The 57,671-nt window shown below is 41.3% G+C and carries 53 protein-coding genes and 1 pseudogene (1 of these 54 running past the window's edge); 4 read left to right on the top strand and 50 right to left on the bottom strand.

What is annotated here, in order from left to right; all coding sequences use genetic code 11:
* From L0M98_RS21960 to L0M98_RS21950, 3 genes and pseudogenes are all read left to right on the top strand, one after another.
* Window positions 1-151 (top strand): annotated as a pseudogene (locus L0M98_RS21960) (hypothetical protein); its annotated part reaches 882 nt to the left of the window's first position; the annotation flags it as partial.
* 10 nt (window positions 152-161) lie between these two features.
* Window positions 162-590: a hypothetical protein gene (locus tag L0M98_RS21955; protein ID WP_227217822.1), complete on the top strand. Its 429-nt coding sequence runs from the start codon at window positions 162-164 to the stop codon at window positions 588-590.
* A gap of 6 nt (window positions 591-596) precedes the next feature.
* On the top strand, window positions 597-1,229 hold the full coding sequence (locus tag L0M98_RS21950) for a hypothetical protein (RefSeq protein WP_227217821.1): 633 nt from the start codon (window positions 597-599) through the stop codon (window positions 1,227-1,229).
* A gap of 133 nt (window positions 1,230-1,362) precedes the next feature.
* Here the strand turns inward: L0M98_RS21950 and L0M98_RS21945 are convergent, their stop codons facing one another.
* The 25 genes from L0M98_RS21945 to ybaK form a co-directional block, all read right to left on the bottom strand.
* A complete protein-coding gene (locus L0M98_RS21945) occupies window positions 1,363-1,995 on the bottom strand; it encodes a DUF6266 family protein (protein WP_227217820.1) in 633 nt (210 codons plus the stop codon).
* A gap of 73 nt (window positions 1,996-2,068) precedes the next feature.
* Window positions 2,069-2,650, bottom strand: coding sequence for an N-acetylmuramoyl-L-alanine amidase (locus L0M98_RS21940; RefSeq protein ID WP_099293273.1), 582 nt, complete (start codon window positions 2,648-2,650; stop codon window positions 2,069-2,071).
* 52 nt (window positions 2,651-2,702) lie between these two features.
* Window positions 2,703-3,080 carry a 3TM-type holin gene (locus tag L0M98_RS21935; RefSeq protein ID WP_099293275.1) on the bottom strand — a complete coding sequence of 126 codons (378 nt, stop codon included), beginning with the start codon at window positions 3,078-3,080 and terminating at the stop codon, window positions 2,703-2,705.
* Window positions 3,077-3,703 (bottom strand): DUF6266 family protein, encoded by a 627-nt coding sequence (locus L0M98_RS21930; protein WP_227217819.1) that lies wholly within the window; start codon window positions 3,701-3,703, stop codon window positions 3,077-3,079. Before L0M98_RS21930 ends, L0M98_RS21935 begins: the two co-directional genes overlap by 4 nt.
* A 215-nt stretch (window positions 3,704-3,918) precedes the next feature.
* Window positions 3,919-4,290 (bottom strand): hypothetical protein, encoded by a 372-nt coding sequence (locus L0M98_RS21925; protein WP_141560985.1) that lies wholly within the window; start codon window positions 4,288-4,290, stop codon window positions 3,919-3,921.
* Entirely contained in the window at window positions 4,247-4,552 is a 306-nt protein-coding gene (locus L0M98_RS21920; RefSeq protein WP_227217818.1) for a hypothetical protein, read from the bottom strand. The genes L0M98_RS21925 and L0M98_RS21920 overlap by 44 nt, the downstream gene beginning before the upstream one ends.
* Window positions 4,553-4,632: 80 nt before the next feature.
* Complete coding sequence (locus tag L0M98_RS21915) at window positions 4,633-5,220, bottom strand: sugar transferase (protein WP_099293283.1); 588 nt, start codon at window positions 5,218-5,220, stop codon at window positions 4,633-4,635.
* 7 nt (window positions 5,221-5,227) lie between these two features.
* Complete coding sequence (locus L0M98_RS21910) at window positions 5,228-6,427, bottom strand: DegT/DnrJ/EryC1/StrS family aminotransferase (RefSeq protein ID WP_227217824.1); 1,200 nt, start codon at window positions 6,425-6,427, stop codon at window positions 5,228-5,230.
* Between the two features lie 17 nt (window positions 6,428-6,444).
* Window positions 6,445-7,434 carry a glycosyltransferase family 2 protein gene (locus L0M98_RS21905; RefSeq protein WP_227217817.1) on the bottom strand — a complete coding sequence of 330 codons (990 nt, stop codon included), beginning with the start codon at window positions 7,432-7,434 and terminating at the stop codon, window positions 6,445-6,447.
* Window positions 7,435-7,463: 29 nt separating this feature from the next.
* Window positions 7,464-8,174, bottom strand: coding sequence for an SDR family NAD(P)-dependent oxidoreductase (locus tag L0M98_RS21900; protein ID WP_186976534.1), 711 nt, complete (start codon window positions 8,172-8,174; stop codon window positions 7,464-7,466).
* 1 nt (window position 8,175) lies between these two features.
* Window positions 8,176-8,856, bottom strand: coding sequence for a 2-C-methyl-D-erythritol 4-phosphate cytidylyltransferase (ispD, locus tag L0M98_RS21895; RefSeq protein ID WP_227217816.1), 681 nt, complete (start codon window positions 8,854-8,856; stop codon window positions 8,176-8,178).
* A 7-nt stretch (window positions 8,857-8,863) separates the two neighbouring features.
* On the bottom strand, window positions 8,864-9,688 hold the full coding sequence (locus L0M98_RS21890; RefSeq protein WP_099293293.1) for a LicD family protein: 825 nt from the start codon (window positions 9,686-9,688) through the stop codon (window positions 8,864-8,866).
* Between the two features lie 74 nt (window positions 9,689-9,762).
* Window positions 9,763-10,851 (bottom strand): glycosyltransferase family 4 protein, encoded by a 1,089-nt coding sequence (locus L0M98_RS21885; protein WP_227217815.1) that lies wholly within the window; start codon window positions 10,849-10,851, stop codon window positions 9,763-9,765.
* 11 nt (window positions 10,852-10,862) lie between these two features.
* The gene (locus L0M98_RS21880; RefSeq protein WP_227217814.1) at window positions 10,863-12,011 is read right to left on the bottom strand and encodes a polysaccharide pyruvyl transferase family protein; all 1,149 of its coding nucleotides are present in this window, start codon (window positions 12,009-12,011) and stop codon (window positions 10,863-10,865) included.
* The gene (locus L0M98_RS21875) at window positions 12,011-13,138 is read right to left on the bottom strand and encodes an O-antigen ligase family protein (protein ID WP_176555115.1); all 1,128 of its coding nucleotides are present in this window, start codon (window positions 13,136-13,138) and stop codon (window positions 12,011-12,013) included. Before L0M98_RS21875 ends, L0M98_RS21880 begins: the two co-directional genes overlap by 1 nt.
* Before the next feature lie 113 nt (window positions 13,139-13,251).
* Complete coding sequence (locus L0M98_RS21870) at window positions 13,252-14,256, bottom strand: glycosyltransferase family 2 protein (protein WP_099293301.1); 1,005 nt, start codon at window positions 14,254-14,256, stop codon at window positions 13,252-13,254.
* Window positions 14,257-14,332: 76 nt separating this feature from the next.
* Window positions 14,333-15,484: a Coenzyme F420 hydrogenase/dehydrogenase, beta subunit C-terminal domain gene (locus L0M98_RS21865; protein WP_099293303.1), complete on the bottom strand. Its 1,152-nt coding sequence runs from the start codon at window positions 15,482-15,484 to the stop codon at window positions 14,333-14,335.
* Window positions 15,465-16,940: an MATE family efflux transporter gene (locus tag L0M98_RS21860; RefSeq protein ID WP_370645701.1), complete on the bottom strand. Its 1,476-nt coding sequence runs from the start codon at window positions 16,938-16,940 to the stop codon at window positions 15,465-15,467. The genes L0M98_RS21865 and L0M98_RS21860 overlap by 20 nt, the downstream gene beginning before the upstream one ends.
* Window positions 16,941-17,149: 209 nt before the next feature.
* Window positions 17,150-17,884, bottom strand: coding sequence for a hypothetical protein (locus L0M98_RS21855; protein WP_099293307.1), 735 nt, complete (start codon window positions 17,882-17,884; stop codon window positions 17,150-17,152).
* Window positions 17,885-17,981: 97 nt separating this feature from the next.
* On the bottom strand, window positions 17,982-18,503 hold the full coding sequence (locus tag L0M98_RS21850; RefSeq protein WP_227217812.1) for a UpxY family transcription antiterminator: 522 nt from the start codon (window positions 18,501-18,503) through the stop codon (window positions 17,982-17,984).
* 568 nt (window positions 18,504-19,071) lie between these two features.
* Window positions 19,072-21,255 (bottom strand): patatin-like phospholipase family protein, encoded by a 2,184-nt coding sequence (locus tag L0M98_RS21845; protein WP_227217811.1) that lies wholly within the window; start codon window positions 21,253-21,255, stop codon window positions 19,072-19,074.
* A 102-nt stretch (window positions 21,256-21,357) separates the two neighbouring features.
* Window positions 21,358-22,494, bottom strand: coding sequence for a PDDEXK nuclease domain-containing protein (locus tag L0M98_RS21840; protein ID WP_370645703.1), 1,137 nt, complete (start codon window positions 22,492-22,494; stop codon window positions 21,358-21,360).
* A 111-nt stretch (window positions 22,495-22,605) separates the two neighbouring features.
* On the bottom strand, window positions 22,606-23,265 hold the full coding sequence (locus L0M98_RS21835; RefSeq protein WP_099293315.1) for a hypothetical protein: 660 nt from the start codon (window positions 23,263-23,265) through the stop codon (window positions 22,606-22,608).
* Window positions 23,246-24,043: a metallophosphoesterase family protein gene (locus tag L0M98_RS21830; RefSeq protein ID WP_099293317.1), complete on the bottom strand. Its 798-nt coding sequence runs from the start codon at window positions 24,041-24,043 to the stop codon at window positions 23,246-23,248. The genes L0M98_RS21835 and L0M98_RS21830 overlap by 20 nt, the downstream gene beginning before the upstream one ends.
* A gap of 293 nt (window positions 24,044-24,336) precedes the next feature.
* Window positions 24,337-24,819, bottom strand: coding sequence for a Cys-tRNA(Pro) deacylase (gene ybaK / locus L0M98_RS21825; protein ID WP_227217809.1), 483 nt, complete (start codon window positions 24,817-24,819; stop codon window positions 24,337-24,339).
* A gap of 265 nt (window positions 24,820-25,084) precedes the next feature.
* Between ybaK and L0M98_RS21820 the strand changes: the two genes are divergently transcribed.
* Window positions 25,085-25,468: a response regulator gene (locus L0M98_RS21820; protein ID WP_099293323.1), complete on the top strand. Its 384-nt coding sequence runs from the start codon at window positions 25,085-25,087 to the stop codon at window positions 25,466-25,468.
* Between the two features lie 2 nt (window positions 25,469-25,470).
* On the opposite strand, the gene L0M98_RS21815 is transcribed toward L0M98_RS21820, so the two are convergent.
* The 25 genes from L0M98_RS21815 to L0M98_RS21695 form a co-directional block, all read right to left on the bottom strand.
* Entirely contained in the window at window positions 25,471-28,767 is a 3,297-nt protein-coding gene (locus tag L0M98_RS21815; protein ID WP_227217808.1) for a golvesin C-terminal-like domain-containing protein, read from the bottom strand.
* A gap of 192 nt (window positions 28,768-28,959) precedes the next feature.
* Window positions 28,960-30,609 (bottom strand): metallopeptidase TldD-related protein, encoded by a 1,650-nt coding sequence (locus L0M98_RS21810; RefSeq protein ID WP_227217807.1) that lies wholly within the window; start codon window positions 30,607-30,609, stop codon window positions 28,960-28,962.
* 94 nt (window positions 30,610-30,703) lie between these two features.
* Window positions 30,704-32,407, bottom strand: coding sequence for a TldD/PmbA family protein (locus L0M98_RS21805; RefSeq protein WP_099293327.1), 1,704 nt, complete (start codon window positions 32,405-32,407; stop codon window positions 30,704-30,706).
* Window positions 32,408-32,914: 507 nt separating this feature from the next.
* The gene (locus tag L0M98_RS21800; RefSeq protein WP_176555116.1) at window positions 32,915-33,088 is read right to left on the bottom strand and encodes a hypothetical protein; all 174 of its coding nucleotides are present in this window, start codon (window positions 33,086-33,088) and stop codon (window positions 32,915-32,917) included.
* A gap of 91 nt (window positions 33,089-33,179) precedes the next feature.
* Window positions 33,180-33,806 carry a DUF6266 family protein gene (locus L0M98_RS21795; RefSeq protein ID WP_099293335.1) on the bottom strand — a complete coding sequence of 209 codons (627 nt, stop codon included), beginning with the start codon at window positions 33,804-33,806 and terminating at the stop codon, window positions 33,180-33,182.
* Between the two features lie 124 nt (window positions 33,807-33,930).
* Window positions 33,931-34,533 carry an N-acetylmuramoyl-L-alanine amidase gene (locus tag L0M98_RS21790; protein ID WP_227217806.1) on the bottom strand — a complete coding sequence of 201 codons (603 nt, stop codon included), beginning with the start codon at window positions 34,531-34,533 and terminating at the stop codon, window positions 33,931-33,933.
* Window positions 34,534-34,649: 116 nt separating this feature from the next.
* Window positions 34,650-34,958, bottom strand: a complete 309-nt coding sequence (locus tag L0M98_RS21785; protein WP_227217805.1) for a helix-turn-helix domain-containing protein — start codon at window positions 34,956-34,958, stop codon at window positions 34,650-34,652.
* Window positions 34,948-35,328, bottom strand: coding sequence for a type II toxin-antitoxin system RelE/ParE family toxin (locus tag L0M98_RS21780; protein WP_227217804.1), 381 nt, complete (start codon window positions 35,326-35,328; stop codon window positions 34,948-34,950). The genes L0M98_RS21785 and L0M98_RS21780 overlap by 11 nt, the downstream gene beginning before the upstream one ends.
* 191 nt (window positions 35,329-35,519) lie before the next feature.
* Window positions 35,520-35,888 (bottom strand): 3TM-type holin, encoded by a 369-nt coding sequence (locus L0M98_RS21775; protein ID WP_227217803.1) that lies wholly within the window; start codon window positions 35,886-35,888, stop codon window positions 35,520-35,522.
* Window positions 35,885-36,154 carry a hypothetical protein gene (locus tag L0M98_RS21770; RefSeq protein WP_099293339.1) on the bottom strand — a complete coding sequence of 90 codons (270 nt, stop codon included), beginning with the start codon at window positions 36,152-36,154 and terminating at the stop codon, window positions 35,885-35,887. The genes L0M98_RS21775 and L0M98_RS21770 overlap by 4 nt, the downstream gene beginning before the upstream one ends.
* Before the next feature lie 29 nt (window positions 36,155-36,183).
* Entirely contained in the window at window positions 36,184-36,882 is a 699-nt protein-coding gene (locus tag L0M98_RS21765) for a hypothetical protein (protein ID WP_227217802.1), read from the bottom strand.
* Entirely contained in the window at window positions 36,879-37,505 is a 627-nt protein-coding gene (locus L0M98_RS21760; protein ID WP_227217801.1) for a DUF6266 family protein, read from the bottom strand. Before L0M98_RS21760 ends, L0M98_RS21765 begins: the two co-directional genes overlap by 4 nt.
* Before the next feature lie 209 nt (window positions 37,506-37,714).
* Window positions 37,715-39,304, bottom strand: coding sequence for an ATP-binding protein (locus L0M98_RS21755; RefSeq protein WP_227217823.1), 1,590 nt, complete (start codon window positions 39,302-39,304; stop codon window positions 37,715-37,717).
* A 465-nt stretch (window positions 39,305-39,769) separates the two neighbouring features.
* The gene (locus L0M98_RS21750) at window positions 39,770-40,279 is read right to left on the bottom strand and encodes a hypothetical protein (protein WP_227217800.1); all 510 of its coding nucleotides are present in this window, start codon (window positions 40,277-40,279) and stop codon (window positions 39,770-39,772) included.
* A gap of 134 nt (window positions 40,280-40,413) precedes the next feature.
* The gene (locus tag L0M98_RS21745) at window positions 40,414-41,955 is read right to left on the bottom strand and encodes a DUF4998 domain-containing protein (protein WP_227217799.1); all 1,542 of its coding nucleotides are present in this window, start codon (window positions 41,953-41,955) and stop codon (window positions 40,414-40,416) included.
* Window positions 41,956-41,967: 12 nt separating this feature from the next.
* Window positions 41,968-43,329, bottom strand: coding sequence for a DUF4959 domain-containing protein (locus L0M98_RS21740; RefSeq protein WP_227217798.1), 1,362 nt, complete (start codon window positions 43,327-43,329; stop codon window positions 41,968-41,970).
* A 37-nt stretch (window positions 43,330-43,366) separates the two neighbouring features.
* Window positions 43,367-45,316 carry a RagB/SusD family nutrient uptake outer membrane protein gene (locus tag L0M98_RS21735; RefSeq protein ID WP_227217797.1) on the bottom strand — a complete coding sequence of 650 codons (1,950 nt, stop codon included), beginning with the start codon at window positions 45,314-45,316 and terminating at the stop codon, window positions 43,367-43,369.
* 19 nt (window positions 45,317-45,335) lie between these two features.
* A complete protein-coding gene (locus tag L0M98_RS21730) occupies window positions 45,336-48,812 on the bottom strand; it encodes a TonB-dependent receptor (protein ID WP_227217796.1) in 3,477 nt (1,158 codons plus the stop codon).
* A gap of 246 nt (window positions 48,813-49,058) precedes the next feature.
* Window positions 49,059-50,201, bottom strand: a complete 1,143-nt coding sequence (locus tag L0M98_RS21725; protein ID WP_227217795.1) for a FecR family protein — start codon at window positions 50,199-50,201, stop codon at window positions 49,059-49,061.
* Between the two features lie 154 nt (window positions 50,202-50,355).
* Complete coding sequence (locus L0M98_RS21720) at window positions 50,356-51,612, bottom strand: type II toxin-antitoxin system HipA family toxin (protein ID WP_227217794.1); 1,257 nt, start codon at window positions 51,610-51,612, stop codon at window positions 50,356-50,358.
* A complete protein-coding gene (locus tag L0M98_RS21715; protein ID WP_227217793.1) occupies window positions 51,609-51,908 on the bottom strand; it encodes a helix-turn-helix domain-containing protein in 300 nt (99 codons plus the stop codon). Before L0M98_RS21715 ends, L0M98_RS21720 begins: the two co-directional genes overlap by 4 nt.
* A 296-nt stretch (window positions 51,909-52,204) precedes the next feature.
* On the bottom strand, window positions 52,205-52,783 hold the full coding sequence (locus L0M98_RS21710) for an RNA polymerase sigma-70 factor (RefSeq protein WP_227217792.1): 579 nt from the start codon (window positions 52,781-52,783) through the stop codon (window positions 52,205-52,207).
* Between the two features lie 148 nt (window positions 52,784-52,931).
* Window positions 52,932-55,274 carry a Gldg family protein gene (locus L0M98_RS21705; protein WP_227217791.1) on the bottom strand — a complete coding sequence of 781 codons (2,343 nt, stop codon included), beginning with the start codon at window positions 55,272-55,274 and terminating at the stop codon, window positions 52,932-52,934.
* 20 nt (window positions 55,275-55,294) lie between these two features.
* The gene (locus L0M98_RS21700) at window positions 55,295-56,215 is read right to left on the bottom strand and encodes an ABC transporter ATP-binding protein (protein WP_186976488.1); all 921 of its coding nucleotides are present in this window, start codon (window positions 56,213-56,215) and stop codon (window positions 55,295-55,297) included.
* Window positions 56,216-56,394: 179 nt separating this feature from the next.
* A complete protein-coding gene (locus L0M98_RS21695; protein ID WP_237961970.1) occupies window positions 56,395-57,615 on the bottom strand; it encodes an ABC transporter permease in 1,221 nt (406 codons plus the stop codon).
* Between the last annotated feature and the right edge of the window lie 56 nt (window positions 57,616-57,671).

Genomic DNA, 57,671 nt, shown 5'->3' with positions numbered 1-57,671 from the left:
ACACCAAGTTCTTGCCATGTGCATAAATGCAGCCGGAGAGGAAGGATTTGCAACAATCCCGTATAGAAGTAATGTAGACTTTTTTATCGCTACTAATAATATCAATGGCAGGCAGGATATGGCGTTCTTTTTTATAATCTTTACACTTTAAAATTACAATTATGAGGTATTATATCGCAAAAGAGGTTGCTTGGGAACCTTATTTAATTTTCGATTGTATCGCGATGACTGACGAGGAATTAAATTCTAAAATCGAGGAATTTCATGGCTTTGAAATTATTCCCGAGAGTGAAATTGAAGGTTATCGAGTTTGTTGCGGCAATATTTCAATTTATAAATTATCTAATAATAAACTCATTCTTAGGAACAAAAAAGAATTCATTAAAGGAGAAAAAAACAAAAGAAAAAAAGAACTCTTTGATGAAATCATTCGCTTAAAAGAAAAATTAAATAAAACAGACTGGATAGTAATTAAATGTACAGAACTATGTTTAACTTTGGCAAATGAATATCCCGATATATCGGCAGAAAGGGCTATGTTACGAGAAATTATAAACAAAAAAGAAATTGAAATACAATCACTAAATTAATATGCCATGAAAAATAAATTACTATTTATTTTAACCACTTGTACCTTATTATTCGCATGCAACAACCATACACAGGAACAAGAAGAAGAGCAACCACAAACTGGGAATCAATTAAATCCTGAAGCAAAATTGAGTATTACCGCAAAACCAAAAGAAACTCGCGGAATGTCATATAATGATTCATTATCATATATAGTAAAATACGCATGGGAATGGTATGCCATATCCAAGGAAAATAACAACAAACCAACTGCAAGAGGATTTGATTTTGACGATGACTATGGAACTCAAAGAGATACGATAAATAATAAATTTCTACTTTGGGGGGTAGATATTATTCAAGAAGATGGCTCATTAGGTTGGTTTATCACATCTCTTTCTGATTTTGTGATAATAACTTTAAGAACCCCCAATGGTTCCCCGGCTAATCCTCGAAATTATCACGGAACTCTAGATTTACCTCATGATACAATTGCTTATGTTCCTAATAAAATATTTCAAGAAGCAAGAAATAAAATCATGTCTGCTTATGAGCGAAAAGATTATCAAGAATGTTATCGTTTATTCGACTCCGCATTTATATTTATCCCAACAACAGGAGAAAAATGGAGAGCAATGAAAGCTGCTGGAATAGAATAATATTCATGTCATAAATAAAAATAGTGTTGGAGAGTCTTCTCCAACACTATTTTTTTGTACAAGTTGTTTAAAAAAAATGTACTTTTCGTTTTGCCGATTATAGGGTACGTTAAAACGCACCCTCGTTCTCAAATTACCCTACCGTCAAACTCACGCTATTCGAACAGACCTTTCCGCCCTTCTTCATCGCGAAACAATAGGCTTTCACGTTCTCCGCCGACCAATTATCAGGCAACGCATAGCTCGTGCTTCCACCTTCACCCCGGACTCGCAATGCCACCAATCTAGCCCGTTGTACTTCTGTTTCATACAACACGGCATACACCAAGTCATCACCGGCAGCATATCCCTCTTCCGCTTCTTCAGCCTCCTGCACGAACGCATACTTACTCGCATCCGAATCATACGTCACGGAAACTTTCGGCGTATTCCTGATTCCGGCAGCCACTAGCATCCGGGCATAATCCACCGTTACCGCATAATCCTCATCAACACTCACGCATCCCATATTCAAAGAAACGAACGCGTTGGAAGTCGTTCCGCTCCCGATTCCCCGAAACCCTTTCTGCACCACGGGCAGCAGCCAACGCGACAATTCGATCAACGCCTTCATCTTCGCCCGTTGAGTCAACACCTCCGGGGTCGGATTGTCCTTTCTCGAAAAAATCTTCGCTCTAGCGATATTCTGCTTGTTCATGTAACACATCGTCACGTTACCAACCGACTTCGTTACCTTTCCTAATAAATAAGAATTAAATTTTGCCATAACAATAAAATTTAAAAATGAATAAATAAAAAAATAAACACTCGATTTCTATCTGTAAATCTAAAATCATAAATCAGTAATACCTCATCCAATCCGGTAACCGCAATGCCGGTCCGGGATCCACCTTTCTCTCCGTCACATCCGAATGTCCCACAATTTCGTCAATAGGATAACAGTTTGTCAAAACCCCGCACACCTCTGCCAGCACCCTTTCCTGCACCTTAGTATACTTATGCCAATAAGTTTTTTCCCGTCCCGACTCATCAACATACACATCCTCAAAAGACACAACCACCCCGCACTCCGCCACAAATTTTCCCCCTTCCTGCCGAAGCTGTCCCAGATTATCCAATTCTATCCCCAACGAACAATAATTCAACCCGCTCCGTCCCGCGTACCGACTTCTCCCGGCATGCCAAGCCACAATATTAAACGGCACCAACTGAACTACTTCTCCCGCCCTCCCGATTACCAGATGAGCCGAAGCCCCCACATCCGGTCTTGCCAGATAACGAGCCGATGACATAACACTAGCCCCCGCCGTATAATGCAATATAATCATATCCGGTCCGGCAATAACCTGTGTATTCTTCACGCAATCCACGCGAATCACCCCATCCCCCACCAATCGGTGTTTTACAATTGAAAATCCCATATATCAACAATATTAAATCATAAATCTAAAATCGTAAATCATAAATCTAAAATCAGCGTCTGCCTTTTGCGAGGGTCATCAAAATTTTCTCCCCACTTCTCCCGACCACGTATCCACCCAACCCAATCTCCAACAAATCCCAAAAACGGGAAGTATCCGAGAGAATCGATATATTCGTGAACGTACCTATCAGAATCACCGCGGCAAACGTCAACATCACCAAAGGCCGCCACGACCGTTGCAACCAATTCCCTTTCCCCTCCTCCTGCAACAACGCTGCCCGTACCCGCAACAACTCCTTTTCTCTTTCCAGCAACAGCCGCAACACGTCAGCCTCCAATTGTTTCTTCTCACGAGCAGGCAATGTCAGTCGTTCCACCAGTCCACTCACGGCGTCCGCCACGCTCGTTATCGGATTCAACCCACTCATAAACAGATGTATTGAGAATTTGAATACTTCGTTCCCTCTTCCGACACAAAAAAACAATACAAATGTACCTTCACGCCGTCTTCCCGTTTTACTCGAAAACTTGCACGCTCATCCCTCCGCCGGGCTTCCACACCCTCCACGACCATCGGCACAAATTCCCGATTCCCGTAAATCACGATCACCCCCAAACGGTCGTCCATCTCGGCACACACCTTTCCCGTCCCGTTATTCCAGTATAATTCCACCTGTCCCTCCTGATCCATCCTTCCTTCCAAATCATACACGCTCTGCCTCGTCCCTGCCGAAAAATGCATCTGCGAAAAATCCCCGATTCTACCATCTCCCTTAAACGCCTTCATGTTCAATTTCATGTGTAGAGCGTACCCGTTAACCGCAATCCCCTCCGCCGACTCGTTCCAGATTTTCCTGATAGGAGTTTCTTTCACCCGACAGTAAAATTCCACGGCAACTCTAAATTTCGAGCGCACCAATTCCTGCTTCTCTGTTTTCGGGTTCCTCACCTCCGACGGCAAAGCCCTCATGTAAGGCTTTCCGCCCCGTTCACAAAAGACGACATTCCCGACTCGTCCTCTAAGTTTCAAAACACTACTCAATTTTGCCATAACTTTTTTCTTTTAAATGATTACTACAAATCACCTTGATTTGCGAATGCAATATTAGTGCATCCCCATAACTCACTTACTACACCTAATTATTAATTCATAACAATTCCCCATAACCACCTATATATCATCCGCTTCCAAAAACGAAAATTGCCAATCGAGCCACCCCCTTCCAGGAATAACCCAATCGGCAATCTCTAAATCACAGAATCAATTCACCTTCTCCTCCACGCACCCCTATCATCCGCTTCTTTCAAGATAGCGGCAATCATCCGCTTCAAAAAAGGCGTCAACTCTCGTTTACGATCAAAAAATTGTTCCCGCAATTGCTGGTAATTCGAGATATCCTCCCCGAACACCTCTTTCATCATTCCCACCAGTTCCTTCTCCCCCAACGCATCCCCCGTGGGCGAATACAACTCGTCCACCAGCACCAACCCCTCGATCAACTCCATAATCATCATTTTGTACTTCTTCGACTTCCACCGAACAATAACCCGAGGTTCTTTCCTGTCCCCATCTGCCTTCCTACACTCCTCCCGTTCACGTGACCAACGCCCTTCTTCCTCCACCAATTTTAACGCCACACGAATATAACAACAAGTACAAGCCCCATTTTTTCCCAAAAGCGCCATCATCAACCACGACACGCTCTAACCAATATTCCAACCCCATTCTAGCCCTTGCCAACATCCTTTCCCGCACCCCGGCATCATCTTCCGCCTCGCTTGCCTTCCTCAGATCTCCAGCAAACTCCCGAATGGCCTTTATATACCTCTCTTCTTCAAAACACACGCCCAAGCCTTCCGCCAATAAAGCGAAAAAACTCGTTTCCAATAATCTTTTCATTGTTACAAATTTAAATTATAAAAACAAAAAGCCCCGGGCACACTTCGCCCGAGGCATATCATCCATTCTTTACATTTTATTTACTTCAAAATAGAAAAAATAGTTTTAAAAATCAACTCAATATCAAACCACAAATTATGCTTAGCAACATACTCCAAATTAATTTTCAACTTATCCTGCATCACAACCTCTCGATAAAATAATTCAGGATCTTCGGCAGTCCCAAGCAATTCATTCTCGTTCCTATACAATATCGAAGCCATATCAGTAATCCCAGGACGAACATCTAGCACTCGCAACTGCTCTTTTGTATACATATCAACATACTTTCGCACTTCAGGACGAGGTCCCACGAAACTCATATCCCCAACAAACACATTTATTAACTGCGGCAATTCGTCGAACTTATATTTACGTATAAAATATCCCGAACGAGTCACCCTAGGATCTCTCCCCCCTATCGTAATAAGCCCTTTCTTATCCGAACCGACACGCATTGTTCGAAATTTATATAACATAAAATCTCGTCCAAATCTTCCGACCCTCGCCTGCCGATAAAAAATGGGTCCCCGAGAATCCAATTTTACCACTACGGCTAAAATTAAAAACACAGGACTTAAGACAAGCAATCCACAACCACTTGCCATAACATCAAAAACACGCTTCAAGGAAATACTATTTTGAAATAATCTCTACAAAATTCGATATCACGTACTCCACCTCCTCGTCACTCAGGCAAGTATGTAAAGGAAGCGTCACCTCGTTACAATACTGTTTATAAGCATTCGGGTAATCTTTTATATCAAACCCTAAATTTTTATACGCTGTCATCATCGGCAATGGCTTATAATGTACATTACAAGCAATCCCTCGCTCTGCCATCTCCACAATAACCTTATTCCGGGAATCACAATCTTTTCCCAACAAACACACTAAATAAAGATGCCCGCTAGAAGAATAATCATCCCCATAATGATCAAGCACCTGTACATTACAACCTTTTAGCGCTTCATTATAACGATTTATAATTTGACGGCGACGATAAAGCATTTCAGGATAACGTTTCAACTGCGCCAATCCTATTGCAGCCATAATATCGGTCATATTACATTTAAAATTTGGGGCCACGATATCATACTCCCATGAGCCGAGTTTCGTTTTGGCAAGCGCATCCTTGTTCTGACCGTGAAGTGATAAAAGTTGGAATTGTTTATAAATCCATTCGTCATCAATACCTGGTATATGTTTCCATGTAAGTGCCCCACCTTCTGCCGTAGTAAGATTTTTAACAGCATGAAACGAGAAAGAGGTAAAATCTGCAATTTCACCACATATCTTTCCGTGCCGCTTCGCACCAAAGGCATGAGCGGCATCGGCAAGAACAATTACTCGTCCAAACGCTTTTTGAATATCATTTGAAGGACGAAACAAGTGTTTTTGACTTTCAACAGCGGCGAACACCTTGTCATAATCACATATTATTCCCCCCAAATCCACCGGAATAATGACTTTTGTACGTTCTGTAATAGATGTCGCCAACTTAACGTAATCCATCTCAAACGAACCGGAAGCCGTGTCAACCATAACTACCTTAGCTCCCACGTGACAAACCACGCTGGCAGTAGCCGTGTACGTGTATGCCGGAACAATCACTTCATCTCCCGGACCTACACCCAAAACACGAAGTATCAATTCCATGCAAGCCGTAGCTGAATTCAAACAAACAGCTTTACTCGTATTACAACACATCGCTATTAAATGCTCAAACTCTTTTGTTCTCGGTCCCGTCGTGATCCAACCGGAACGAAGCGCTTCACAAACTTCGGCAATCTCCGCCTCCGTCATATCCGGAGGTGAAAAAGAAATATTTTTCATTCTCATAATATGAAATATTATTTATTCTTCCTTATTGTCCCTATCATAGTTCCCCAACCATAAGAGCAATGCACCATAAAAAATAAAATAGGCAATATCCCTATATATTTATACCCATATTTATGACATGCAATTAATGTAGCAATAAACGCTGCAACAAAATAAAATCCGATTATAACGGTCAACATGTACCAAAAAGAATGATAAACTCCTCCTGCAAGCAGCAAACCAACAACAACTAACACAAAAACAGCAGGAACTAAATGTCGTACACCGATTGAATTTCTATCAACAAATAATAATACTCCAATCGATTTTCCATTAGCATACATTTGTCGTACACTTTCTTTTATCGTTGCACGTGCATAATACGTACAAACTATATTAGGATCAAGATAAATTTTATACCCGAACTTACGAATCCTAGAATTAAACTCATTATCTTCTCCGCGAGATAAATCTTCACGCATCCCACCTACTTTTTCTAAAACCCTCCGAGGGAAAGCACCAAAAGGTACCGTATCAACAAACTGAGCTTTAGTTCCAACTCGAAATGCTGCACCTCCAATACCAAATGGAACTTTATTCAATATTGCATTTGCCTCCGCTTGACAACTAGAATTTTGAGATTGTATGTTCCACACTCCCCCCACATTCCCGTAATCAGCATGAGCAGATAAATGTTGAACACATAACTCTATATACCTTTTATCATAAATAGCGTGAGCATCCAATCGTATAATATATGGAGCAATTGAATTATGAACACCTATATTAAAAGCTATAGACTGAATTCTACCTGGATTATCCAATAGTCTAATATTGGCATATCGTCTTCCTAATTCAAAAACAATTTCCCGCGTTTTATCAATACTTCCCCCGTCCACAACTAAAATATCCATTTCTTCCAAAGGGAAAGATTGATTAATCACTGATTCTATACACTTGGCAATAAATCGCTCTTCGTTAAGAGTTGGAATAATTATCGCAACTTTATATTCTTTCATTAATTATCTATCAAAGAATGTTTACCTAACTAGTGCTTTTTTATCTGCTTACGTATTACGATATTTTGCCCATCCAAACAACTTTCTTCATTTGAGATCAAATTACATATAACTTCTGCAACATCTCGAGGCTGCATTATTGTTGTTGGATCTTCATTAGGCGCTAATCGTTTTCTTAATTTTGTTGCACATCTACCCGGAGATACACAATATACTTTTATACCATATTCTGACAATTCATCAGTTAAAGTTTGTGACATTGAAATTATGGATGCTTTCGATGACGAATAACTCAACCAACCAGGACGAGGGGTCATGCCCGCAGTCGAAGCAACATTCAAAATCTTTCCCCCACTTTTCTTCATATATTTAACAGATTCACGTATCAAAAGAAACGGAGAAAATACATTAACTTTATATGTCATCTCCATATTATCCAATGTAGTTTGTAATAATGACTGAGGATCCGTGTAACCCGCTATATTTAACAAACAATCTATAGATCCATATTTTTCATATATTGCTTCAATTATTGCAGGAATTTTTTCAGGATATTGAAAATCAATATCCCAAACCGATATATCTTTCCCTGTTTCATCCATTAGATTTTCAGTTACTTTCATCGCTTCAACATTCCGTCCAAGCATTGCAATATGCTCATACTCTTTTGCATGACTCAAGAGTATGGCAACTTCTCGACCAATTCCAGAACCTGTGCCTGTAATAACACATGTTTTCATATTATTTCCTATTTATAATATAATCTTTATATATAATTTCTCCAAGTAATAAATCTATCGGCTCTGTAATTTTTATATTAAAACTAGTTCCCCGAATAACCTTAATCTTTTTCTGACTATTAGCAAACATTAAACTAGCATCCTCTGTATAAACGTCACCACGTTGCTTTGCTTTATCATGAGCATCTATTAAATCAGAAACTTTAAACTTTTGAGGCAACTGCACGTTTAGTAATTCCGACCTATCCAAAATCCCTGAAACATAGCCATGTCCCTTTAAAACCGTATAAGAAATATTATAACCATAAATAACATTAAACTCCTCGTCATCTATCAAAGCTTGAAACTCTTCCTGCTTTACAAATGGGCGAGCAGCCTCATGGATAATCACAAATTCATTATGCACAGCCTTAAGTCCATTATATACTGATTCTTGTCGAGTTTGTCCAGCATCAACGAATACAATTTTTGTTGCAACATTATATTCATGAACCATTTGTTTAACGACATGACGATACGATGGAGCACAAACAACAACAATTTCATCAACATCTACTAAACGATCTACACGTTCCAAAGAATGCATAATCATCGGTTTTCCAGCTAATAAAAGATATTGTTTAGGCGTATCTTCTTGCATTCTACTCCCTTTACCACCAGACAATAATACTACTGAATACATATTTATTCTATTTTAAAAAAGTTTTTTTAAGGTCTAATTCAACATAATCGTGATGTGATACACGCCTTTCCATTGGAGGTAAAACCATATAATCATTATACAACGTTTTAAGGTATTCGTGTGGCTTCTCAACCCCTAAAACTTTGATACTTTCAAACACATACGCTTTCGGCATCCCAAAAAATGAACGATGCATAATCTCTTTAATCCCCCAATTACCAACTAAATTTCCAACATATTCCGAACTATCAAAATCTCTTTGCTCACAAAAATGATTAATCCTATTATTAAGAAACCGTTCAGATACAAACAAAGGAGAAATACTCCTACCCAAAATTATAGACAAATTTTTATACCACTTCCGATTATTTCGAAAGGCACATGTCACCATATCATGTAACCGTAAATTTCTAAGTATCGGTTGATAATTCTTATATGCAGATTCACGTGTATCACCAATACCATCTAATGGAAACACATCAATATAAAGCCCCCTCTTCACCAAATGACGAAGATGTTCCACCAAATATGTCCGAGTATCGTATATTTTTGCGAAAACATATGGATAATCTAAATTATCACCCCGAGGGTATTCTACAATATACGGCGCATGAAATTCTTTTGAATATTTCTGAACAAACTCCATATAATCTTTTCGTGGCATTCCAACATCAATATCATCATCCCAAGGAATAAAACCTTGATGCCTAATGGTCCCCAACATAGTCCCCCCGACAACATAATACCTTAAGCCATTCCTTTCACATTGTTCATGAAACCACTGTAACATCTCTAAAAGTACAGAATGAACAACATCGATTTTATTATTCATATCAGTATGTTTATTTATATTAATTATGCCCTAGATGAAATATTCAACCGATTTTCTAACTTTCATATACACGACTATTGTAAAATCGCTTTATATATTTCTTCATATTTGTCCGCCATCACCTTAATATCATAATTCTTAGCTCGTTGAATACATTGCTTGGTTATTATTTCTCGATAATCTTTGTCATTTAATAAACGCAATACCCCCTCCGCTAACGCTTTTTCGTCATTAACCGAGAATAAAATTCCTGCTCCTTCCACAACATTGCAAAGTCCGGGAACATTAGAAGCCATCACAGGTTTACCTGCTGCCATACCTTCTACAGCCGCCAAACCAAATCCTTCAAAATTAGATGACATTATTACAACATCCGCAGTTTTCAACAATGATGGCACATCCTCACGCACACCTAAAAAATAACATCTGTTATCTACACCTAAATCTTTAGCTAATTGTCTATTCTTTTCCATGAGAACACCTTCCCCTATAAACATAACACGACACTTATCAGGAAGATGTAAAAGCGATTCAATTATTAGTTCCTGTTTTTTTTGAGGATTAAATCTAGCAACCTGTGTCAACAAAAATACATCATTGGGAATACCCAATTCTTGTCTTCTTGCAGGCTTCGCTGATTCAAAATCAGAAATATTTATTCCATTATCTATCGTAATAATTGGAGTCTCAGGATTAACGAAACGAATAAGATATTCCTTTGTAGCTTCTGATATTGCTATTACAGCCTTATAATGATTATAAACGAATCTTTCTATAAATTTAAGCCATTTTTTACCTTGCCTATTATTTTCTGTTGAATGCTCGGTTGTTACTAATTTACACTTGGCACCTGAAAGTATCTTCGCAAATAACACCCAGTAAAGCCCAGGAAACAAGTGCACGTGAATTATATCATAACGTTTAATTACCGGAATCAACTGAAATATTGGTAGGAAATTATACACACGTGTCGGACCATTATTTAAAGCTTTATAATGTGCCCCCTTTCGGGTAACTTCTTTCGCATATGAAAGAGGAGATTCAATCAAAGCGAGTACATCCGTTTGATGGCCTTGGTCAATCTGTTCAAGAATTAATGATGCCACTAATCTTGCAGCACCATTGCCTACAGCAAAATTACTAACTACATGAAGAATTTTCATTATTAATAACCTTACAAGTTTAAGACATCATCAATGAAAGATATTGACTCTTCTCTCTTTTTAATATAATCTATTTGATTTTTAGAGTAATCTATTTTTTCAAGAGATTCAATATAAGCTATAGATAATTTCTCTTCTGTATCACAATATCTATCTTCTGTATGGAATAATTTTGTGATACAGGAGATTCTTGTATTCATGGGACTAATAGCATTTCGACTGAAAACAACAAACTCTCGTTTATATATATGAGAAAAGACAATCGCATGAAAACTATCTGTAAAAACAAATTTTGAATAGCGTACCAACGATATAAATTGACCTGGAGAAATATCATATAATTGAATATCACCAAAACCGGCATCACATCTACGATAATGACCGGACAAATGAGGTAACGTGATAATTTTCAAATTATGTCTTATGGCATATTCCATAGCCAATTTGCGAGCTACTAAATTTTTCCCCAAGAAATAACAAAAAATATAATCTTCTTGACATAAACGCTTGGAGCAAATATCATTCCATTGAAACTCCGAAAGCAATAATGTCGGATCAAGACAATATGTAATCGGCATTTTTATAACATTCTCCAATAATGCAACAGACGATTCTTCTCGTACAGATATTGCATTATAATCACTTAAACTTCTCTTGAAAAGCGAAATCTGCGACATTGTTAAACGCTCCTTTGAAATGCTCGCTGCATATGATATCTTTTTATTTTTAGGACTTACAAAATCTAAAAAATAAGGCGGATGATACCAATCAATATTCCATACTTGATCACTACCCGTAATAAAAATGTCATATTCTTCATTACTTTTTTCTATAGTTATATCATTATAAATAGTCTTCGAGTGTGGTATCGCAGTTCTAAATATAGAAATCGCCTTTTCTCTCTGCAATAAACTGGATTTAATTTTATAATCTGAAAACTTATAGCATACAGGTGCTATTATTGATTTAATACGATCTTTAATTTCATTTATTGACAAAAGTCTTAGACTCTTATTAGATTTCTTATACGAAGAATCATATGAAATCTGTTCAGCATAGCAACCTCTTTCATTCAAAAATTTACATAAAGCATACGCTTGCAATAATCCGCCATAGTTCTTACTGCCGAAATAATGCGTAATAACACCTATTTTTTTCATTATAAGGTTTTTATTTGACTAATATATTTTGACTTTTTAATCTCATTTCTTATTATACCGGCAACAAGCATATATATGACTAATGGATATACATCATATAAAGGGTTCCCTGAAAATCCCCAACCCAGAAACAACAATTCTAAAAATAAACAAACTGCAACCACGAAAGAGTCATCTCCATACCGAATTTTAGCATTCAATAACTTCATGGAAGAACCTAAATCATGGATAAATACTGGCATAAGAACGAATATGCCGATTAACCCTGATTCACTCAAAATTTGAAGATATATATTATGTCCATTGTTATACCTTCCCAAAATATTTGATGAAGTCGCTATACCTTTACCTATAATAGGATTTTGCATAAATTCATCCCATAATACGCCGTATATATTTATACGCCCGGAAGACCAAGAATCACCTACAGTTCGCATAACAAGCCTCATACCAACATCTGTTTTCAATAATATCACTAAAAACAGAACACATACTACAATCGAAACGAACAACGCTTTTAGCATGTATTTTCTGTTATACAAGCAATACATAAACAAATCAATAAGAATTACCAATAAAACAAAACTCCTTTTTCCTGTTTGCATCAGGAAAACATAGCAGATAACCAATAAAAGAAATATAATCTTCTTGTTTACAGCTCTCATCTCAATAGACGGCTTCAATAAATAGCACGATAAAATCCCGATAAAAACGGATAGATAAAATCCAGTAATTGCTGATTGAAAGGAAAAACCCACTAAAGTTCTATCTTTTAGGAAACCATCACATATTTGAAATTTCTCTAACCCTAAATGCAGTAGATTAAACCAAGCCAAAAATTCCGGAGCGACAAGTTGCACGATACACCCTAAAAATGCTACAAACGAAACTGCAACAAGTGCTTTAATCTGAAGAATTTGACTACTTCCTTTACTATTCCAACTATATATTAATAAACCTATTACAAGTGCACCACCAAACTCTATTACATTATTCAAATTTGAAAAATCTCTTAAAACAGAAAGTAAAGTCAGAATTATATATGTAAACCACGCAAGAAATTGATGATTAATACTAATCTTTTTTGTATATGCAAATAAAAGAAAAGCAGTTGCTATAAGCATCATAATAGATATCACCTTTGTCATCTCTGGAAACAAAAAAAGAGCTAACAGATATATGAAAACTATTATAACAAAAGACTTATTGCTATTTACGTGCTTTGACATAAGAAACAATATCAACGACGGTGATTAATATACGACCTTAATACGTTCATAATTAATGATGCATTTCTTATCTTCAAAAGAAGATACATCGCTTTTTTTAACCTGTTCATTCTCCTAAAATTCAAATATCTCAATCCATTTCTAAAATTATGACTTTTAATAATATTCTTAATTCTATCTAAAGATTGATTTGTATCTACAATACATAGTATTTCTGATAACTTCAATGTTATATATCTAGCACTGATTTGCCGGCTAATGTCATATTGCGGATATCTAATATTATACTCCTCCAAAATTATATTCACATTGTCTTGCGACTCATTATACTTTTCACTTAACACGTCAATAGTATGAGTAGCAGAATTCATATTTACCCTATAATAGTAGATATAATTATTATAATCAATATATACATTATTCATGCATGCATAAATATATTCGGTATTAAATAATCCATCTTCGCTATACTTTATATTTTCACGAAATAGAATGCGCCCTTTTTGTATAATTTCATTGCGATATAAGATAGCACACGAAGAATACAATGTAAAACCTGACATTGTTCCGTCATCTACTATATGATGCTTCAAATCTTCCAAACAATATAAGCCTGAGCGCAATCTATGCTTTATGGGAACAACAGTATTTTCCATAACTGAATATGCCCCCATTGCAACAAGATCTATATCGTCTTTCATTTTCGACATCAATAATTCACAATAGTTTACATCAATATAATCATCCGAATCTATAAATGTCAAAAACTTACCTTGAGACAAATTTATACCCGCATTTCTAGCAGAAGATACCCCACCATTGGATTTTGAAAAAAATTTCACACGGCTATCTATTTTCTGCCAATGCTTACATATAATTGCTGAACTATCTTTTGACCCATCATCAATTAATATAATCTCGATATCACGACAACTCTGATTCACAACACTTTCAATACATCTATTCAGGTATTGTTCAGCATTATAAACTGGAATTATTACACTAATATTACACATTCCTATTTTAGGTTAAAAACATTTGTGGTGTTTCTGAAAGAATACAATAACAATATTTAAATAAAATTTCAGAGACTTAAATTCCAGTTATCCTTCTTGCATAAGAAATAATTCGTCTCAATAAACTAGGTCTCGTTCTTTTTGTGATAATCCCAATAAGAGAAAACTCACTCTTATTAAGCACATCAAAGAAATCATCTCTATATTTTGAAATTTTCACACTATGTTCTATACAGGAATTCCCTAATAATATTTTATTATAATCTGTACTAACACCATCTACTTTTAATTGAGAATATATTCTTTTGCCCCTCTCCGTATTAATAAGTACAGCACTAACACCTTTATCATCATAAAATTCAGGATGATATAATTCTACCCCCCAGTAATCTCCTAATGTAATATCACTCTGACTTCTTCCCCCCTTTGCTGGACAAGCATAACAAGATGGACGTAAATATATATTATGAAGAAAACCCCGCATAAAAATATTATTCCTATGCATTTCAAAGAAATTGGCTTCTTCTTTGTCATAACGAATTTCAAATCCGAATTTCCTCCAACCTAACCGCTTATTTCTAAATGATATACCCGATATAACTGGTTTCTTATCCTGAACAATAAAACCGATTTCTTTTAGATATTGACACCACACTAGAGGACTCGGAACTCCATGACATATTACATCTACTGTAATTAAATTCTTATAGTCTTTTCGCAAAAAATGTAGCAATCCAGAAATTTGGCAAGATGTACCACTAAACAAAACAAACCGCCCCTGTTTCAAGAATACTTCAGCTTGCTTATACGTTTCACCGATTACACTTTGCACATATTTACTACCTCTAAAGGGTATAATGCCTTCAATAGTTTCTGCATAGTCATGAACAACTTCCCACCTGTCATTAAAACGAGCTCCGAAAACAACGCCTCCATTTTCTATTACTTTTTCCGCAAGCATAGAAAAAATACCACCGGAGGAACTATTTATACGAATCTCATCAACTTGACATTTAGACGCATAAACTTCTATCGGGCTTCGATTTCCTCCTTGATTTATAACCGGACATACTTTTTCACATAATCCGCAATCAATACAACAAGTTCTATCTATCTCTGGATAGAGGAAACCTTCCTTATCCTCTTGCATTGTTATACATCGTTTAGGACAACGCTGAACACAAGCACCACAACCACAACAATCTTTTTTATCCTGAATATTTATCATTATTTTTTCTGGAAAACACTCTAACTAATTTTTCATTAATAAAATTGCGCTCAGACTTATTTAGTCCTAGAGTATATGCAAAGCATACAACACAACAAACACTCATTACACCTACAATCACAAAGGAAGTAGAGCTATATGGGACAAAAAACTTAACCAATACTGAAATAATGAAACTTAAAAAAAATACTACTGCACATTTCAAAATAACATTGCTAAAATATTTTCGCAAAGAAATCTTTATTAATGGTCTAATTATAAATAAACGTACAACGAATGCTATAGCACAAATAACAAGATGCACAACAAATACTGAAGCTGGATTACCTCCCATTTTTAAAACAACATACGAAACAGGAAGGATCATCAATAAAATTCCTCCTATGACAGATTGATATACTTTTACTTTTCCTGTAGCTGCAGCAGAAACCATCAATGGATTTGCAACTGAGTCTATAATAGTAACACATAAAATTAATTTCAAAAATACTGCAGAATACCGAGGAACTTCTTCGAGCCAAATACTCAATATCGTTTCTGTCTCTAAAGCTATAGGTAAAGTTAGCATTAAGAGTAAGAAGAAAGTAAATCTTGAACTGCGGAAAACTAAACTATGCATATAATCTAAATCCTCTGTTGCATACGACTTGGTGATTTGCGGATTAAGTGCTGTCTGAAAGTTTGAGGAGAATTGAGTAACTGCAGACTGTACTTGTACAGCCACACCTCTTGCTGCATTTACAGATGGTCCGAAAAACACGTTTAGCAAAATATTTAATCCTTGTGTAAATGCTATATAAGCACAATTACCCCATAAATTCCAAGCGGCAAAAGAAAACATCTCTTTAAAGAGTGTCTTATCAAGAATAAATTTAAACTTTGTTTCACAAAAATGTTTATTACAATATGATGTATATAATATACGAATTCCGACTTGCACCACAAAAAGTAAAATCGCGTATAAAACTAATTTATTTACATTTCCTATTCTTAATAAATACACGATTACCAATTTCAGGAAAACCTCAACTACAGATATATACGCAAATATAGACATCTTTTCGTGAGCAATTATAGCAGCATTATATGGTACACTAATTATAGCAACAACCATGGATAAAATGGAAACATGATACACCCAATGTGCGGCAAACACACGCGATTCCGGTATTACCATCTTTTCATTCAGCAACCACAATCCAATAGTCTCCGAAAGAAGAACTATTACAATGGCTATAATTATATGAATTACAACACTTATACTAAATACTTTCTGAAGTTGCCTAAAATCCCCCTTACCCAACTCAAACACAAGAAATCGTTGAGTGCTTGTTGACATTGCACTATTTATAAAGCTAAATAATGCAACGACACCTCCAACTACATTATAAATACCATAATCCTCAACACCTAGCGCAGCTAATACCTCTCGAGATGTATATAATGTTACTGCCATTGTAACTAGCATACGAAAATATAGCAATATCGTATTTTTAGCTATACGTTTGTTATTTGAGGAAATATCTAACATAAATAATTAATACCTATAAGCACCCAAATGTATTCACCAAACCGCTATGAGTTTACGCAGGAATTCTATTTTTATCAAATAAAGCCTAAGCCAAATAATAATTTGATTTTTTATCTTTCATAAAGTCACAACAACTATTCCATTTTGTCAAACACCCGCTTCGCCAAAATATAAAAAACTTCTGCCACCAAACTGAAATCAGCATCTTGCCCCATCTGACGCAAACGCTCGATTTTCTCATTCTCCTCCCGCACTACACTTACCCGCAGGCGTGCCCGTTCCTCCTCCAAACGTTTATAATCTTCCTTGGGCAACATCATCGCTCCCACTGCATCGCCATACAAGCAAATAGCATCCCACCAAGACAACAACACATCACGATCTCCGCCACGGATGTATCCCAATGCCTCCGTAACCAAACGACCGGCAAGTTCCCCACACGCCTCATCTCCGGCAAAATAGTAACAGTCACATAATATCCGGCAAATATTCGGTGTCCGACAAGGCAACGAGAGTTTGCCGTCCCCCCGTGCCGACAGTATCCGATACGCCGCGTCCAAACCGTTTTTCAAGTAATTCAAGTCCGAGTACAACTGGTAGACATCCATCTTGTCCGCCGCGTAACCGGCACGGGTATCCACGGGAATATCCTTGTTCAACTGACTCGGGTACAGGTGAACAATTGATTTCGCCCGCTCGTGGATAGCACCGGAACTTCCGAAATCAGATTCTAACCACGGGTACACCCGTACCATCGAGTACATCGTCAGGTAACCGTGTAATAAGCCCGACAAACACGCGGGGGGACACGAACGCAAATCAAAATTGTCTAGTTGCTTGTACAACTCGTGAAATAAACCTTTTTCCATCTCTATTTCTTGATTCACGATTTCGGATTCATGATTGCAAGCACTCGTGTTGACTCTCTTTCAATCATAAATCGCAAATCGTAATTCATAAATTAATTCACTCTATCTTTTCAAGGAAAGAGCCCGGGATATAAGACGTGGCGATCGATGCAACACCATCCAAGCGGATGACTACCCGCTTGTGGCCCCGCAAACGCACCAGTTCTCCCGTCAGTCCCTGCAAGGGCCCCTTGATAACCCGAACCTGATCACCTCGCTTGAGATCTTTATTCAACACCTCGATACCATCAGGCGAGAAATCTAGCAGGAACATGAAATCTTCCATCTGCTTATCGGGAACGATCAAGGAATGGCGACCTTCCACGTCTTTCAAGTAAACGATATTCAGGGAATACTCGTTAATCAAAGAAAAACTCGTCGTCTTATCCGCGTGAATAAAAATCATACCGTGAATCAAAAGTACCTGAATCGTTTTTCGACCCAACGGGGTATCACGAACTTGCTCCTCGCGCGGGAGAAAATTCTCGATTCCCAATTCGTCCAACTTTTTCTTGATTAAGAATTCTTGGTTCACTCGCGTGTAAGCGACATACCAATGCATTTTCTTCTCCTCAGCCATGTACTTGTTTTATTCTATCAGCCGACTGGATGCGCTTCGCGCACTAACCCTATTACCGGTCCTGATTTATTGCCATGTGTTTCATGCGCCCCACTTAAACAGTGCTATGTATTATGGATGCACGAAAGCTGTTTCGATAAACGATAATTCATATCAATAAACCATCGTTTAATGACATTAACAATATTTGCTCACTAACAAAATTCACAAAAACATAATCACTTAATTACGAGAAATAAAAAAATGTCATTGGATATATTTGCGGAAAATAAAAATGGTGTATATTTGCAGCGCATTAAACGATGGTTTATTGACACACAATAACAAATTACTAATCAACGTATAACATCTTTTTTCTCTCTTTCGGTTCAATATCAATTTACCGAAAACCCACGGTAATCCTAGGGCTATACTACCTTAACTTGCTTACAAGTCACTTGTATCACACTTATTTCACCCCTGCCTAATGACGGTGTAAGAAGTGTAAAAGGAATTTGTAACAGAGGAGAGGTAGTATAACCCTAGGATTACCGTGGATTCCGGGTAGAACTAAACCGGACGGATAAACTTAGAAATAGAACCCCAGATTAAAATAAAATTCGAGTTTCTTGTTCCAATCCGAAAGACTAAACATCAAATCAATAGGCCCCAAGTAAGAGTCACGGGAATAACCGACACCTCCACCCCAGATACCTTTACGCCCGAAGATATCAAAAAAACTATCATCTTGCATGGCATAATTCCCGACTAAAGAAAAATAGTGTTTTCTTCCCGCGCGTTGTCGCAACTCCAACCGCCCGACAAGTAAAGAATTTTCAAAAACTCCCACGTGATTGATCCCGAGAAAAGGAATTTGTTGTGCGGCATAACGCCCGAAAACCGTTCCCCCCATACAATTCAAGTATGAATACGCCGGATTGTTCCCGATCAACACACGCCCATAGACGGCGGGCAGCATTTTCAAACGATCGGAAACCGCAATCACCGGGGTAAAATTCAAGGATAGTGCGGAAAAAGGAGCTCCCCCGTCATACGTTCCCATATTATCGGTATAAATCGAGTAAGAAGCTAAAAAAGAGATCCCCCGATTCGGATAGAAACGGCGGTCGTAAGTATCTAACTGAGCCAACCCGTAATAACTGAAAAAACCTTCCGGACGAACGTCTATAATCTCTTCCTCGTTGGCAAAAAGCAATGAATTATAATCGAAATACTCGTAACGCAAGCCCACCTGAAACTTAAAATTGCGAAAATAAAGACTGGACAACCCCAATTCCCCGAAATGATAACGGTAAGTTACATTATTCATCTTTTCCCCCTTGTGATAATAATTCACGTCATTATAACGGAACATATAAGCCAGATTAAACCGACGCAGGAAAGTATTTTCCAACGAGTATTCTATTTTCACGTAAGGATTCTGGCTCAATCGCCCCGTCAAGGCTACCTGTGAACCTCTCAAAGCCTTATAATTCAAGGTCGTGTTCAAAAGAATTGCCGCCATCTCCTCCGTGTCGAAACGGAAACCGACATTCACGGCACTCATGGGTTGAGCCTGTAATTCCAGCACCAGATCGTAAGGTGGTTTCCCTAATAAACGGTAACTCACGGCAGAAAAAGCCTTTGTCCCGTACAACATCGCCACCTCCCGGTGTATATCGGCAAGCGTCACCGCACTATTCTCCCGCAACCGCATTTTCCGGCGTACCCATCCTTCCTGCTTGGTCGTGAGTCCCTCGACGCGTATATCCCGGATATCAAACTCTTCCGGCAGGTACACGGCTGGTTGCTCGGCTACTTTTTCATTCCGCCCTCCTATCAATTCTTTCACTCGCATGATTTCACCCCAATCCTGCAATGCCGCCACCTTACCCCTTGTCAACAAAGAGTCGATCGCGCGGGCACTAAAACTCGCGGCAGAATATCCTTTCACGTTCGGACGGATAACCAAGTCGGCAAGTTTCACGTTTTCCTCGTGTTTATTCATACAAAGCAAATTGACAATCTGCGGTATCACACCGGAAACCGATTCCAGCTTATCCTCCGCCATCAAATCCGCTTGTACATCCACGCCGATCACGATTTCCGCCCCAAGGGCCCGTGCCACGTCTGTCGGGAAATTATTCAACACGCCCCCGTCTACCAGTACCCGATCACCCGCCATTACCGGCGTAAACGCTCCCGGGATAGCCATACTTGCCCGCATCGCCCGCACCAGATTTCCATCGGTCATCACGACCTCCTGCCGATTCAGCACGTCAGCAGCCACGCAAGCGAAGGGAATGGGCAATTTCAAAAAATCCAACGAATCATGATGCCCGATAGTCAGGTCTGTAAAAAGATTATACACGTTTTGTCCCCTGATAAACCCTACCGGACGACGTCTTCCCCGTTCGAATAGGAAGGACAACACGTATTTCGCATCGTACTCTTTCTCGCTGAACGACAAATCGTAACGATTCACCTTATCGCTTAAAAGGAACATCCAATCCTGCGCCCGCACGAGGCTATCCAATTGATCGGCCGTGTATCCGATGGCATACAACCCTCCCACGATAGACCCCATACTCGTTCCCACTATCACATCCACGGGTATGCCCGCCTTTTCCAACACTTGCAATACCCCAATATGTGCAACACCCTTCGCACCCCCGCCACTCAACACCAATCCCACTTTCTTCCGCTGGGCAGACACGTTGACCGCCAAACCGAGAAAAAGGACGAAGATGATTGAATAGCGTAATCTTTTCATTTCTTTATTTTTAAATTCTCAATCCAATCACCAATCTCTTTCAACGCCACGGGTGAAAAAGTTTGAGAGCAGTTTTCTCTATTATCAATATTAAACAAAACATCAAAGCAATTTCTTCAACTCATCTATATCAGGCAAAGCCTTACGCAATTTTTCAGGCATATCAGCAGAAGTATTATACGTGGCTACACCCATGGGTTTATCGTAATCTTGAATAACATATTCCACAAACTCTTTATTGGCATGTTTACAAAGAACAATACCAATAGAAGGATTTTCGTGTGGCTTTCGCACTTTATCATCTAATATACGGAGATATGTACTTAATTGTCCCAAATAGGTCGGTTTGAATTTACCTGTTTTCAATTCGACAACAACAAGTGCATTTAGTTCACGATTGAAAAATATAAGATCCGGAAAAAATTCTTCACCATAGACCTCAAGATGATACTGATTACCGACAAAAGCAAAATCTTGTCCAAAAGTCATGATGAATTTCTTAATATCATGGATAATCTTTTGCTCTACCACCCGTTCATCAATATCTGCAATGTCCCGTATCCCCAATTCCTCCACGTTAATAAAATCAAGCATATACTCATCCTTAAAAGCATTGATGGCTCGAAATGCCAACTCCGATGATGTCAACTTTTGCAAAAAATTATTCGGCATTTGCGATTGATGGTGATAATCATCATTGCCAATAGCCTTTTTCAGACCATCTACAGATAAATGATAAATCGCACACTCATGAATATAGAAATATCGTTCTTTGAGTTCTTTGACCTTTGACAATATTGTATAATGATGAGTAAATGGTACTCGGAGAAAGTCTTCTAACGGAAAGTCTTCACAATTCGTTCCTCGCAAGGAACGAATTGCTATAGAATCCGTTTCATCAGTTGAAAGACTTTCATTAACCAGTTGTAAATCGTTCATTGCAATGAACGATTTATCTTCAAGCATATTCCACTCTTCATAAAATATGCGCATCTTCTTCATGTGTGCTTCAGAGAATCCTCGCAATCCGGGCATATCACGACGAAGTTTTTCGCTAATATAAGTCAATGCACTTGTACCCCAATAATTATCGCGTGAATGTGTCGAGATATAACGCCCAATTCCAAAGTATAGAGCCAATTGCTCGCTATTCACTTTTTGTACAGCCTGATATTGACTTTGCAGTATTGCCGTTTTAATAACTTCTGCCGCTCGATTATATTGATTCGTCAATGATATACTTTCTTTCATTATATACCTTTATCTTCTAAAACCGTTTTAACTTGATTTTGTTGTACAAATATAGTAAATTAAATGTCAGCCCCAGCAGGATGTCTGTTTATTACTCGTTTACAAAATATGGAACTTCAACCCGAACGAGAGGCTCAGAATATCGACCATCTTCACGTATTGATTCGTGAACTTCGAGATCAAGTACAGGTCACAAGTACTCAACTCGTAATATACCGTGATTCGACGGAAAGGGAAATTCTCTTTCATGTTCAGCGCAATACGTTGTCCCAGAAAAGCGTGGAAACGAACACGAGTCGAAAATTTGTAATAGTTATTCGGGTACTTCTCCGGTTCTTTCACCCAGAAATCACTTGCCAGCACGGTATTCACAAACAATCCCGTTTCAAGCGGCTCCAGCACCCAATTTTTCCCCAAAGAAACTTCCCAAGGCACATAATTTTGTTTCAACGTGAGCGTTACCTTGGTTTTATTAGATGAAAACCCCGGTACAAAACCAAACATAAACTCGGTTTCCCATTGCCGTTGCCGACCGTAGTCCCACCCCATACCTGCCGAGAGTAACCCGATCGAGCCGGCAAATTGCAAGTTTTGATACTTCGGGATCAAACTATTCCATTGATTTTGGTAACGTTCCAGTTTTCTTTTATGCCGTTCTGCACGTCTTTCCTCCCGATCATCCTTCTCGTCCCCCATCGCCCACGTGGTAAACGAAAGCAACACGGCCATAATTCCCGCTTTAATAATAGACCACTTCATACTCGTACCCCTCCGGTGTTAAAGTAAATAACAGATAATTTTTATCTTTCATACAACTACAACCTATATAAGGAATCCCGTCGTCAAAATGCTCCTCGTGACGCAAACGATGACTATGGGCATGCATACAAAACTCCATACCGGGAAATGTTTTCAACATCGTGTGAAATACAAACCCTACGTTATTATTAAACTCGATATCCCCGGGTGGCACGTGCATAACCGGAATTGTCCGGGAAATACCGACGGTATCCTGCAATTCCGAATAGATAAACGAAAAATCGGGCACCGGATGAGAATAATCGAACTCCAGCGCGTTCGTGTTCACGCAAAGAAAAAGATTTTCGCCCGCACGAAAAGAAAAGTTCTCTTCCCCGAACACGTCAACAAACACATCCATCCCGTTCCCCAGTATATCGTGATTACCGAGCAAAGCCACGTAAGGTACACGTAACTTACCCATGATATCCCGTATCCACAGGAATTCTTTTGTCAACCCGAAGTCCGAGATATCCCCGCCGTGAATCACGAAATCCACGTCATCTCTTTTGTTCATGTGTTTCACGAAAGCCTCCGTCTCGTCATACCAGCGTTGAGTATCTCCCATGAGCACAAACCGTACCGTATCCTTATCGCGACACGCTTCCTCGATCAACGGGATATTCTTCTTGTTAATATCCAATTTCCCCGATAAACGGACATCATAAGGATGATACTCTATCAAATCACAACCGGCTATAAACATAGCCATCCAAAATAAAAAAATCCATTTTCTCATATCCAACACTTTTTTCCCAAATAATGCAAAAAGCAGACCAAACAGTATAAACGTTGAAATAAAAAAATATGCCCTAAACAGACACAGATATCAAAAATTATTTTATCTTTGTTTAGAAACTCGTGCAGGTAGTTCTTTTCCATGTGATGTGTATTGCTTTTTCATAACTAAGATGAATAAAATTCAAATAAAAAGATAGCGCACGATAATCGTCCGCTGAACAAAAGAACGCTATACGCGAGTCAGACGGGGGCTGTTGGCACAGTCCCCGTTATTCGTGAAATTTACATATCTTATCCTATTAACGGACAAACCGTAGCCCTGACATACCCGATCAAATCTTCTGGTTTTAAACGAATTTGCAACCCCCGCACTCCGGCGCTGATGAAAATATATTCAAATTGCAGACATGAATCGTGAATAAACGTGGGAAAAGCCTTCTTCATCCCGATAGGAGAACAACCGCCCCGGATATATCCGGTCACGGGAAGTAATTCTTTCATAGGGATCAAATCGGCCTTCTTATTCCCGGATGCTTTCGCCGCCAACTTCAAATCGACCTCATGATCTCCGGGAATCACGCAAACGAAGTGACCGTTCCGATCACCATGCAGCACGAGGGTTTTGAACACTTGTGCGATATTCTCTTCCAATTGCGCCGCCACGTGTGTCGCGGCCAAATCATGCTCGTCTACCTCATAGGGAATCAACTCGTAGGCGATTTTTGCCTTATCCAACAACCTTGCCGCGTTAGTCTTGTTTACCTTCTCTTTCATAATCCCTTATTTTGCGGGAACAAAAATACACAAATTTCATCGAAACATACTTGAAAGCAAAGCAAAAAGGAAGAAGAACGACCATGTTGACACTCGCAATAAACCAACGTTTTTTGATTGCGCAAATATACTCTTTTTTCACCAAAATTCGGCCGGATAGTTGTATTTTTAATTCTTTCATACTCAACCATCAAGGTACGAAAACAGTCTTTTCCTTGATACGCAAAATTTTAAGATGATTAAACGTTCATTTAAAAATTTGCCTATGAACATCGAGAAACACCCCGTCATTCTTATCGCGGAAGATAATGAAAGTAACTTTTTTCTCTTGCAGGAGATACTAAAAAAGCAGTACCGGATCATTCACGCGAAAAATGGTGTAGAGGTGGTTCAAATGTATCGAAACGAACACCCCGATGCCATACTCATGGACATCCGAATGCCTGAAATGGACGGTCTGGAAGCAACTCGCGCCATACGCGAATCGGATCAGGATATTCCTATTATAGCCGTCAGTGCCGATGCATACGAAGACGACAAACAAGCCGCTTATCAATGCGGTTGCAACGCGTACATCATGAAACCGATTAATTTCAGAGAATTAAAAGAGACATTACTTCTCCTGCTCACCCCTCATCCTCATTTCTGACCTCATCTTTTCACGGGCACCCATCGCACTGCATCGGCGAATATAAGCTGCACGGCATCCCCTTCCCACCCGTAGTCTTCCGTTTTCTCCCAACTTAACGAATCCCCTCCCCGGTCACTTAGCAAAACACTGTATTCCCCTGCATTAAAATCAAATTTACCCAAAGAGATCCATCCGGCGTCCTCGTTATCCAGTATAACTTCCACGTCTGTCATTCCCTCGTTGGAACCGATCCGGTAAAAAAGCCGGGCACCCTTTATAAACGTACCGCGAGCGGGTGTCACCTGGATATTCGGCACATACACCAAAACATCGTACACCCCGGGAGCATCAATTTTCACTCTCCATTCCACTTCCGATTTTCCCGTTCCGGCTATTTTATAATAAGCACTTTTCACGATATCGCCATAACACTCGGAACTGGTCACGTGAGTCCAACGTTCGTGGTCATAGATATATTCATACTTTTTATGCTCTGTTTTTTCAGAGAAATAAGCTGCCAACTTCTCTCTCTTTTTCTTCTCGTGAATAATCACGTTATCATCATCGACAACCAAACCCGGTTCTTTCCTTAAAAACACGGTACTGTCAGTGTCCCAGATACCGGTACGCCCGTTTTTTGTTTTCTCCAACCGATTTTCACCAAACTCCATAAGCTTATTCCCGGGAATATTCTGACAAAGATTCATATCCAAGAAAAAATAATCGTCACTTCCGAGCACAATTCGTATCTCGTTACAGCCGCGCGCCGGAACAAGGAAACTATGTTTTCCGGAAGAACTCCCTCCCTCTCCGGAAGTCCCCCTCTCGAGAATAGTGACAGTCCCATCCATCGGCGAAGGATTATACACTTTACAACTTGCTATCTTTTGCGCATATTTCTCTTCCTCGAACAATTCCACTTTCATATCCCTTACATAAAAAACAGGCAGCATTTTCCCCTCGTAATACTTATCCAGAATATCACGGACATCTATCCCGAAACGAGCCTCGAACGCCTGTACAAACACGTCCAGCTCTATCCCGGCAAAAGCATGTCGCTTCTTGAAATCTTTCGCAAAATCCACCAATTCCGACCTCCCCACGAGAGCCCGTAAATGACTCTCAATCTGAGCATATTTTCTATCCAACAATATACGCAGGTTATTCAATTTAATATCTTTATCCTCCAAAGCTTCCCGCAACGACTTGCCATCCCAATAATCCACCACTTCTTCATACTCCATATCTTCCGAGAAATAAATCATCGGACCGCGATACATCTCCTCTGCCGCCAGCAAATGATTAATGATACCCCCGACGCCCGGGTATTTGTCCGATGCCACGATTCCCCCGAAATCTTCAAACATGGCAACACAATTGAACGCCCCATCCTGAAGATTCAAAACCAAAATATTCCGTAAAGCGTCACTTTCCAATTCAAAACGCGTACGTTCATCATTTTCCCATGGCCAATACTGTACACGAAAATAATAAGCACTATACATTTTTTCCGGAACAAATATCATCTCCGGCAGAATAAACTCGCTTCCCACACTCCCTTTTCGTTGATAGGGAATAAAATTCACGGGTGTTTCCACCACGGCAAAACGCCGGTACGGGTAATCGCCTCCCTTGTATTCCCAAACCTGACTTATAGGCTCTTGCAAAAGTATTTTCACGGAATCTGCACTCACCGTATAATCTCGTTCAAAAAAATCATGCCCCGGAAAATGATAAATCTCCATTTCCAAAGAATCCAAAACAATACTCTTTTTCTCGTAATGCCCCAAGCTCAAACTTAAACGGGGCAAAGGGTTACGGTTTTCAAAACTAGCCACGTTCTCTTTCACGTTCATATTTCCCTGAGAAATCGCCGTTCTTTCTCCCACGTTCTCGACATGCAACGTATAACGGGTAAAATCATATCGACGAGTCAAAGGAGATAATATATTTACCGTGGGCACACTCACCGGATACCATAAACACTCGGGAACAAGAAATGTATAATCATCACCCACGCGGGCATAACACCATCCGTGACGAAAAAATTGATGAGGGCGTCGGGAAAAAAGGACTAAACGCGTATCATGGAACTCTTTATCCGTGAAATCGGGATAACAGACCGCTTCATCAATAAATCCTTCGTACTCCATGCGAAGATTCAGTTCCTCCCCGGAATCCAATTCCCGATCCACGATAACAACCTGCCCCTCACGCGTGAAAGGTACGGTATTTTCCTCCCGATCCCTCAAACTTGTCACCTGCAAACCGGGATTCAGGTACAGTATCGGATTCTTCAACCGGTTCGTGCGCTCATTCTCAAGCACCAGTTCACTTGTCACGTACATTCTTTCCCCTGCTTGACGGAAACGGATATCATGAGTTTTCACGTGCACGTTATCCACTCCCGCATACTTTTGAAATACTTCCCGGTACATTTCTCTCCGTGCATTTATTCCTTGAAACTTCCCGACATACAAAAATCCGTCAAAAACTCCCGCCAGAATAAAAACAATCCCGAATCCCCGAATGATTCGAATCACCCTGCTCCGATCCGACAATCGCTTCATCATTCCCACGGCTAACAGGATGAACCCGATACCGGACAACATGAAAATCCCTCTCTGCAATACTGTCCATGCCGGTTTTGCCAACCCCGTCACATCCGAGAACAAAAGCGGCAAAGCCCGTCCCCACGGGTCAAACACACCCCATAAAATCTCCCCTGTCCCGAAATAAAACGCCCCCAACAAAGCAAATAAAACAAGAATTGCCAAAGCATGATTCTTTATTTGATTGACAATAATTAATCCCAAGCCCAACACGAAAATCAACGAGGGAATCGTCAACACGACCATATAAATCAAATAAATTCCCGGCTGAAAAGTCCCCGGCTCCCCAAACAACAAATGTACCCCCATCCCACACGCCATCGTCAACACGTTCATCAACAAACACACCTCCAGTATCCCCAACACCTTTCCGGTCTGGTATATCGTATTCGTCACGGGACGGCTTAAAAACACCACGTTCGTTTCCAAACGTCGATCCCTCCTGACAAAATCCACCCCGACAAAGATGACCATGATTCCCTGCACCAGACTATATAACCACGCGTTCAAATAAGGAATATAGGAAGGCAAAGCGACCTCCGCCCAAGAACTAATTCCCCATCTTCCCCCTCCTTGCCATAACCATTGAAACCCGGTAATACCGACTAACACACAAATCATGAAAATCCAGAATAACTTCCCGCGTGCTATCAGTCTCCGCTCGTAACGAGCTATCAGGCGAATATTGTCAAATGTCTTTCTCATTTTAATACCAATTACATACCCATCCCTTCACAAAGGTAGTTTTTAAAACTAAAAGATAAAAGCTAAAAACTAAAAGTTACGTATATTATAACTTCTAGTTTTTAGCTTTCAGAATCCGGTTTATTCGTAAAATAAACCTGTAACTCGCCGCAGGCGAATGTAACCTGCAACCTGTAACTCGCCTCCGGCGATTTATCTCTGCAACGGGAATTTCAATACCGGTTCTTTCTCTTTCTTCGGTTCAGACTTGTTGATCTCCACGTCTTCAATCAAAATAGAAGCCGGGTAAATCAACGAAGACAACACCTGACGGTTCAAAATATAATTGGACACATTTTCCTTGCTGGAAATATCCAATACCCGTTTGATTTTCGACAGATTAATCGCGGAAACATCACCGAAACGAACCTGCGTTTCGCTACCGTCTTTCACGTCTACCTTGTAAATCCGGGAAGCTGTTCCTGCCATACTACGCACGATATAGGCATAATCCAATCCCTCGTCCTTGGCTGCCTTAATCAAGGCCTTTTTCATCTTATCCTGCTTCGTACCTTTATCCACCTCGATATGAATTGTTCCCGGTGCCGTCACGTAAACAATGTCCTGTCCAGTCATCACGAATCTGGAACTACCCGTGGAATGAGGAGTCTTCAATGAAGGTACTCGCCCGTTCAACATCTGGCGTAAAATACCTTTATCCACCAGCGTCATCTCCTTTGCCGGAACAACACCTTCCGCGTCAATCTCGTAAGCTCCCAATAACGGCACCCCGTTATATTTATCCAACGTGCTGTAATTCTTTACCGTCAAACGGTTATCCATGATCTTTCTTCCGATACGTCCGTCCAAAGTCTTGGCTGCACCTCCACGACCGCCTTCAGGTTTCCGGTAAGCGAACAATCCGCCTTGATTCAACAAGTTGTTCGTGAAAATAGCTGAACTGGCACCATCCTCGAAAAGCACCGGACCGGAATAAAACTCTTCCACTTCGGGAGCATCTTTCAATTTAATCAGATTCTCGGCAAAAGCTTTTACGTTTTTCTTCAGCTCTTCCAGTGAAGGCATATCCTGCGGACGAGCCACCAACACGGAATAGACATCTCCGATTTTCACGCCGTCCGCCGTGTTCACGAATCCCTGTGCATAGAAATTAACGTAAGAAACCGGTTGCTTCATGGTTACCCCTTCGCTGGTTTGCTTGTACACTTCCATGTCCAGCCCGCTGATACCCACGGATGAATTGTAAATATCCTTGTAACCCTTGAAAATAGCGGAAAGTTCGCGAATCGCGTTTTCCCACTCTTTCATGTTAATATCATAGGGCTTGCTCTCCACTATTTTCGTGATCGGCTCTGCCTTTACCAGATCAGGCAATGCTGCCTCTTCCGGTGTTTGCGGGTTAGCTTTCAAGGCAGCCTCTTTAGCGGCTGATTCCTGTAATGCCCATTTATAAGCAGCATCCGTCACCAACCAGTAGTTCTGACGAATCATATCATAATCCGCCTCGGCAGGCATACCTATTTTCAAGAATTGACCGATGTAACGGGAATCACTCGTGTTGTCATAATTTCCCAACAGCAATTGCGAAGAACCGATACCCATCCAAGGTAATTCCATTGAACTCGTGATAGCCCCCAACACTCCCGATACCTCGAATTGACGATATCTTCCTAGAGAATAGGACAAATAAAACGGCTTATCCATTCCCGGCAAAGCCAAATTTTCCTTATTTCTCTGCAACTCATCCTGCATGGCTTTAAAAATCACCTGATCTTGCTCGCTTTGTGCGACAACCGGACCGAGCAGCAGGAAAAACAATAATAGTGATAATATATATTTCATCGTATTAATTTTAGATTTAATGATTTTAGATTTTAGATTTCCCCGCTCATGCCAACACTCCTTTTAACTCTAAATTCTAAACGTCAAATTTCTTTTAGTTTTTAGCTTTTTTCTCCAATCCCGGAGCCGATAAAATCGGTAAAATATCCTGTGATTTGGCTTTCCGTTGCGTTTCTACTTTGTTTACCAAAATAGTCGGAGAAATTGCCGTAACAGGGATAGAACCGGACTCGGCACCACACATACCCGTGAATACACGAGCGTCATTTCCCGCGTAAATAATATTCGAGAACATGGAAAGGGGAGTTCCGATCAGATCCACGCCGCGTACCAATTGGTCGGGACGACCGTCCGCGAACACTTTGTACACTTCCAACGGGGTAACGTTAAAGGAGTTCGTTCCCCCTTTTCCGGTGAACGTGAATCCACTCGTTACCTCTTTAAAGAAATAACCGTATTCTTTACCTTGTTTTTTCACTTCCTCGATCAACAATTGGCGCAACTCTTCCGGAGTTTTCGGGTTAGAAGTCTCAATCACCAAATTAGACTGGCGAGATACCGGATCAAATCCCCCCATAGCCCGCGCGTGCCCGTTCGAGCGAGGATGCCCGTCAATCGGGGTGCGAGTCATCAGGAACTCGTTCAACTTGCCGTTCACAACCACGTCTACCCGTTCAGCCTTCACACCTTGGTCGTCATATTTATAGAAACCGTTCAAATCCTCCCCGGCATATTCCCGGATTGTCGGGTCATCATACACGTGCATATCAGCAGGCAACACGTACTCACCAACCATTTTTTTGAACGTCTGTCCGTCACTCTCGCTCTTCATGCGTTGTCCTTCAACACGGTGACCGAATATCTCGTGGAAGAATACCCCGCTGGCAGGACCGGACAACAAAGCCGGACCGGTGTAGGGATCTACCATCGGAGCGACACGCAATGCTTCAAGAGTTTTTACCATTTCTTTCGCGTCGGCGATGATCTTGTCGTTTGACGGCAGATCTTTCGGATCATAAGCAAAATAAGAAAGATTCAACGGCAATTCCATTCCGTCGTCAGCCTTCGTCTCCCCGAATACCATAATCCGGGCATACGGCAGATTCTGAACAACCTCCGTACCTTCGCTATTCACGAAATAACGTCTTTCCACGGTATAAATCATCATAGCGTCACCTTGCATGATTCCGGGTTGATTTTTGAACACGGCGGAAATTTCCTTCAACCGTTTCGCCCACTCGTCCAGATCAATTTTAGTTTTTTCTACCGGAAGCGGAGCCTCGTAATACTTTTCTACCGGAACTTCCGAGAAATAAGGAGCCTTATCCTCTTCCTCCACGTTCACCGTCGTCTGCGCTTTGGTTCTTTGGTACATATCCACGGCAAACTTGTAACGGTTGTTTGTCTCGTTCCAGATAGCTTGACGAATGGCATCTTCATTATTATCCTCGTCCAAAGGCAATCTGGCTGACGAAGGCTGTTGCGCCCCCATCTGGGCGAACTTGAAATTATCTAATGTTGCATCTCCCAAACGAATTTGCGGTACTAAAGTCCGGGAACGATATTGCTGACTGTTCATCAACGCCCCGAAAGAAGTGGATACCACGGACGTGGTCACATCAATAACCCTGTAATTCATGTGATACGGGGGAAACTCTTCGCCTTTCAGTTCCTTCATCTGTTGTGCCAACTCTTCCTTGAGTAAACTCAACAACTTATCCTGTGCCTGCCCGTAAGTTTTCGGTACAAACAACAAGGTGAGAAAGCAACTCAAAATAATCCATACTGTTTTTCTCATGTGTGTAATAGTTTTAATCTTGTAAATAATAAATAGTCTGAAAACACGCACTATTTTCGCTAACAAATATAAAACGATTCTGTATGGTTACAAAATGCAATCGATTTAAATTTTAGTTAAACCCGAGAAAAAATAAAAAAAGGGGATTTCCCATCACGGTACTTTCACCCTCCTAGACAAATTAGAATTCAAAAAACATTACATTTACATGTAACTATCTTGTAAAAAAAACGTTTTCAAAAAAGCCTCCGGTTATTAAATAGAACGTCAACTCGGATTTAACAAAAAAAGTGTATGCACACTTCCGGAGGCTTATTCCTTCATTTGTGCTATACACTTCTTTATTATTTCTCGAATTGACAAAGCAAAGGTATAGATTTCTTTATTAAAAACCACATAAAAATAAAATAATTTATACTTTAATTCCGACCTTCAATATTCCACCTGTTACCTCCCTACTATATTCTTCGTCAATATCACACACCTATTACACTATGTGTAAATAGGTTAATCAAATCTTCCTATTCTCTTTCCCCATCGTCGTTTCAACCAAGCCACAACCACGGAACTCACGATTCCCCCGATAATACTGATCACTCCGGCAAACAAATGATCTGCCATCTGCGACAACACCGAATTAAAACTCAATGTCGAGAACATTCCTATTATAAAATAATTCATACGATTGAAAGTTGAAAATTGAAAATAATAGAAGCCAGCCGCCCCGACGCAAAGCCCCGTGCGACTGAAATCTAAAATCAAAAATGGCAAATCAAGAAATCAATAAGCTGTCTGATGCCATCTTCCCATTATCCAGCGTGGCGAAGCAATACGCTTTAACCTTGGTGTTGTCCCACTCATCCGGTAGCGCATAACTCGTGCTACCACCTTCACCGCGGACTCTCAACGTTATTAATCTCGCCCGCTCTCGTACCGTCTCGTACAACACGCCATACACTTGATCTCCGGCAAACGCGTACCCGTCCTCTTCCTCTTGCATCTCTTGCACAAACTGGAACTTCTTACTTTCCTCATCATAATTCACGGTCACCTTTGGCGGATTAAGCATCCCCGCGGCAACCTGCAAAAGATCGAAATCTATTGTTCCCACGTTTTTCTCATCCACGGTTACCGCTTTCATATTCCGTGCCACGAAAGCATTCGACGTGGTCCCGTTCCCCACACCCGCGAAGCCTTTCCGAATGATCGGCAGAAGACTTCGGGATAACTGTACCACAGCTTTCATTTTCGCCCGCTGTACCAGTATCTCCGGTGTCGGGTTGTCTTTCCTTGAAAAAACTTTCGCTTTCGCGATATTTTTCCTTCTCGTGTAACACAACGTGATGTTACCTACTGATTTTCTCGCTTTACCTAACAAATAAGAATTAAATTCTGCCATAAAACAATTGAAAATTAAAAGTTGAAAATTGAAAATTTACTTATTCTGTGATTGCCGATTAAACGATTCCGTAATTACATAATCATAAATCGGAAATCACTCAATCAAAATCGGAAGTCATAAATCATAAATTTTTAAACGCCTCTTCCAACGCCGGTCCCGGATCCTGTTTTCTTGTTGTTATATCCGAGTGGCCTACCACGTTCTTGATCGGGTAATGTTTTTGAAGCAATCGGCAAACTTGTGCCAATACCTGAACCTGTACCCGCGTGTAGCGATGCCAAAAAGTCGGCACGTCCCCCTTGTCATCCGTGTACACCTCTTCTACCGGGACCTCCCGACCACATTCGGCAAAAAACTTTTTCCCTTTCTGCCGGAGTTTCCCGAGATTATCCAACTCGATCCCGATAGAATAATGATTCAATTCGGCACATCCCGCGTACCAGCTTCTTCCGGCATGCCATGCCTCGATATTGAACGGCACAAGTTGAAAAACTTTCCCGTCCCGCCCGATTACCAGATGTGCCGAAGCCGCCACATCCGGCCGGGTAAGATAAATCGCGGAAGATTCACCACTCACACCCGCGGTATAATGCAACACGATCATATCCGGCTCCTTTAACGGGCGTGTATTCTTCGAACACACCAAATGCACCACCCCATCCCCGTCACCCATCAAACGATGGTTGACAATTGAAAATGGAGAATTAAAAATTGAAAATGCCATACTAAATAATTTAAAGTTTAAAACAATAAAAAGTTATTTACTCATACAAATGCAAAAAAAGGCGTGTAAACCTTGATAATTGGTTTACACGCCTTTTATAATAAAAGATTTAATTTCTACATGATAGTGAAGCTGATTTTCCGCCCCAATCCTTGAAATATTTTAAACAACGTAGAAAGCTGAATATCTGTATGACCGTTTTCTATACGGGAGATATAACTTTTTTTTGTTCCGATTTTAGCCGCAAGTTGTTCTTGCGTCATCCCTGCTTTCAAACGTTCGGCTTTCAATTGTTCTCCGATGATAAAAGCCTCACAACTATTTTCAAAGTTATCACGCTCCGCTGTCCCCGGTACACCGAAATCTTCAGTAATCAAATCCTCTATCGAGGTACATCCCATTGTTTTCAATTCTTCATTGTTCATCTCTTCCTCCTCCTTTCATTTCTTTATTAGCAAAATATTCATGCATAAGCCGTTTAGCTCGTTCGATCTCCCCCAAGGGAGTCTTTTGTGTTTTCTTCTGAAACCCGTTAAACAATATCACTAGATTTCCTTCATCCATACAACAGAAAATACGATAAATATTTCCACCTTCTTCTACTCGAATTTCATAAAGTCCCTTTACTCCGGTAATAGCTTTAAAAAATTTCTCAGGTATCTGCTCTAAAGTCATTATATAAATAAAAACCTGATAAACTTTGCGCAATGCATCCCTAGACAAGTCCTTCTTGAACTCTTTGAAGTAGTCAGCATAAACCACTACTTGGCGGACATATTTTCTCTTTTCTGTCATAGATAAATATTCTACGCACAAAGATAACTAATTAGTGAACAAAGAACAATTATTTTACTACTTTATTTCATTATACGTGCAAACCAATATATCAAAGAACATTTTTTTCACCCCAACAATTTCACGCTCACGAATCAATCAAAGCCCCCCAATCACGGAATTACCTAATCGGCAATCATTAAATCACTGAATTAGCGCCGCTTGCGCGTGAAAGCCTGCATGATTTTCTCCCCGCTCCTTCCCACCACGTATCCGCCTATTCCGATTTCCAGTAAATCCCAGAAGCGGGAAGTATCGGAGAGAATCGGCAGACTCGTGAAAGTACCGACAAGAACGATCAAGGCAAATATCAACATTACCAACGGTCGCCACGAGCGTTGTAACCAATTGCCGCGAGCTTCTTCCACCAACACGGCAGCCCGAGCTTCCATCACCCGTTGTTCCCACTCCATGAACACCCGCAACAGATCCGTTTCCAGTTGCTTTTTCTCCCTCGCCGGGAGCGTCAGGCGATCGACCAACTCGCCAACCGCACTGACAATTCCGGTTACAGGCTTCATTTCCAGCCTTGAATTTTAATAAAATCCGACGGGTAATAATACCTCCTCCCACAAATCTGACATTTCCGCACCTTATCTTTCTCCGCGTACCGATCCAAAGTGCGGCGGTGAATCTCCAATTTTTTGCATAAAGCCTCCTCACTCATCATCTGCTCGAAAGGAGATTGTTTCAATTCCCGCAACCTCGACTCGATCATGCACAAACGCAGAGAAATACCTTCTTGCAACTCGACTACTGTCACCAGTAATTTTTCATTCTTTTCCATCGTTCATTATAAATATAGGATTAATATTATCACCATCTCCTCGCATCCAATTTTTCAATATGATCTTCCAGCGACGTCCTCAATCGCTCGATCAACGCCGTCGGGTGGGGTCTTGCCAGCGACTTGCTGATCAACGAGTAATAATCCGGGTTCAAAGGCAGATTCCATACCCGGCAGAAAAAACGAATAAACTCCTTTTCCGTCATATCCCCCGTCAGACACCGAACGATACCCGAACGATAGAAACAAGCCAACAACTCCCCCAGTTCCATATCGTCTAACGACAAGGTAAACACGGAAGGCAACACCGCAGGTTCCGAACAAAAACATCGGGCATAACGCAGGTACGACTCTCTCTGCACCAGCACGAAACGATTGATCATTTCCCGTGTATCGGCATCCAGCTGTTTGAACTGCACCAACTCATCTCCCCGCGTAATCCTCAAGTAGCGATGCAATGTCCCGTCTTTCCGGGGTGAGAACACCTCTTCCAATTCCAACACCCGTTCGCTCAACATCTTCCAGATCATAAAACTCCGCTGTCCCCGGACTGCAGTCTCCGCCATCATCGGACAAACCGCCAATTCCAGATCCAAAAGTTCCAAACGCATCCCCCCTTCCCATTCATAACCGTTATAACGAATCGGAGCTGCAGGATCTCCCGTCAATTCCGCCTTTGCCTCAAACAATAGATTCAAGTACTTCAATAAATCATTTTTCTTGCTCATATCTTCAGGTATTGTGTATTAGAAAACGCTTTCCTGTCGGGAGTCCCGAAAAAACAATAAATATGCACCCGGGTTCCCTTTCTCCTCGTCAACGGGAATGTCACCTTTTCATCCAAACGCTTGGCCCCGATTCCCTCCACGACTACCGGGGAAAAAGAACGATTCCCGTACAACAACACGACTGTCAACCCGTCGTCGGCATCCCCGAATCCGTCCCACGTGTCAGCCTCCCATCGCAATGTCACCCGGTCTTCAGCGTCCACCTCCGCCTCCAACTCATACACACCCCGGCGTTTCCCTGCCGAGAATTGCAGTAACGAAAAATCCCCGATTTTCCCGTTCGCCTTAAAGGCTTCCAGATTCATCTTCATAAACAAGGAAAAACCATTCATCCTTGTCCCTTTTGCCGATACGTCCAGCACATCCCGCAACGAAGTTTCTTTCAATTTCTGGTAAAAACGCACTGCCACCCGGAACCTCGAACGTACCGCCTGCTGTTTCGGCGTATTGGGATCATTTCTATTCACCGCCAACGCCCTCGCGAACGTTTTTCCGTTCATGGTACAGAAAACGGTGTTCCCCACTTTCCCCCGAATCTTAAATAAACTACTTACTTCTGCCATAATTTTTCATTTAAAAATTTATACTCCAAAATCTACTGACATATCGTCAAACTTTGATGATGCAAACATACAACCCTTTCACCCGTCCGCCTTGCAGGGTGAACATGGACAATTCGTGACAATAACAGACTCTCACCAAAAAAGACAAAAAAATCAGGAGATGTGGCAAAACACACCTCCTAATGAATTACAATTTTTTCCGCGAACTATTACTCGACCACCTTCCAATCCGACACTGTTCCCGTTTCCGACGAGAAACTAACCCCGATACGATACAGCCGACGCTCATCTTCCAAGTAAGGCAACGCGTACCCCTTCTCCTCTATCTGGCGCAATGCCTCGTCCGCCGTACCGTCTAGCTTGAATTCGAAAATATAAATATAATGATCTGTCTCGATGATACAATCCACTCGTCCCTCGCTCTGCTGCTTCTCCGTGTAAACCGTGTAAACGCTAACCAAACGCATCAACAAATAGAACGTGTAATGAAAATACCGCTCTTTCTCACGTTCGTTTTCCTTACGACGCATCGTGTAAGGAATACTACTCAAAAACGAGGTCAACAAGCGACGGAATTTTTCCGTGTCACCCTCCTGTAAGGTATCCACCGTATCCTGTACCCAATTATTAATGCTTGTTCGCGGCTTCAAGTAATCTGAAGCCACCATGGTCAAGAAACCGTTTTTCACCTCGTTATTCGGGAAATCGAGCAAAAACGTGTTACGACGCATATTGTATCCTTTGATCGTCAAGTAACCACTCTGGTAGATCATCGGTAAAGGTTTTTCAACGTCTGCCTTGTAATCCACAAATTCAGGAGTTTCATAATAACGCCCCGTCAGTTCATTCAGATTTTCTCTAGTGTGATTCAATAGACGAATAAGATAAGACGGGGTACCACTCCGGAACCAATAATCTTGAATCATCATTGCATCCAAAGCATTCAATAAACTGAACGGGTTATAAACATCCACTAACCGCGGACCGAAATGATAACCGTCATACTGACGTTTCAACAACTGCCTCATCCCTTCCGCATCATAATGATAAACCTCTGCCATCTCCGTCATGGGTGATGCAAAATAATAATCCAACTCATCTTGCGTAATCCCACAAAGAGCCTCATACCGACCATCCATACTGATATCTTTCGGTTGATTGAAACCACTGAACACGCTCACCTGCGAGAATTTCGTCACTCCTGTCAGGAAAACAAATTGCAAATGCTCGTCAGCCGCCTTGAAAACAGAATAAAAACCTTTCAGTACCCCACGGTTCCATTCCTCCAGCAGCATCCGGTTGCCATCCACGGTCACCTCTATATTTGTATCCAACACGTCAAGAATCGGCTTGTCATATTCGTCTATCAACACCACGGCTCGATGCCCCGTCCACTCGTGTGCTTTCTCTAGCAATTGGATAAAACGATCCCCCACGTCCAAACCTCCATTTTCTAAACCGAATTCTTCCTCCCAACGGGATACATATCCTTGGAGCACGTTCTCTAACGTTTCCCCTTTCAAAAAATTCCGTCCGTTAAAATCAATATGAAACACCGGATACACCAACCAATCCTTCTCCAATTCGTCAATCGCCAGCCCCTTGAAAAGTTCCTTCCGTCCCAAAAAATAATTCTTCAGTGTAGACACCAAAAGACTCTTCCCGAAACGACGCGGACGACTCAAAAAATAGATTTTTCCTTCTTTCACCAACGAGTAGACCAAGGCGGTCTTGTCCACGTAAACATAACCGTCCTCGATGATTTGGTCAAAACTCTGGATTCCTATCGGGTACTTCATCTTCAAAATCGTTTTAAAGTTGTTCATACAAAGATATTACAATATTTTCCATGTCCCAACATGTCAAAGAACTTTTACTGATTCCTTCTGAAAATCGGCCAATTATCTCTCACGTTAAAATCTTAACCAGCCCCTTCTCTCGTTCTTTCCCCGTTGTTCTACCATTATCGCCCCGTTTCGAAACGACGAAACCTCGACATCATAACGTGAGAACATCTTATTTCCTTCTCGCACTTGGCTTTTTCACACCCCTATATCGTCAGATTTTGTTGCCGCAAACATCCCTCCTTTTCAACCACTGGTCTTGCATTAAACTCTAGCAATTTTTAATGAACACAAACAATAAAAAACACACAGAGAATAAACTGAAGTTCATTCTCCGTGCAAGAAATTCATTCAGCCTGCCCCCAAGGTATACACGAAATCATCTCTTCCCCACTAAATAGAATTCTTCTTTTCTATAACTTACTCTACAGCCCGTTTCATTAAATCGAAACCGTCAACGGCATAAGTATGAGATTGGTCGAAACCGTAACAAGAAGTATCAAATTTTTCAGCCATAGCCAAATTATACAATTCTTTTAACATTTTAGCCGAAAGTTTCACGTACACCGTGGCAGACATGACGAATTTTACCGTGATCACCTTCCCCGTTTCATCCACATAGAAAGTCACCCACAAGCCGCCTCCTTCTGTGGCACCCACTTGCTGCAATATATTCTTCAACTTCCCGGCCATCAATCTTTCGGCGCTTTGTTTCCGCCATTTCGCACGTGCTTCCACTTTCTCACTTTCCTTGAGCAACGGGCTCATCTTTTCCGGCGTAAACACTTCACCAAACTGTTTTTCAAAATACTTCACGCGTACTTCAAACGACTCTCCCGCCTCATCCAACGAAACGCTTTCAAGTTTTTGGGCATAAAGACCGGGAATCAAACAGCAAACGCCTAATAATAACAACAATACTTTTTTCATACTTGATTCTATTATTTTATAATTTATAATCTATTGTATCTTTTGATATAACAAAAAATCACCCTAAAAGAATACAAAGAGCCCGCTCAAAAGCCTTATCGGCTTTTGAGCACTCTTTTCTAAATATACAAATTTTAATATAAACGAATTTCAGCTATGGAAGAACAGTAGTAAGAACCGTAAATCACGGTATTCACCTGCACTTTCACGTATTGATACGTGGCAGTTCGCACATCCTTGATAAACGGGATATAAGTAGTTTCCCCGCTACTCTTGCCCACCGGAACATCCTCCACGTAAGTAGCATCCTCCCAATAAAGGCCATTATTGGAAACCTTAACTTTTACATACTCTGGGGCTATCACTATTTCGTCACCACTATATTGTTTCTGCACGAAACATATCCCGTTAATCGTCTTCGGTGATTTCAAATCCAAAGTCAACTCGTAGGACGTGAAAGCAGGTTGACCTTCAGGATTCCAATAAGTAGCAGGATTTCCATCCGTCAAGTTAGCTAATCCCGAATTCACCTTCGACTCGGGATATTCCATGAATTGCAACCCAGTCATATCAATAAAATCGACCTTAGGAACAAGAGGCATTCCACAATTGGACACATAATCTGTCTTCTCAAGCTCTTGAAAATGCTTATTATAACGCTCTACCGTCAAACCATTTAATTCGTTCAACACGGACAAGACAAAATTGGCAGCCCCTTGATCTGACACTTTACTTTGCCCGTACTGGACATCATTCATGGACGACTCCAACTGGTAGCGCCTTCCTCCCAATACAAGTTTTTCCAACTTTGGTAGATTCAACAAACTATTAAAAGAACCGACACTCCAATCCAGATAAATTGTCCGTACCGTATCAGCCCATCCCGCTGGAATTTCAGCATAGCCAAATTGTACTTTCATTTCTTGCACAAAATCAGAATCATACGTCTTATCAGCATCAAAAACATAAGGTTCAAACTCTATTTCATCTTTACAATCCGGCAATTTGGCACGACGCAACAAGACCAAATTACACCCTTCCTCCTTGGAAATATTCACGGGGTCCTCCAACATCCAATAAAGCCCGCCATTCTGCACTCGCGCTTGTTCCAAAAACTCCTTTGTCAATTCCAATTCACCAGTGGTTCCGTCCGTCTTCGGGTAGGACAACACGGCCTTCTCCATGTTATCCTGCCACTCGGAAAAAAAGAGTACCGCTCTATCCTGTATAAAGTAGACTCTACTAATCACCCGGTTAAATGCCCTTATTTCCTCATGAGAATGCGTGTAAGGTCGTCCAAAAGTCATATTGGCAATCGAAGTATTCCCGTTGCAATCCACTCCACTCACGGAAATCTCGTAATTCCCATCTTCCAAAGGCTGTCCATTCAACTTATCAATACTATATTCTGTCGTCCCGCGTTCCAATAGCACGCTGTCCCTCGTATCATCCAACAACCACGCAACCTTTACCTGCTGAATTGCCGGATCAATATTATTTTTCCATGTCACAATAATACGTTGCCATCCCGGAGTAACCGACAGATCTGTACATTTACCCAAGTAACGGATTTCTCCCTCCCCAGCATACTCTTTGTAAGTATCTTCCAAAGAATCCGTTCCACATGCCGACAATAATGCCAACATTCCGATCAATATTCCGATATATCTGTTCATTTTCATCCTCGTTTAATCTTTGTTTGTATAAACTTCCAGTTCGTGGAACTGAACATATTTACCCGTGTTTATATAGGAAGTTCCATTCCCAGAATAATTAAACACTTCATTAATTACCATTTTCAAATAACGGTATCCTTCTCCCTGTCCGAATGCCGGTATCACGATCTCCATGTATTCATCCTCAGCCTCTTTCAATTCAGCAAGATCTAAACCTTGCGTCCAATTAGTAGAATGCCATGTATTTTTACACCACCGGTCTGCCACCGCAAGTCCTTTATCTTCTTTAAAAGACCCTATTTTTACCCATCCTTCTAACGCATCCAATTCGTCATAAGAAAAGGGTGTCATGCCATTATCCTTTAACCCGTAAATCGTTACTTCACAAGGAAGTTCATTTTCATTATACGTATTACAAAGTCCGGCTTTTCCTTTATTATACCAACTTAATCCCGCACTATTTTTATACAGATTGTACAAACGCACAGAAGCCGTAAGGCGATTCTCTCTTAAATCTATATACATGGGATGGGCATTTTCCCCCGCAGCGTCAGGACCTGCCAAAAAAGAATGGAATTTTTTATCTTCAAAACAAACTACTCCTCTCGTATCTCCATCAAACAAGTACTCAACCCCTAATTTGTATTCCAAATCTTCCTGCGAATTATCGCAATAAAAATCAAAATTCTTAGCGTCTAATTTCTTACTAGACATATTTTCTACATTTTCCCAAATTTTTTCACCAACCGTATACCCGAGAAAATCTTCAACCTTTACCACTACCGTAGGATCAGCGATATTCTGTTTCATTTTATAACTAGTAGCTCCTCCCTCTTGTTGGGTTTCCTCCAAAAAGAAACTATTAATTAATAATGTATCAGGCAAATTCGTAACAGGATTTGTACCCACGTAGAAAACGTGTACGATGCCATTCGCACCCTCAGGAACATGGTAATTCAAAGAAAAACCTTCCCAATTCGGATAACACCCTACGGATTTCATGAAAGCAACCGGACCAGAATCCGAGGTACTAAACATTACATCAAACGGTTGTGATTCTCTACCATTATAATAACTCAACGTCACCCGAGCAGGAATATCATTTCGGGCTTCGCTAAAACCAATTAATGTCAAGGAATCGCAAGAACTACTTCCCTCCCGAAGTGTTTCCACCCCGAAAGCATTCCGGTAACGCACTTTCACACCCACGATATCCGGATCGGAAGGCAAAACATAGTGCATCACGGCACCACCAGTCACGGGTTTGAATGTAAACGCATTCTCAGGCAAATCTGTCACAGTAATCCTGTCACCATCATCATTACAAGCCCAAAGTCCCAAGATTAATAATGATATAAATAGTATCTGTTTCATATATTTACTTTTTAACCTAAAATCAAACATCGCAAAATTACCATCCCGGGTTTTGTACTACCCCAGAAATCAATATTTCTTCGGCTCGAATAGGAGTAAAATAATCCTTAGGACTCTCGAATTTACGCTTCGGCCATGCGACAATCGGTCCCTCGAAATTATTATAAAATCCCTCCTGCGTAGAAGAAGTTACATTCCAACCTAACTGCGGGATATTTAATTCTTGCGGAGCTGTCATCCAGCGACGTAGATTCCAATAGCGCCGTCCCTCGAACATAAATTCAATATTCCATTCTTGTTGAATAATTTCCCGCATTCCATCACGAGTCGTTACTTTGCCGGGATTCTTCGCATAGTTCTTCCATGCATCCTCCACTTTTAAAATACCGGCACGTTCTCGAACTTTATTCAATGGAGCATATACTCGGCTATCCGGAGCATCCAAATACTCATTCCAAGCCTCTGCGGCAGCCAGATAAAGTTCAGCCAAACGAAATACATACCTCGGCTTTTTCAAAGTAGAAACATTAGTTGAGTAATTACGAAGCGTATAGTCTGAACTTTGCCATTTTTTTATCCAATATCCTGTAATATTTTGTTTTTCATTTTCATCAAACCGTTTAGAAATCATTCCTAACGTTTCTCCTTGGCGTGTCTGTATCTCTACATCGGTGTAAGGTGTAGAACCTGTTCCATGCTTCCGATACCATATCATCCGATCACCTGCAATCATAGCATAAAACCGGGGTTCCCTCCTACAATGCAAACTCAAAATCTTAGTATTCAATGGCAGAACATGCCTATACTTCTCATCACTTTCCTCGGTTAAATTATATTTGGAATTCATCCACAGCCGATCTTCTTCAATCGGAAGCCCATGATCCGTGTAAAACATTTCGACCATCTTGAGTGGAGCCCCCAAACATCCGGCACTACTTGGATCATAATAATCTGTATACACGGAAGAAGCTGCAGGTGTCAACAAATTAACTAACTTTTCCGTATTATTATTAATAGTCAAAATTGCCTCTGGGCTATCGTAAACATCTCCAATCCATGTCTTTTCAATATCTTGCATAGTATTCAACAAAGCAGTAGGACGATCTCCCGAACCAGTAACCAGTTTTTTCCCTGCTGCTTCACAAATCAAGATTGCCGAATCACACGCTTCTGCCGCCCGTTTCCATTTTTCTTTATTGTAAGTTGGAAAAAGTTTTTCACCTTTTTTATTATAAAAATTCTGCAATATCGTATTACCGTTGAATAAAGGAGAAGCTGCATATAATAAAGTTAATGCTTTCAAAGTTGCTGTAGCTTCTTTATTAAAAAATAATTGGTGATCAGAAGGTTTTTCTACTTGATAAGGAAGGTCACGCATAGCTTCATCACATAACTTCACGATTGCTTCCACACATTCATCAATTGGTCGGCGAAATTGTTGCATATCCTCAAATTCCACATTTGGATTAACATTTTCATCAATCAAAACTATCGGACCATAACGACGCATTAGATCAAAATAATAGAATGCTTTTAATGCCTTCACTTCAGCCGCCCATACTTTTTTCTCATCCTCTTTCATCGTGTAAACATGGTCAATATTTTCCAAAAAAATATTACAATAACGGATAGCCGCCCAATACTGATTTTTATGCCACACATTGCAATAAGGATTTTGTGACATTTGCAAACCATCACCTATATATAAAGCACCGGAATTATCTTGCTTACGCGCATATTCTCGTCCACAAAATTCATCAGCACCTAAAAATGCAGGATTTAAACTATTAGGATAAACAGCTTGCGCAACAGCTTTCTCCATAAAAACATAGCATGTCCATAGCCATTTCTCTGCATTCTCTCTTTTTTCGAAATCAGTTTCAATCGTTTCTATATCATTCTCCGGGACAACATCCAGCCAATTTGAACATCCGCCCAAACCAACAAATCCCCCAATCCATAAAGCAAATAATAAATATTTTTTCATCTTCATATTTGTTTTTCAATTAAAAACTAACGCTTAAGCCCACGGAATAAGTTCTTTGAATCGGATAATTAAATCCATTTTCTCCCAACTCCACATCCCACATCTTAAAATCAGAAAAACAAAAAGGATTATTCATACTAAACGTAAATTTAGCATTTTGTATTTTCATCTTATCCATCCATTTCCGTGGTAAATTATATGCTACTGATATTGCTGTACAACGAAGGAAACGACATTCCCTCATGAAATAAGTACTTTTACGCACCTCTGCATTCTCCGAATTGTACCAATTTTCATACGGATTATGCTGTGCAATCGAATTAGTAGAAAGACGAGGCCAAAAAGCTTGTCTGTCCATATTCTCTTCCGACCAATGATCATCAGCAATTGCCTGCAACATAGCATGATTACCTACAAAAGGAGTAATCGCAACCGGATTGATAAAGAATGTCCGTTTACCTGATCCTTGAAATGCAAAATTAAATTCAAAGTTTTTCCAGTTGACAAATCCATTGAAGCCATAAACATAGCGAGGTGTTTCCGGATAACCAATAAAGACCGCATCCTCCACATCTATTACCCCATCATTGTTAATATCCCGATACCGAATATCCCCCGGCATCACATCTCCGTCCTGACGAGGCGAATTGTCAATCTCCGCTTGATCGCGGAAAAGTCCTTCGGCAATATACCCCATCTGCTGACTGATTTCCCGTCCCTTTTTGCGTTGCCAATCCGGTTTATCAACTGCTTCATCGATATAATCATACGTTGTCTTATTATATGTAAATGTACCGTTCAATATCAACCAAAAATCATTTGAAAACTGATGCTGAATTTTTCCGGATAGATCGACTCCTCGAGAACACGTTCTCCCGACATTATCCAAAGGCGGTACCTCTATTCCCATAAATGCCGGAACATTCATGCGTTGAGAAATAATATTATGACGTTTTTCTTGATATATATCCGCTTGAATTTCAAGCAATCCATCAAAAAATTTCGTATCAATACCCAAATTTATTGTTTCAGCAATTTCCCACTGGATATTTTCATTCGGATACGCAATCATCGCTTTACGATAAAAACGATTCGGAGGATTTGGTACCGGATAAACCACTTGTTGTTCTCCTAATGCTTGTCCATCACCCAAAGTTGGAAGATACACGTAACGGGGAGTACTGATAATTCCATCATTACCCACTTTTCCATAAGACGCTCTGAATTTCAAATAAGGAAGGACTTTTGACAAGGAATACATCCAATCTTCACTGGAAACCACCCATGCACCACCTATCGACGGGAAAAAACCCATCCGGTTTCCTTTGGCAAAACGCTCGGAACCATTATAAGCACCACTAGCTTCAATAAAGTAACGATTCTTATATCCATACGAAAAACGGGCTGAATAACTCAAATTCCGCTGCGGCATACCGTTTAGCACATCAGGGATCGGACTGAACGTACGTTCATACATCTGAAAAACGCCCGTTGCCGATGTCTGGTGATCGCCCCAAGCTGCCGTATGATACAATCGCCCCTCGTAAGTGATCCGCGTTTCAGTTGTAGTACTCCTACTTCCTGCAGACAAAGTTCTCGAAGATGAAGTATTCCCCCCTCCAAGTAAAGCCGGATTAGGAACTAAAGTATGTTTACCGGTTTCATGGTCATAATTACTCATATAATAATAATAGGGTTTTGTTGTAAACGTTTGGTCTCCATAACTATTTTCCACCAAAGAAGCACTTAACCGTAATTCCAGACCTTTAATTAAAGAAGTTAGATTTTGTATGTATTCAGCACGATTAATTGTCGAAAAACGAGTCCGCTTGGAGTATCCCTGTTGTGTCTGGGCGTAAGGATTAGTGTCGGAATCAGTACCTCCTGCACCGATACCAAAACGAATATGCGGCCATGCATATGTTTCATCCGCAGGATAGGTTGGCGCATAATCTACCGGAGATGCATTAAATGCATAAGAATAAGCCCCTTGTGTATCAATTAACGGTCCATGGTATCTGTCCATCGTAGCCGAAGTATTAACCACCAATTTTATCCCCGCTTTCAAATCAATATTCAAATTTGCACGGAAACCAACTTGATTGTTTTTAATATTACAATCAAATTGATTCAAACGGTCTGTTTTCAGCATTCCCGAATCAAAATTATAATTGACCGAAGCATAATATTGTATGACTTTAGAACCACCACGAACCGTAACTCCAGCATGATGGTTCACCGTCTGATTTTTAAATAAAATATCATACCAATCATTTTCAGGATATACCCATGAAGGATAATTTCCGGAAGCCGTCCGGTTAATACGTTCCACGCTATACTTTGGAGTTGCCCCCGGAGAACGTGCCAAAATCGCCTGATTATAATAACGCATATAATCAATCGGATCTACGACATCAATCTCCCTAGTCGGCATCGAAACAATAGCCTCGTAACGAGCTGTCGTATATACACTCCCCTCAATACCTTTTTTAGTAGTTACCAAAAACACGCCATTCGCCCCACGGGCACCATACATGGCTGTTGCCGAAGCATCTTTTAATACACTGAAACTCTCTATATCTTCAGGCGCCAAACGTGACAAATCCAATTTGGAAACTTCCACACCGTCCAACAAAATCAAAGGATCAGTATTTGCATTCGATTGAAAAGAAGTAATGCCTCGGATATAAAATTTAGTATTCATTTCCTCTTCAGTTAAAGCCACAGGCAAACCACTTTGTTGGTAACCTATAATACCGGGAATACGTCCAACAAAACCAGCAGTGAAATCGCTGCTGGAAGTCTTCAAATCCATTGGACGTACCGTAGTAATAGATCCCACAACACTCTCTTTCTTTTGAGTACCGAACGCCACGACAGTCACCTCTTCCAAGTTTTCCTCAGTAGGATTTAACGTGATATTTACCCTCTGTTTCCCCTTTATAGGTACGGTTTCCGCCTTGTAACCAATAAACGAAACTTGCAATACATCATCCGGACGTGCAGGAAGGGTATATTTACCATCCGCATCGGAAGCAACTCCTTGTGTCGTCCCGTGAATGACAATAGTCGCTCCCGCAATAGGATTTCCTTTTTCATCTGTAATTTTACCTGCTACCGTGATCAAGTTTACCTGCTTGACCTCTTGTTTTCTAATGACAACTGTTTCCTTCTCTATCGTGTACCCCAAACCTCTCGGGGATAAAAGAGAATCCAATGCCTGACGGAGAGGAACGTTTTTCAATTTAAGAGTCACGGAATTAAAATCACGTAATTCCTCAGAATTAAAGAGGAAATTATACTTCGTTTGTACCCGCAATTCCTCGATAACTTTAATTAACGTAACATTTTTAAGATCCAAATTCACCCGAGGGTCCGTTTGAGCCCGAGATACATAAACAGAGGAACAACATATTAATAGGCAAAGCCCCCATTTCAATAGCCTTTCCTCCCAACGGGGAACAAGTCCCCAAAGTTTTCGTTGATTTTCTCTCATAAAAAATTAATATTAATGTGACATTTATAGATCGCAATTCTTCACGTGAAAAAGACGGACCAACATCTTTTTCACACCAAATCGCAGTTTATTTTTGCATTTTAATTGTTCTCAAAAAAACTCTTTCTTAAGGATCTCGAATTACTTTTTGTCGATTTTTTTTCATAGCTTTGCGTTATTAATGTGACTGTTGGAATATACAGAGATTTTTTACACGAGAGATGGACCAACATCTCTCGTTGTTTTTCACCTCTTTTTTATGATCACCTTTTTCCCATCCATCTCATAAGTGACTTCCCCCATTCTAGAAATCACTTGTAAAGCTTCTTCCAAAGTTTTAGCCCGATCCATATAAATATGGAATTTCATACCCCTCAATCCCGAAGCATCGTACTCGATCTCGGTATCGTACCAACGGGACAATTCTTTCACGATCTGTTCCATGGAAGCATCCTTGAAAACGAACTCCCCGTTTTTCCACGCTAACACTGACATCATATCAGCCTCTCGCACCGAAAGAGTGCGGTCCGTTGTCGCAATCTCGCATAGTTCACCGGGATGCAAAACCACGGAATCCCGCCCGGAAGAAACCGCTACTTTTCCCGAAACTAAGGTGGCGAAAGTATTTTGCCCCAAGTATGCTTGTACATTAAATCGGGTTCCCAACACTTTCACTTTTCCTCCTTGAAATTCCACGAGAAAAGGGCGACTTTCATCCCGGGCAACATCAAAATAGGCCTCTCCGCTTAAAAATATCTTTCGTTCCGTTCCCGTGAAAGTATTCGGAAACCGCATACGGGTTTCTGAATTCAATATTACAGTTGTACCATCCGAAAGAACTAACGAATATTCTGCTCCTCTGGGTACAACGATCTCGCTATATTCCACGACAGGGGCAACCTGTTCGTTATCAATCTCCCGTTTTTCCAGAACAGTGGCACTCTCCATATTCACCTCGAATCCCGAAATCTTCATGGACAAAGCTTTCTCTCTCGTGATCTCGTGAGTACTACCATCCGGCAAAATCAATTTCACACCTTTGGAATGTGCCACTTCCAATGGCAATATTTTCTCTCCCACTTCTTTTTCCTTTATGGTTTCCATCCACAAGACCGCACCTACAACGCCTGCCACACACGCCGCCACGGCAACCCACCGCCGCCAAGCAACCATCCATTGCTTCTTCCGGGGCAACGCCATCCGCTGCCACATTCGCTCAACCCGTCGGGATTCCTCCCCGATTCCTGACACCCCACCCCTGTAATACTCTTCCGCATCCTTCAGAAACCGTTTCCTTTCCTCCGCTCCTTCCATCCAGACTCTCACGTCTTCCCGCTCTTCCTCGGAAGCCTTACCCGAAACCACCCGTTTGATTTTATCTATTTCCATGATTTTTCATCGTCTTTATTATTAAGACAACGTTAGGGAAAAATGGGGGACAAAAAATAATTGAAAATTGAAAGTTGAAAATTGAAAATTACTTTACACGATTGATAACAAACAAGTTAATTAGATAATATTTTTTCTATTATTAAAAAACGGATTAATAGATATTCCCTATTTCTTTTCGGAGTACTTGTATAATCTCGTCTGGAATTTCGTTTTCACGAGCTATTGACGGGAAATCAGCTATCACGGCACGTACTCTCTCTATCAACTCTTTGGGGTTTCGGATATCATTTCGGGCAGCTACTTCCAACAAGTCCGCAATAGTTATCTTGTCATCCTTTCCATTAACAAATAATGAATGCCTATTCACATACGCCGGAGCCGATGTATCAACCGCAAAGGTAAGATCGTAAGCCGGGGATAATCGCCACGTTCCGGTATTATCCATACAAAACGAGAAATTTTTGGAGTGATCATCGACATTTCGGGCTAGAACATTAAAAACCAAACGCAAGAATTGCTGTTCACTATCTTTATAAGGCAACCGTAATCGACGAATCACCTCGAACAAATCATCATAATCATTAGCCCCCGGGGCCATTGCCGCCAACGTTTGGGTATGAATACGTTCATTCCCCACACGATCGAAACGTTGCGTGAGAAAATGCGTTACTCCCTCGTATTGTCGAAGCATAGAAGGCATCATCTCTATTCCCGCTATCACAGCCATCCTGTAATAAACATATTCCATTCGAGCAAATGGAAACGAAGAGCTGTCATCATATTTAAGAATATAATGGATAAAACCTTCCGGCACTTCAGTTTGTCCTGATTTTACCTCGGCTGTCCGTGGGTTAACCGCCACGATTGCTTTAGGACGTTTTCCCCCGGGAGAGGTTCCAAGCTTTACCAACTCCTGCCACAATACAGAACATTCTGATGTCAAAGTAATCTTTTCCCTTGACGATAGTACTTCTCGTGCAAAATCATAAAGTTTTTGCACATCTACATCAAAAGCTTTATCACTTCCCAAATCCTGCGCCGGTTCAAATTCCAATGCCCCCATAGCACGAGAACCAATAAAAGAAAGCTGATCCACGGGTGTCACATCCGAACTACGAATGCCATTATCCCGCATCCATGCCTTAAAAATAGAATTTCCCCAATGGCCAGGCAAAGCATCAGCCAACAGAGGTGGAAGTCCCTGATAAAGTTTATCTGTATTTCCCGGCCAAACCATATTACGACGAGTACGTTCACTTGTTAACGGCATGGTCAGCGGAGCTAACTCCCTACCGTCTGCAACATAAGCGTCATCATACTGAAAAAACGCACGACGACTTTTTTTGTCCCACGAAACATACCCGACGGTACGTCCCCAGAGTATCACTTTGACTACATTCATTTTCATTGCTTATGCCTTTTTTGTGCTCTTTCAAAAAGTGCTTTCGGACTCTCCGGCAAATCGGGCAACAATGCCTCCATTTGCTCTAACTGTTCAATAGCACGCATCATGGAGATAAATATTGTCAGTGACAATCCCACCCCCGTACCCTTTTCAAAAGAACTGATCGTAAACACGCTAATCCCGGTCTTTTCAGCCAAAACCTTCTGCGTGTATCCCATTCGCTTCCTGTATTCCTGAAATCTTCGCCCTAGCGAAGCTGCTATCTCCCGATTACTATATGCATAAATATCCTTCTCCATAAAAACTCGAACTTTCCACAAATATAGATATTTCTTTATTTAATAGCAAATATCGGACAAAAATATAGATATTTCTATTCTATCTTGACAAGTTCACTTACCGCATATAGAGGCAAATTAACTAACCATTTTTCTTTCCGGTAATCAGACTGGTACATAAACTCGGCGGAGTTTTCGTACAAATATACACTTTTTCGGCGGAGTTTCTGTATGCAAATATAAATCACAAAAATCAAGAATCGCTAAATCACAGAATAGACGCACGTCTCGCGCAGTCCCCAATCATAAATCTAAAATTAAATCGTTCCCTTCAAGATCATAAACGCATAGAGTAACGGCAAGGATTCCCGGATAAATTTGTAAGCTCGTTTCACGTGGGTATGGACGGATGTTTCCGAGATATCAAGTTCACAAGCGATCTCTTTGTAACTCATGTTCCGGAATATCTTTAGTTCCAATACTTTTTGTTGTTGGTCGGGTAATTTTTGCAGGCACTCTTGAACTTTCTCGAACAAGGCGCTGTTATCCTCGTACTCCAGCGTACCGACGTATATCAATGCTTCCGTCAGTTTCGTCCGGTTAGAATCTTCCACTTGGAGATGTTTATAATAATTCAGACAAGAATTTTTCACGGAAGAATAAAGATAACTGCTGATATTGGTTTCATCCGGCAGAGAAGCAGCCATTGACCACAGGCGCATAAAAGTATCCTGCACGATATCTTCTGCCGTATCTGCATTCATGGTATAGGCTAAAGCGAACCTGTATAATTTGGGACTCATCTCCCGAAATACCTGTTCGAAGACCTCACTTGAATTGTCCTTCAATCCTTTAACCCAATCCTCTTCTGCTATGTCACGCCCGTCATACCTCATTATTGGAATAAATATTTTTCCAAAAATAGAGAAAGTTTCCCTTTCACCAAAATCTTTGACACGAAAACACCCGAGAAAGCAAAAAAGTCCGTAAGGTTTATCACGATATTGTAAACCTTACGGACTTTATAGTTTAATGAACTTTATCTTATTTCCCCTTCCTTCGGATCAGCACCAGTATTCCCAGCAAAAGAAGTAATGCCGGCAATACCCACTTCAACACGATTTGCAAGGTTCCCCCGGCATCCATACCCAAGTTCAACTTATTATCAATAGGATCGGGACGGGTAGTATCCACCGGTAATTCCTCGTAAGACAGCCAGTCGAACATCGACATAATCAAGTCCCCGTTCGCCGACGATATCCCCCGGCGGGTTGTGGACAGTTCGCCCATGCTGAAACAATCGGCATCACCGAGCACGATAATCCGTTGTTGTTTCCCGGCATGCTCCCGTTCCAATCCGACCATCGTCGTTTTCACCCCAGCACGCTCTCCCGCTTTCGGGTTCAGGCGTGCCGTGTCATTCACGAAATCGATCGTTTCCAATTCATTCCAAGCGGCAGAATCCCGCCCTTGAAACAAAGGCATTACACGGAAACCCTTCTCCGCTTTCTGCTCGATAGCCAAGGCTCCCGGCATCACCAGAGACGCGGGACGGCGTCCCATGTTCGTGTTCACGTACAGACTCTTCCACAGGCGGGATATCTCTTGAGCCTCCTCCGTTGCCCGGCAAAGAAACAAATGCGGGGGATATTCGTCAATCTGTTGTTGCACCAGAATACCCGGTTCGAAACTCAATCCTAAATACTCCATCAAAGGAGTCAAATGGGAATAACTCTTCGGTTTTCCGGCGATCACCAGATTCCTCCCGCTTTCCACGTAACGATACAAAGTTTTCAACTCTTCGTTCGTGAAAGGTTCCAAAGGTTCCGCCACAACAAGCACGTCCAAACTATCCAACACCCCCGGGTTACGCTTCAAATTCACGTCAGTCACGTCAAACCCTTGATTCAGTAACGACTTCCGGTACATTTTCTCGGCAACCATATAAGAATAATCCCGATTCTTATCCCCGACAATCGAACGAGCGCCATGATCCGACAAGAAACCCACTTGAGGCAACTTCATCGCAATTCGTTTCAACGCCGCGGAAATCTCCGTTTCACCCGGAAGACGATTCATGTCGGCATATACCCGTAGAAAAGTTTTTTGCCCGTTATCCCGTTCGATCAAAGCCACGAAACGATACCCCTCGTCACTTAAATCTATATTTCTTAGCGCCTCTTCTCTAGCCAGTTCCTCCGGGGAAAGATATTTTCCCAACCGGGTTCCCTGCAATTTAGCCGCATCCTTAGCCGCCCCGTACAAAGTCTTTTCCGGGTATCTCTTTTTAAAAGCCTCGGTCGTCGTGTCCGTGTAATAATAAAAGACATAATCGAGTTTGGTTTCCGGTTTGAAACGGATATACCGCTCGTAACGGGCTATATCACTATTGATACCTTTCGTCGTTATGCTGTGAATGCTCCCGAACAGATTCACGTAAGTCGTTATCTTCAATCCGCCGTCCAACTGTGCCACGATATCCTGACTCGCTTGTGTTAAAGTATTGCTCTTCGTGTGTGTCGAATCATGATACCACTTCATCGTCGGACGGGAAGTCAGATACCCCAAGAAAACCGCCGCGAGAAACACCCCGAGATAACGCGCGGCTTTCCCTGCAAAAGAACAGCTCTCCCGCCGCAACTGCAATTTCAATATCGCGAAACACAGGAACATCACGCTCATAAGCACGAAATACAAAATATCTTCACTGCAAATCAATCCCTTGATAAACGTGCTCGCCCTACCGCCAAGCGACAACCAATACGTGATTTCCCGCACGAAGGTAAATTCCTGCCAGATACCGGAAACCAGATTCAGCAAGGTCAGCAAGGCAAACATTCCTATTGCCGCCACGATCGGGTAAGTAGTCAACGTCGACATGAAAAGCCCGATAGCCGCGTAAAGCCCGAACAAAAAATACAATCCCAACAAACCCGTCAACACCGCCGACCAATCGAACGACTCCACGAGGCATCCGGCTATCAGCACGTAAACCAACAGGAATGCCATCATCAACAAACCGTACAGCATGATGCCCAAGTATTTTCCAAGCACGATATGCCTGCCCGTGATCGGGGCTGAAAAAAGCAACTTGATAGATCCCCTGTTAAATTCCTGACTAATCAACCCCATCGTCAACAAAGGCATCAATAAATATAGGAACTGACTCACTCTCGACCACAATCCCCCCATGGGGGTATAAAATATCACCCGGGATATCGCGTACAATCCCCTGCTTCCCAATTCTTGCCGCCTTGCCAGCATCTCCATCATATCGGCAAATCCCATACCTGTCATAAACACGAAAAGCACGAGTAAAAGCCACGCTACCGGCGAATAAAAAAGATTTGACAACTCCAAACGGGCTATCCTGTATATTGCTCTCATAATTTTTCCTCCATATTAAATTATTTCCCTGACAATTTAGCGAACACGGCTTCCATCGAGCTTTTCTCGACCTTAATTTCCGTCATTTCCCATCCCCGTGCCACACTCTCCCGGATAATCAGCTTTATCGTATCCCGATCCCCGTCATACGTCAGGCGGACACCATGACTTCCCACGCTTTCCGCCCGTCTGATGCCGGGCATCGCCATCAATTCATCCGGCAAAGGGGGCAAATCGAAAGTGGCGTAAAGCGTGTTCGGCTCGATATAACTATCAAATTCATCCACGCTGCCGGAAAAAACAACCCGCCCGTGTTCAATCATCTTGATCGTGGAACAAGTAGCCTGCACCTCCGACAAGATATGCGTCGAGAGCATCACGGTACGCTCCTCGGCAATATCCCGGATCAACTGGCGCACTTCCAGTATCTGATTCGGGTCCAACCCGTTCGTGGGCTCGTCCAGCACCACGAACTTCGGATCGTGCAGAATAGCCTGCGCGATACCCACGCGTTGCTGGTAACCGCCCGAAAGATTACGCAACAAGCGGTCTTTCATGTGCGTGATCCCGCAACGTTCCTCCGCTTCCCCGATAGCCGTCTTGATCTTTTTCCTGTCCATCCAGTGAATCTCCGCGCAAAAACGAAGATACTCGTCCACCGTCAAATCGGGATAGAGGGGTGGTTTTTGTGGTAAAAAACCGATATATTTCCGGGCAGCCACCGGGTGTTTCAACGTATCGATCCCGTTAATAAATACCTTCCCTTGAGTCTGTTTCAACACACCGCAAATAATATTCATCGTTGTCGACTTCCCCGCCCCGTTCGAGCCCAGCAGACCCACTACACCGGAGCCGTCGATCTCGAAACTGATGTCCTCGATCGCCCACTGTGTCGTGTAACGATGATACAAATGTTCAACTTTTACAATTGGATTTTCCATACATACGATTTTAATTCATAACTTTGATCAAGCGTCTCTTTCACGAGCCTTGCTTTTTTATAACACTTCAAAAACAAAAAAGTACCGACTTATAATTCAAAAAAGCTGCCCGTTTCCGGACAGCCTTCCATCTTGTGTTGTTGTTCAAGATGATTTATAGAAAAGCACGCACATTTTTATCACTCGTAACGGATAGCGTCTATCGGGTTCAGCCGGGATGCCTTGCGGGCGGGATACCAACCGAAGAAAACACCCGTGAACGTGCAGACAAGAAACGATATCACCACGGAGTACAGTAACACGGATACAGGCCATCCCAGCAAAGAACTGAGAACCACTGAAACACCGATCCCTAACCCCACGCCGATAATCCCGCCAGACACGCTGATAATAATGGACTCTATTAAGAACTGAAACAAGATATGCCGTCCCTTGGCTCCGATAGACATTCGTAAACCGATTTCTCTCGTGCGCTCGGTGACGGAAACGTACATGATGTTCATGATTCCGATGCCACCGACAAGCAAGGAGATTCCCCCGATACAAGCCAAAAGAATAGTTAAAACCTTGGTCGCCATCGTCAGTACCTTACTCATCTCTTCCAGCGAACGAACCGTGAAATCATCCTCCTGCCCCGCGGGAATACGATGCGTCTGTCGCAATACTCCCGTGATTTCCTGTATCATCTTGTTCGTGTATCGCTCGTCAATCACGGAAACGTAAATACCGTGCATGTAAGGGATTGCCAACAATCTTTTCTGTATTGTCGTGAAAGGAGCCAAGATGATATCATCCTGATCTCGTCCCATGGAATTATAACCTTTAGGAGCCAAAACTCCCACGATACGGAAAGGCACTTTGTCAAAACGAATGACCTGACCGAGAGGATCCTCGCCGTTCTTGAAAAGATTATCCACGATCGTCTGTCCCACCACGCATACTTTGGCGGCATTTTTCATATCCTGATCACTAAACATTTCTCCTCGGTCAACCGTCAGCCGACGGATATCCATGTAATCTTCATTAATCCCATAAACCGTGGTCGGGGCATTATTCGGACCGAAAATAGCTTGACCCGATTTTGACACGTAAGGGGAACAACTCTCCATGTAGGGCACCTCCGAAACGATGGCCTGGTAGTCCTCCAATTTCAAGGTCTGAACAAGCACTCCATTCTGCCGGATTCCTCCTACCATGGCATTCGTGGGATTGACCACCACCATGTTAGCCCCAAGTTCCTCGATCTGTTTCTCTATCGTGTACTTCGAACCCTCGCCGATGGCAAGCATCGAGATCACCGAGCTGACTCCGATAATGATTCCCAACATCGTAAGGAACCCTCGCAATTTATTGTTACTCAATGCCCGAAGGGCTATTACTATCAAATTACCGTAATTCATTTATTCATTTTAGATTTATGATTTATGATTTCAGATTTATGATTATCATCCTCCCT

The organism is Butyricimonas sp. DFI.6.44 (genome assembly GCF_022132345.1).
In the GTDB taxonomy this organism is placed as follows: Bacteria; Bacteroidota; Bacteroidia; order Bacteroidales; family Marinifilaceae; genus Butyricimonas; species Butyricimonas muris.
Note: the sequence above shows the minus strand (reverse complement) of the source record. Positions and strands in the feature narration are given on the sequence as shown.

What these genes read in the sequence shown, in the direction of transcription:
- L0M98_RS21875 (WP_176555115.1), bottom strand. Translation starts at nt 13,138, where the DNA reads ATGATGCTTATAGCAACTGCTTTTCTTTTATTTGCATATACAAAAAAG.
- L0M98_RS21850 (WP_227217812.1), bottom strand. Translation starts at nt 18,503, where the DNA reads ATGGCTGAGGAGAAGAAAATGCATTGGTATGTCGCTTACACGCGAGTG.
- L0M98_RS21955 (WP_227217822.1), top strand. Translation starts at nt 162, where the DNA reads ATGAGGTATTATATCGCAAAAGAGGTTGCTTGGGAACCTTATTTAATT.
- L0M98_RS21805 (WP_099293327.1), bottom strand. Translation starts at nt 32,407, where the DNA reads ATGAGAAAAACAGTATGGATTATTTTGAGTTGCTTTCTCACCTTGTTG.
- L0M98_RS21835 (WP_099293315.1), bottom strand. Translation starts at nt 23,265, where the DNA reads ATGAAGTGGTCTATTATTAAAGCGGGAATTATGGCCGTGTTGCTTTCG.
- L0M98_RS21855 (WP_099293307.1), bottom strand. Translation starts at nt 17,884, where the DNA reads ATGGAAAAAGGTTTATTTCACGAGTTGTACAAGCAACTAGACAATTTT.
- L0M98_RS21700 (WP_186976488.1), bottom strand. Translation starts at nt 56,215, where the DNA reads ATGGAAAATCCAATTGTAAAAGTTGAACATTTGTATCATCGTTACACG.
- L0M98_RS21890 (WP_099293293.1), bottom strand. Translation starts at nt 9,688, where the DNA reads ATGAATAATAAAATCGATGTTGTTCATTCTGTACTTTTAGAGATGTTA.
- L0M98_RS21930 (WP_227217819.1), bottom strand. Translation starts at nt 3,703, where the DNA reads ATGGCAAAATTGAGTAGTGTTTTGAAACTTAGAGGACGAGTCGGGAAT.
- ybaK (WP_227217809.1), bottom strand. Translation starts at nt 24,819, where the DNA reads ATGAAAGAGAAGGTAAACAAGACTAACGCGGCAAGGTTGTTGGATAAG.
- L0M98_RS21720 (WP_227217794.1), bottom strand. Translation starts at nt 51,612, where the DNA reads ATGAAAATGAATGTAGTCAAAGTGATACTCTGGGGACGTACCGTCGGG.
- L0M98_RS21725 (WP_227217795.1), bottom strand. Translation starts at nt 50,201, where the DNA reads ATGGAAATAGATAAAATCAAACGGGTGGTTTCGGGTAAGGCTTCCGAG.
- ispD (WP_227217816.1), bottom strand. Translation starts at nt 8,856, where the DNA reads ATGTATTCAGTAGTATTATTGTCTGGTGGTAAAGGGAGTAGAATGCAA.
- L0M98_RS21860 (WP_370645701.1), bottom strand. Translation starts at nt 16,940, where the DNA reads ATGGCAGTAACATTATATACATCTCGAGAGGTATTAGCTGCGCTAGGT.
- L0M98_RS21790 (WP_227217806.1), bottom strand. Translation starts at nt 34,533, where the DNA reads ATGGCATTTTCAATTTTTAATTCTCCATTTTCAATTGTCAACCATCGT.
- L0M98_RS21705 (WP_227217791.1), bottom strand. Translation starts at nt 55,274, where the DNA reads ATGAGAGCAATATACAGGATAGCCCGTTTGGAGTTGTCAAATCTTTTT.
- L0M98_RS21780 (WP_227217804.1), bottom strand. Translation starts at nt 35,328, where the DNA reads ATGACAGAAAAGAGAAAATATGTCCGCCAAGTAGTGGTTTATGCTGAC.
- L0M98_RS21710 (WP_227217792.1), bottom strand. Translation starts at nt 52,783, where the DNA reads ATGAGGTATGACGGGCGTGACATAGCAGAAGAGGATTGGGTTAAAGGA.
- L0M98_RS21735 (WP_227217797.1), bottom strand. Translation starts at nt 45,316, where the DNA reads ATGAAAAAATATTTATTATTTGCTTTATGGATTGGGGGATTTGTTGGT.
- L0M98_RS21945 (WP_227217820.1), bottom strand. Translation starts at nt 1,995, where the DNA reads ATGGCAAAATTTAATTCTTATTTATTAGGAAAGGTAACGAAGTCGGTT.
- L0M98_RS21900 (WP_186976534.1), bottom strand. Translation starts at nt 8,174, where the DNA reads ATGAAAACATGTGTTATTACAGGCACAGGTTCTGGAATTGGTCGAGAA.
- L0M98_RS21950 (WP_227217821.1), top strand. Translation starts at nt 597, where the DNA reads ATGAAAAATAAATTACTATTTATTTTAACCACTTGTACCTTATTATTC.
- L0M98_RS21730 (WP_227217796.1), bottom strand. Translation starts at nt 48,812, where the DNA reads ATGAGAGAAAATCAACGAAAACTTTGGGGACTTGTTCCCCGTTGGGAG.
- L0M98_RS21905 (WP_227217817.1), bottom strand. Translation starts at nt 7,434, where the DNA reads ATGAAAGAATATAAAGTTGCGATAATTATTCCAACTCTTAACGAAGAG.
- L0M98_RS21920 (WP_227217818.1), bottom strand. Translation starts at nt 4,552, where the DNA reads ATGAAAAGATTATTGGAAACGAGTTTTTTCGCTTTATTGGCGGAAGGC.
- L0M98_RS21865 (WP_099293303.1), bottom strand. Translation starts at nt 15,484, where the DNA reads ATGATAAATATTCAGGATAAAAAAGATTGTTGTGGTTGTGGTGCTTGT.
- L0M98_RS21815 (WP_227217808.1), bottom strand. Translation starts at nt 28,767, where the DNA reads ATGAGAAAGACATTTGACAATATTCGCCTGATAGCTCGTTACGAGCGG.
- L0M98_RS21760 (WP_227217801.1), bottom strand. Translation starts at nt 37,505, where the DNA reads ATGGCAGAAGTAAGTAGTTTATTTAAGATTCGGGGGAAAGTGGGGAAC.
- L0M98_RS21740 (WP_227217798.1), bottom strand. Translation starts at nt 43,329, where the DNA reads ATGAAACAGATACTATTTATATCATTATTAATCTTGGGACTTTGGGCT.
- L0M98_RS21785 (WP_227217805.1), bottom strand. Translation starts at nt 34,958, where the DNA reads ATGAACAATGAAGAATTGAAAACAATGGGATGTACCTCGATAGAGGAT.
- L0M98_RS21845 (WP_227217811.1), bottom strand. Translation starts at nt 21,255, where the DNA reads ATGAAAAGATTACGCTATTCAATCATCTTCGTCCTTTTTCTCGGTTTG.
- L0M98_RS21870 (WP_099293301.1), bottom strand. Translation starts at nt 14,256, where the DNA reads ATGTGTAATATTAGTGTAATAATTCCAGTTTATAATGCTGAACAATAC.
- L0M98_RS21800 (WP_176555116.1), bottom strand. Translation starts at nt 33,088, where the DNA reads ATGAATTATTTTATAATAGGAATGTTCTCGACATTGAGTTTTAATTCG.
- L0M98_RS21745 (WP_227217799.1), bottom strand. Translation starts at nt 41,955, where the DNA reads ATGAACAGATATATCGGAATATTGATCGGAATGTTGGCATTATTGTCG.
- L0M98_RS21880 (WP_227217814.1), bottom strand. Translation starts at nt 12,011, where the DNA reads ATGAAAAAAATAGGTGTTATTACGCATTATTTCGGCAGTAAGAACTAT.
- L0M98_RS21910 (WP_227217824.1), bottom strand. Translation starts at nt 6,427, where the DNA reads ATGAAAAATATTTCTTTTTCACCTCCGGATATGACGGAGGCGGAGATT.
- L0M98_RS21830 (WP_099293317.1), bottom strand. Translation starts at nt 24,043, where the DNA reads ATGAGAAAATGGATTTTTTTATTTTGGATGGCTATGTTTATAGCCGGT.
- L0M98_RS21935 (WP_099293275.1), bottom strand. Translation starts at nt 3,080, where the DNA reads ATGAGTGGGTTGAATCCGATAACGAGCGTGGCGGACGCCGTGAGTGGA.
- L0M98_RS21695 (WP_237961970.1), bottom strand. Translation starts at nt 57,615, where the DNA reads ATGAATTACGGTAATTTGATAGTAATAGCCCTTCGGGCATTGAGTAAC.
- L0M98_RS21885 (WP_227217815.1), bottom strand. Translation starts at nt 10,851, where the DNA reads ATGAAAATTCTTCATGTAGTTAGTAATTTTGCTGTAGGCAATGGTGCT.
- L0M98_RS21775 (WP_227217803.1), bottom strand. Translation starts at nt 35,888, where the DNA reads ATGAAGCCTGTAACCGGAATTGTCAGTGCGGTTGGCGAGTTGGTCGAT.
- L0M98_RS21715 (WP_227217793.1), bottom strand. Translation starts at nt 51,908, where the DNA reads ATGGAGAAGGATATTTATGCATATAGTAATCGGGAGATAGCAGCTTCG.
- L0M98_RS21750 (WP_227217800.1), bottom strand. Translation starts at nt 40,279, where the DNA reads ATGAAAAAAGTATTGTTGTTATTATTAGGCGTTTGCTGTTTGATTCCC.
- L0M98_RS21810 (WP_227217807.1), bottom strand. Translation starts at nt 30,609, where the DNA reads ATGAAATATATATTATCACTATTATTGTTTTTCCTGCTGCTCGGTCCG.
- L0M98_RS21940 (WP_099293273.1), bottom strand. Translation starts at nt 2,650, where the DNA reads ATGGGATTTTCAATTGTAAAACACCGATTGGTGGGGGATGGGGTGATT.
- L0M98_RS21770 (WP_099293339.1), bottom strand. Translation starts at nt 36,154, where the DNA reads ATGGAAAAGAATGAAAAATTACTGGTGACAGTAGTCGAGTTGCAAGAA.
- L0M98_RS21820 (WP_099293323.1), top strand. Translation starts at nt 25,085, where the DNA reads ATGAACATCGAGAAACACCCCGTCATTCTTATCGCGGAAGATAATGAA.
- L0M98_RS21755 (WP_227217823.1), bottom strand. Translation starts at nt 39,304, where the DNA reads ATGAAGTACCCGATAGGAATCCAGAGTTTTGACCAAATCATCGAGGAC.
- L0M98_RS21765 (WP_227217802.1), bottom strand. Translation starts at nt 36,882, where the DNA reads ATGAGCAAGAAAAATGATTTATTGAAGTACTTGAATCTATTGTTTGAG.
- L0M98_RS21795 (WP_099293335.1), bottom strand. Translation starts at nt 33,806, where the DNA reads ATGGCAGAATTTAATTCTTATTTGTTAGGTAAAGCGAGAAAATCAGTA.